The following is a 44,487-nucleotide window of genomic DNA, read 5'->3' on the forward strand; positions in this document are numbered from 1 at the left end:
AGTTAAACCGAATATTTTTCTATTGCCATAGATTCCTCGGACTTTTACGACGAGGAGTCCCTGCACCGCAGGAGCAATACTAAAGACTGTGACATAAGTCATCATCCAACAAGTTAAACCGAATACTTTTCTATTGCCATAGATTCCTCTAACTTTTGCGACGAGGAGCCACTGCACCGCAGGAGCAATAATAGATATTATTCGGATCGTGTTACTTGTCGGAGACTTATGGCACAGCCCCTTTTTTTACAGCTTCAATTAAATTTTCAGCAACCAGATCAAGCTAAGGGCGGCAACGGTTTGGACCAAACCGACTGAAAGTCCATAAAAAAGAAACTTCGGTCCTTCTTTCATGAATTTACGGAAGTCCAAGCGTAGGCCAATCGCTGCCAAGGCGATGGTTTCAAACCATGTACTGATAAAATGTGCAGCATCATTCAACCAACTTGGCAAGGCAACAAAGCTGTTCAAGATACAGATCAGCAAAAATCCGATGACGTACCAGGGAATACGTAGGGAACGCTTTTGTTTTACCGTAGATACGGATTGGTTTTGCTGAGAGGCGATTCGTTCAAAAATCAGAACCACCACAACCAATAAAATGATCCGAGAAATTTTAAACAGCATCGCATATTTGACGATCTCGGCATCAAGCAAACTGGCACCTGCTACAACTTGCCCTACGGATTGCAAGGTTCCTCCCAGCAGTGCGCTTTTTTGCAAAACGTCCGAACCGAACAATGCCAGACCTAGAAACGGCAAAGTCAGCATCATCACTGTTCCCAGCAAATTGACGAGGGTGATGATCTGTCCTTTTTCTTCGTCATCGGCTTGAATCACGGGTGCAATCGCACCAATTGCGGAAGAGCCACAGACTGCATTTCCCCCTGCCATCATCAAACGCATTTTTTGATTGAACCCTAACTTTTTTCCAATGAAATAAGCCGCTGTAATGACGATTGACATCATCAAAACGATATAAATAAATCCACGAACACCCATTTCGCTGATTGTTTGAAAGGTCACGGTGAAACCTAGCAATACGACAGAGTATTCTAAGAGTCGACTTTCCGCAAACTTTGTTCCTTGGGCATACTGTTTTTGATTGAAAAACGTATTGCCTAAAACGATTCCTAACAAAATCGCTAAGGTCGCTCCACCTAATTGCGGCAGCCAAAGTGCCAAGATTTTCGCTACCGCCGCTACCACAATCGATAAAAGCAGCCCCGGTAGAAACGGTTGCAACTTGGCAGGTTTGATTTTTAAAGCATTCATTCTGGTCCATCCTTTCATCCTATCTCTCTATTATACACAGCAATTTCCATCTATAAGATTTATTGATATAATAGTTTTAATAGGATTTTATAATGGAAGTGATTACAATATTAGAAAAACTAGAAACCTTCAAAATCGTTTATGAAACTCAGAACTTCTCGAAAGCGGCTGAGTTATTGTTTGTTTCCCAGCCTACCGTCTCTGCCCATATCAAACAGCTCGAAGAAGAACTGAATACCCAGCTTTTTATTCGAAATGGCCGTATGAACATTGCGGCAACCCCACAAGCGCACCTCCTTTATCAAAGAAGCTTGAACCTGTTAGATGATTGGCAACACCTGTATCAAGAGATCCAACAAGGTACGCAACAGCTGATTCCCTGTCGGATCGGCGTTTCCCATACTTTTGCGATCTACTTGCTGCCGGATTTGCTGATAGGCTTATATGCTCGCTTTCCCCACATCCAATTTCAAGTGGAGATGATAAATTCGGCGGCTGTCTTGCATGCTGTAGAACAGCATGAGCTTGATCTAGGGATCATTGAAAAACCGTTGTCCGCCTCCACTGTGGAGCGTTATCCTTTAATGAGTGACCGTCTGGTATTGGCGGGAGATCCTGTGGCAGGTCCTTGGCTTGTCCGAGAGCAAAGTTCCGGGGTTTACTATTATATGAAACGCTATTTAGAAGAGCAAAACATCCAGACTCCGGTGTTAGAAATCGCCAATAACGAGATGATCGTGGCGCTGTTGAAAAAAGGCTTTGGTTCCTCGATTATCTCGGTACGAGCTGCGGGGGAAATTCCCTATAAAGAGTTAGGTGAACAGTACCGGCGGCAGTTTTATTTGATCAAACGGCCCCGTGATTCTTATAAAGAGTTGACTGCTTGTGCCTCGTTTATCAGAGACTGGCAAGAATACCCAGAATAGCTCACGACTTCTCGTTGTCCTTGCTCACTTCTTAATCTTTTCTTACGATTGAGTGGATTTTTTTGGTAAAAAAACTCATTCATTGTTTCTTAATTATTTTGTGATAGAATAAAATGGGCTCTGATGTTCCCCTACAACAAGCAAAACAAATGTGCGCGCCACTTAGAAAGGACCCTGAAATGAAGGAACAGATCAAAAACAAATTAGCTCTCTTACCCGATCAACCTGGTTGTTACTTGATGAAAGACAAAAATGGAACGATCATTTATGTGGGGAAGGCGAAAATTTTAAAAAATCGTGTCCGTTCCTATTTTACAGGAAGTCATGACACGAAAACAGAGCGCTTGGTTCAAGAAATCGCCGACTTTGAATATGTCGTGACTGAATCCAATACCGAAGCACTTCTATTAGAAATCAATCTGATTCAAAAAAACAAACCAAAATACAATATCATGTTAAAGGACGACAAGTCCTATCCATTTATCAAAGTTACGAATGAACGCTATCCGAAACTGATCATCACTCGCAAAGTGTTGAAAGATGGTGCGCTTTACTTTGGTCCTTATCCGGATGCCCGAGCAGCGAATGAAACAAAACGGATCTTGGATCGCTTGTTTCCATTACGCAAATGTGGGGCATCGCAAAAGCGTCCTTGTCTTTACTATCATCTGGGACAATGCGTCTGCCCTTACGTTCATCACATGGACCCCAAGGAATATCGAAAAATCGTTGATCAAGTCAAACACTTTTTCCACGGTGGACATGTTGAGATCCAAAAAGAACTAAAGGAAAAAATGGGCGCAGCGATCGAATCCCTTGAATTTGAACGTGCTGCAGAATTGCGAGATCAAATCCAAGCCATCGATACTGTCATGACCCGGCAAAAGATGACTTTGACCGATCTGCTTGATCGCGACGTCTTCGGTTACAGTGTGGACAAAGGCTGGATGTGTGTCCAAGTGTTCTTTATCCGCCAAGGAAAATTGATTGAGCGAGAAGTCTCCTTGTTTCCTTTCTACAATGAAGCAGAAGAAGACTTTTTGACATTCATCGGACAATTTTATCAAAAAAATGAGCACTTTATACCAAAAGAAATTTTTGTCCCCCAAACGATTGAACGGGAACCCCTAGAAGTGCTGTTAAAAACCAAAGTCTTGCAACCGCAACGAGGCGATAAGAAGAAACTGGTCGATTTAGCCAATAAAAACGCGCAAATCGCATTGGATCAGAAGTTTGCTCTTATCGAGCGGACAGAAGAACGAACGATTGGTGCGGTGGAAAAATTAGGCGAAGCCATGGGCATTGCCGCCCCTTATCGCATCGAGGCGTTTGATAACTCTCACATCATGGGAACCGATCCAGTTTCTGCAATGGTCGTCTTTGTAGACGGCAAGCCGTCAAAAGATGATTACCGAAAATACAAAATCAAAACCGCACAAGGCGGCGATGATTATGGTTCCATGCAAGAAGTAATCTACCGGCGTTATTCCCGGGTTTTAAAAGAAAAATTACCCTTTCCTGACCTGATCGTGATCGATGGTGGGAAAGGCCAAGTAGGTGCCGCACAAGATGTCTTGCATAACCAGTTAGGATTAGATATTCCAGTAGCTGGTCTGGTCAAAAACAATAAACATAAAACTAGTGAGTTACTGTTTGGCGATGCCCTGCAGCCGATCCAGCTCGAACGAAATTCCGTCGAATTCTTTTTGTTGCAAAGAATCCAAGATGAGGTCCATCGTTTTGCCATTACTTTCCACAGGCAATTACGCAGTAAGAATAGCTTCTCTTCAAGATTGGATGAGATTCCTGGCTTAGGACCGAAACGTAAGCAACAGCTAATGAAGACCTTCAAATCGTTGAAAAACATTCAAGCTGCTTCCGTGGCAGAGATCCAACAAGCGGGCATTCCACAAGCCGTTGCCGAAACCATTTTAGAAAAATTATCCGATCAAAATAAAACCACATCCTAGAAAGACTATGATGTGACCCCAAAAGTTAGGTTTTTTAATCTAACTTTTGGGGTCGCTTCATAGAAACACTAGAACGTGGCTTTTTTTATAAAACAAATCAAATGGTTTAGAAGACTGATCCGTCATCGTCCGAAAGCACAACCTTCAACCCCATTCCTTAGAACACACTTTCTGTAAACCAGTGCCCCTCGGTGCTGCGCAATACCTTTAAGCTATCAATACATTGACATTCAATCCACCAATATCGGTTTGCTGTTCTTTTGTAATCTGCGAATCTGTAATCAAATAATCGCATTCATCTGGTGTAGCAAATTGCTTAAAACTCCGCTGATTGATCTTGTTGGATTCACATAGAACAATTTTGATCCGACTAATATTGATTAAGCTTTTCTTCATTTCAGCAGTTTCGTAATTAGGGGTTGAATGCCCATAATTCTTGTCAAAAGAAGTGGTGCCTAGAATCACTTTATCTACAGAAAAACCGGCTAATCCCAACGCTACTGAACTACCTGAAACATAGGGATAGCCATTTCGAATGGTACCGCCAATAACTTGCACTTGATAATTGGTTTTCTCACTTATCAATAAGGCAATCTCCAAATCATAGGTCAAAATCGTCAAATGCTTCAGTGGACTGTTGATCAATTTTTCTGCAAAAGCACGGCAAGAGGTGCCCGTATCGATCGCCAAAATATCATTTTCTTCGATCAATCGTACCGCACGTTCAGCGATGCGGTATTTTTCATTGGTAAAGGCTCGATTTTTGGGGATCGTCTCAACACTTCGTTGAAATTCACGCTTGATCACGCCACCGTGTGTCCGGGTCACTAACCCCTCGTTCTCAAGTTCTCGCAAATCATTGCGGATCGTTGAACCCGTCACATTGAAAAGTTCCGCCAGCTCAGTAACTTGCATCCGATGTTTTTCATTGACTATTTTAACAATTGACTGTTTTCTTTCCTCTGCATATAATTGGTCGTCCATTTTTTATCACCTTTTTGTGTTTTGTTTCATTATAAAAGAAAATGAAAATGGAAGCAATCGAACTAAAATGATTCGTCAAAGACAATGACATTTTTCAACCCTACTGCATTGATAGCATTTTCAAGCGCCTGAGGAAACTCATTGATTGCGTAACGTTTTGTAATCAATTTTTTCAACGGAATTCTACCACTTGCAACTAGCTGTGCGGAGGTTCGATAGCCCTTCAAGCTAGCACGGGTACAGCCGAATACTCGCAACTGTTTGTAATGAAGGATGTTTGTATTCAATTTTACTTCTTCTTTTTCCTTCGGCAAACCACCAAAAAATAGACAGCGGCCGTTTGTCGCCATATAACTGAAACTTGCTTCTTGTGCCTGTGGTGCTGGTGCAGCAATAATACATAGATCCACCCCTTGACCATTAGTTTTGGCAAAGACTTTTTCCTGTAATCCATCAGAGGTCAATGGAATCAAGTCTGGAATCATTTCCTTTGCATCTGCCAAACGGGCTTCCGATAGATCGTTCATCATTATTTTACCGGCTCCTCTTGCCCGAGCTAGCATCGCATGCATGATGCCGATTGGACCTGAACCGATGATCAAGACATTGTCCCCCGGTTGATTACCTGCTATTTCTTGCCCATTGAATACACAACTAAATGGTTCGATCAAAGCCGCTTCTTCATAAGACAATTCATCTGGGAGCAATGAGATATTTCCTTGGCGAACAGCTTTTTCTGGAACGACTAAGTATTCTGCAAAACCACCTGGCAGATTGATCCCAAAAGCTTGATAGCTTTCGCATAAATGAGTGTTGCCGCTGACACACTGATCACAGATGCCACAGCCCATGTTTGGCGCGATGGCTACCCGCATTCCTTCTTGATAAAAATCAACGGCAGAGCCAACTTCAGCAATACAACCAGCGATTTCATGACCTAATGTCAAAGGGGTTGCCTCGCTTGCGGTTGGATAACCATTTTTATACATTCGAACATCGGTGCCGCAAATGGACGCGGCTTTAACCTTTATCAATACTTCCTTTTCAGTGATTTCCGGTTTTGTTATGTCAGTCAATTGAATCTTTTCTTTGCCCAATAATTGGATTGCTTTCATTTATCTTTCCACCTCAACAATTCTATTTTCCAACAGTGACGTCAACCCGGCATTAACTAATCGAACGGCCATCAAGCCATCATGTCCCGTGCATTGAGGCGCGGTATCTTTCAGAATGCAATCAACAAATGCTTGATCCTCTGCAATATAAGCTTCTCGAAACAAATACATCCAGCTGTGCATAGTTGGTCGAATCAGTTGCTGGTTGCTGGTTGCGACGACAATATTGTGCTTCCCTTGATCCCCCACTAAAATACTCCCTTTGGTTCCCAAAATCTCAGTCCGAGCATCATACCCGTATTGAACATATTGAGCACCATCAATTAGGCCTAGTTTGCCATCTTCAAAACGCAAATTCATGGCGACTGTATCGTAATAATCTGGAAACTCATTTCTTACCTCTGGTGAGCGATAATTCCCGCCATTCGCATAGATGCTGGTCACCTCACTGCCTGTCAGCCAACGTAGGGTATCAAAATCGTGACTGTTTACTTCGCCGATCGGTCCATTACTTTTATGAATGTCAAACATCCACGGTTTTGGTTCACTCGGACCATGGGTCAGGGATTTCACCATAACCACATCGCCAATTACGCCAGAATCGACTACTTTTTTGGCTTCTTGGAAGCTGGCGTCAAAACGGCGCATAAACCCAACCTGCAATTTCACATGATTTTCTTCGGCTGCTTGGATCATCGCTAAACACTCTGATTCATCCATCGCTAATGGCTTTTCACAAAAAATATGTTTTTTAGCAGTTGCTGCTGCCAACGCAATTTCTTTGTGATAGACCGTCGGAGTGACGATCACCACGGCATCGATCGCAGGATTTTGCAAAGCCTCATGATAGTCTTGATACAGGTAAGGACAATCCACTTCCTTTTGTGCGGTCTCCAAACTTTCCTTCGAGGGATCACATAAAGCAATCAATTCTGCATTTTTAACACGGCCAGCGAAATTTTTTCCATGAATCATGCCTGCTCTGCCTGTTCCTATTAAACAAATCCTAATTCGTTCTGTCATGTCATCCTTACTCCTTTGCTGCTTGTCTCTTCTGAGAGAATACTTTTACGGCGGTTACCAAAAAGCCGCTGATGATGGTTCCGATTGCTAATGCTAAGATATATAACAGAACATTTTCTACTGCTCCCGGAATCAAGAACACAAAGAATCCGCCATGAGGCACTGCGATGCCACATTGGAAGATCATGGACAACGCACCGGTAATCGCTGAACCAACCGTCACTGATGCCAACACCCGCAGTGGATCGGCAGCCGCGAAAGGAATCGCTCCTTCAGAGATAAAAGATAAGCCTAAGACCCAGGCGGATTTACCTGCCTCACGTTCTTCTTTACTATATAAATTTTTCCCTAAAATCGTTGATGATAGTGCCATTGCTAGTGGCGGTACCATTCCTGAAATCATGACCGCCGCCATGACTGTACTGGTTTCGCCAACTCCTAGATTGGTTAACGAAGCGACGCCGAAGAAGTAAGCGGCTTTCCCAATCGGACCTGCCAGATCGATCGCCATCATCCCGCCTAAAAGCAGACCAAGTAAAACAGAATTTATTCCTGACAAGCTATTAAGCCAGTTTGTGATTCCTTCATTTAGTGCTGTAATCGGAATACCGACAATAAATTTCATGATTAGACCTACGAATAAGATCGAGACCACTGGAAGGATCAAAACAGGTAGCAAACCAGAGAATGCAGCTGGCAGCTTCAGCACTTTTTTCAGCCAATAAACAGTGTAACCAGCTAAAAAGCCCCCCAATAGTGCGCCTAAGAATCCGGCATTCATCGATGAGGCAATCATTCCTGCAGCCATTCCGGGAACAAGACCTGGACGATCCGCAATGGAGAATGCCACATATCCACCCAAGATTGGCCACATCAGCCCCATCGCAATTCCGCCCAACTCATTGATCGCTGAAGCGAGTTCTCCTTCCGCGTTGATTCCCCCGAATGCGAAAGCTAATGCAATACAAATTCCACCAGCGACAACAAATGGAATCATATACGAGACCCCTGTCATCAAGTGACTATAGATGCCGCTTTTTGCCGCTTTGGCTTCTGATTTATCCTCTGTTACCGTTGAGTAAATAGGGGCATTTGCTCCGCGATCCAACAAATCATCCGGATGATCAATCGCTTCTGTAACATCTACTTCCAACAAGCGTTTGCCATTGAAGCGTTCCTTATTGACCGAGGTGCTGGCAGCAATGATAACCACATCTGCAGCGGCGATTTCTTGTTCTGTTAGAACGTTCTCTGCCCCAATCGAACCTTGTGTTTCAACTTTGATCTCAATATTACGTTTCTTGGCCGCAATGGCTAGACTCTCTGCCGCCATATACGTGTGCGCAATTCCAGTTGAGCACGAAGTAATTCCCACAACTTTCATTTTTTTAGCCTCCCTTATTCAAACATCTGATAAATCTCTTCGACAGTTGTGACGGTCATTAACTTTTGGCGGACCTCCTCATGCATTAGCTTTCGAGACAGCTGACTAAGAATTCTCAGGTGTTCATCATTTGACGTTTCCGGTACAGCAATCAAAAACACGAGATGAACTGGTTTATTGTCCATGGAGTCGTATTCAATACCCCTCTGGCTTCGACCAAACCCTAACGCAGGCTTCGTCACCGCGGTACTTTTTCCGTGGGGAATCGCTACGCCAAAACCGATCCCTGTCGTACTTTCTTCCTCTCGTTTCATGACCGCCGATAAGTAAACGCTATCATTTTCGACCACGCCTTTCGTTACAAAGGCGTTCGTAAGTTCACGAATTGCAGCATTTTTCGTGGTCGCTTGCAAATCAAAATGAATAAACTCTGGTTTCAATAGATCACGTATTTTTGTCATTTCTCTACCCCTCTCGCTGATATTCCTCGATAATTTTGATACCTGAACTAGTCCCTAAGCGTTCCGCTCCTGCTTCAATCATTTTTAATGCAGTGTTCAAATCACGAATACCTCCGGCAGCTTTCACTTTTACATCGTTGCCGACCACTTTTTTCATTAATTGAACATCTGCAATCGTTGCGCCTCCTGTACCAAATCCGGTTGACGTTTTAACAAAATCAGGTTTGACTTCCTTTGCTATCTGGCAAACCGCCATTTTTTCATCATCTGTCAAATAACAATTTTCTAAAATAACTTTGCTGATAATTCCGCCTTCACGAGATGCATTTACGATTGCTTTCATTTCTTCACGAATATATGCCAAATTGCCATCTTTCAATTGACCAATATTAATGACATAGTCGATTTCATCGGCCCCGTTTTTGATGGCGTCTTCTACTTCAAATACTTTCGTTTCGATGGTCGTTTGTCCTAATGGAAAACCGATAGCCGCTCCCACATGAACCTTACTGTTTTTCAAAAACTCCCGACAGATTGCTACTGGATAAGAATTGATTGCTACCATCTTAAAACCATAATCATCTGCTTCTTGGCAAAGTCTTTGAAACTCTTCTTTGGTAGCATCCGCTCTCAATAACGTATGATCTACCATATTGGCTAATTCTTTTAATTCAATCATTTGCTTGCTCCTTTGCATTTTTATTTGCACTCTTATATTATCATTTGCTTTCGTTTTGTCAATATATAAAAATAAAAATAAATGAACGACGACAGCTACCCCTTCTTTACCACCAAGTGATATTTCCTGAAATTTCCCACATAAGCGCATCTTTCTCATTTTCTTGGCGCTCTTTTTGAGGAAAATTTCCTCTTTAAAAATTGCGATTCATCTTGTGCTAGATCCTCCTTTGAACGAGATGCGGCTGATTATCTTTTCTTAAATCATATCTATGGGTTGACAAACGTTCGGTACCGAACTATAATAAATCCGAAATAAAGTTAGGTACCGAACTTTATAAAATAAGAAATGAGGAATGCACTATGAGTCACTTAACAAATCAGCTAATGAAACAATTACAATTCATAAGTGAAGCACGAAATGCTTTTTTAAGTCAACGGAAACAACGGCTTTCCGGTCAGCAACGGGTGCTGGCGATCCTAAAGCTAGAAGATGGATTAGTCCAAAACTATTTGGCAGAAGTGCTTGATTTAAGACCTAGTTCGTTAGCAGAATTATTGAAGAAAATGGAAAATTCAGGTGATATTGAAAGAAAAGAAGACGAAGCAGACAAGCGGATCAAACGGATTTATTTAACTGACACCGGACGCAGCAAAGCTGAAAAGCTAAGTACCAATAAAGAAGAAGCGAGCAGTGAAATCTTTTTTGCTGGTTTAACTGAAGAAGAGCAACAACTCTTCAGTGACTATTTGCAAAAAATTGCTGCCGGTTGGGAAACGGATTTTCAGCAACAAGCCGAGCGCTTCGTTGACCCAATGGATCGCTTGCAAGCCATGCAACATCTCCGGGAAAGCATGATGGATCACTGGGGTGGGGATTGGCAATCCATGAGCAATGAAGAACGGCGCCAAATGAAAAAAGAAATGAGAGATGCGATGCGGCAAATGCCTTTTAGAGGTCATCACGGAATGCCTGGCTTCCCACCATTTGGGCGAGGTGGAAGAAACGATTTTCACCATCCATGGCACGGTGATTTTTTCAATAATGATTCCTTTGATCCCCGCAAGCAAAAACCAACAGACTCGGACTCGGAACACCCTACCGATGAATGGAAAGATTTCTAGTAAAAAACAAGGAAATGAACTTCTAACGTTTATGAAGGTACTCGTTAGAAGAGGAGGACAACCATGCAAGAAGAAAGTCAAATTCACCAAAATCAACCAACCCCTGCAACAAGTTTTAAATTAAAAAATTTCATCCAATTAATCACGAGTGTCAATCCCAAAAAATCGCTTTTTGCATTGGGTTTGTTTCTCAGCTTATTAACAAGTGGTGCCAGTTTGATCGTTCCGCAATTAACCAAAAAATTGGTCGATACTAGTGGCACCCCCACTTTTAGTTCCAATATGGTCATCGTTTTGATTGTCGCATTTGCATTACAACTGGGTTTAGGAACGATCGGCGGCTTTCTCTTACGATACGTAGGAGAAAGTGCCGTCAAAACGTTGCGAGAACGACTCTGGACCCATCTGCTGCATTTGCCTGTCGGCTATTTCGATGCCCACAAATCCGGTGAAAGCAGTTCAAGACTTGTCAATGATACTTCCGTCATCAAAGATCTGGTCACTACTCAGTTTCCCAATTTCGTCACAGGTGCCATTCAGTTGGTAGGATCAATGGTGATCCTATTTTGGATGGATTGGAAGATGGCAGCCTTCATGTTTAGCGCGGTTCCCCTCATCGCATTGATCATGTTGCCGATTGGAAAAATCATGTCCAAACTAGGACGGCAACTGCAAGCGGCCACCGCAAATTTCAATGCAGATGCCAGTGAGAAACTAGCCGAAATTCGGTTGATCAAAGCCAGCAACGGAGAAAAAAGCGAGCAAGAGAGCGGTCGCCGCTTGATTACAAGCATCTTCTCATTAGGTGTCAAAGACGCCAAAGTTGAGGCCGTTCTACAACCGATCATGATGACTGCAATGCTGGGTTTATTTGTTGGGATTCTAGGCTATGGAGCGGTTAGAGTCCAAGCCGGCACATTAACTAGCGGTGCTTTAGTTGCCTTTTTGTTGTATCTTTTCAACATCATCGCTCCCGTTACGACTTTCGCCATGTTCTTTTCACAAGTGCAAAAAGCCATGGGGGCAACCGAACGCATTCAAGAAATACTTGACACACCAAGTGAATCTTTCACTGCCACAGAAACAGTCAATGTGGAAGGCCAAGTATTAAAAGCAGAACATATCAGCTTCAGTTACAACGAAGAACGGAGGATTCTCAATGAAGTTTCTTTTGAAGCCAAGCCGAATACAGTGATTGCCTTTGCCGGTCCTAGTGGTGGCGGTAAGTCAACGATCTTCGCCTTATTGGAACGTTTTTACCAACCAGATAGCGGCATGATCACAATTGGTGGAAAACCGATCCAGTCATTAGACCTTCAAGCTTGGCGCTCACAGATTGGTTACGTTTCCCAAGATAGTGCCGTCTTTGCCGGCAGCATTCGCGACAACCTCCAATATGGACTGGATCGCACGTTATCGGAAGATGAGCTATGGCAGGGTCTTTCCCTTGCTTACGCAGATCAATTCGTCCGAGATTTTCCAGACCAATTAGAGACAGAGATTGGCGAGCGCGGGGTAAAACTATCTGGCGGACAAAAACAGCGGATCGCCATCGCTCGTGCCTTTCTACGAAATCCCAAAATATTGATGTTAGATGAAGCGACCGCCAGTCTTGACTCCCAATCGGAAGAAAAAGTCCAACGGGCCCTCGACCATTTGATGGAAGGTCGTACTACCCTCGTGATCGCCCATCGCTTATCTACCATCGTCGATGCAGATCAAATCTATTTCATCGAAAAAGGCGCCGTTACCGGAAACGGCCGACACACAGAATTGATTGCCACTCATCCATTGTATGCCGAGTACGTCAAAGAACAGATGGTCAGCTAAAAAGCTGGACCATCTGTTTTTTTGTCGACCTCCTATAGACTCATGGGATTTTCTATTGAAAAAAATCACTCAATTATTTTTGAGTGATTTTAATGGTGACTACATTTTTTTCCAGATTTTTAATATTAGCGTTGCTATTTCATCATTAAGTATTATTAAAAATAGGACTGCAACAATAATCATCGTATCGTGATTTGGAAAATACCTAAATCCTAATAACAAAAATAGTAGTGCTATGAATGTTATTATATAAGCTATTTTTCTTTTTCTATCTACCATCACTTCATTCACCTTCGATCATACTAGCTATCCTGTGTCCATATAGCAGTTGGAACTAAGAGATGGGCTTTATTCCGCGAAAATCTTATAATTACTCCTTTGTTGAGATCCACACTTCCTGCTTTATCTATCAAGAACGCTGCCGCAGTCGATGCGAAAACACCTGCGATTGGTGAAAATAGACTTGATAAAGCCCCAACTCCTAGAGCTAATGCTGCTTTTGAATACGAACTATCTACATACAGGTACTTCAAGTCATTGCTCATTACAATCATTTTATTTACGCCTCTACGCAGCATGACTGATCTGGTATTCATTTCAATTTCTTCTTTGGTCCAAATATCTTCTGGATCATAACCTCTCTCAATTGCTAAATTCATTAGGTCTTGGAAAGTTATATTGTTGATCTCTGCTATGACATCATCTGAAAGATATTCTAGTGGTACACCATATGTTCCTTCTTCATCTACATACTCATTTTCATTTGTATTGGTGTTAACTTCTGATGCAATTGCTACAGTATTCCCAATAGTTCCAACACCTAAAATTATCACAGAACACACACACATCGTTTTAATCTTATTCAGCATTTTCACCCACCTCATTTCAATTAATTACTTTTATACCATTACAATACACAATTATACATGACTAAACAATGTATAAAATTGTCCTTTCAGTGTTTATTCACTTCATCCAACACAATAATAGAAAGTAGGTAAGAGAATAATAATTAGTATTCATCAAAAACCGTAGAGAAATTCCCCTCTTCGATTTTTTCTTTATTCTGAAAAACGTACTTTGACTGAATCCGATTATTACTTCAACTTCTTTATACGATTTACCGGAATGAATTGATTCATAAACATGCCACTTTATTGGCGCACTGGTTGTTCTCGAGCAGCATTTCTTGTGATTCCGATTATTCTTTCTTTTAAAGGTTACAAACGTATTTATTTAGAGCTTAAATAATCGCAACAAGTGTTTCTTTTCTTTATTCATCCATCCCATAGCAAAGACCGCAACGTGATCCTTGTTTATGGATAGCTTTTCCTCGTAATCATTTACTACTGTTTCAGAATATCTTTAACCAGTTTCTAGTTTACTTCTCTTTATTAGTGAAGTGGACTCGTTCTGTATATCCTTAGTAAAATGCTCTCCAATCCTTCACTTTATGCCATGTCTTCCCCCAGAAACGAGTCCAAGTTTCTCTCATCTAAATCATTCATCCCTTTTTCTGATCCTTAACAGCCAATTTTTCTTTCAGCTGTTGGTTTTCTGCAATTAAGAGAGCTTGTTTGTTACGGGCTTTGGCTAGCTTTGCCTGATAGATAATGAGTGCTTCTTGGTGGGCTTTCCGGTCGCTACTGGCGGCAGTTTCTAATTCAGCTACTTTTGTTTCCAATTCGAGATTGAGTTTTTCATACTTTTCATATAAAATCTTGGCATTTTCTATATTGGTCTGCTCTAAGTTGGCTTTGCTCGACACCCGAGTCGCAAAGTAGGTTAGAACACCGGTAATCAAGGAAGGTAAAACGACTGCGGCAACTGTTTGATCCATAGATAACCCCTCTCTCTTTTTTAGATACAAAACGTATCATCTATTTGCAGTATATTCGATACGTATCATATCGTCAATTAAAAAGATACGACACGTATCTCGATTGAAGCAAAAAAAGATACACATCGTATCTACCTATGATATACTAATGAAAAAGGAGGGATTGCTATGCTTGGTAAACGACTGAAGGCACTTCGGCTAGGTATGAATCAAACACAGCAACAGATTGCTGATCATTTAGGGATCACCCGGGCTGCCTATTCGCATTTTGAGAATGATCGCAACGAGCCTGATGGGGAAACGATTGTAAAATTGGCTGAATTGTTCCAAGTCTCCACAGACTACCTATTAGGGCGACAGTCTCTGGCTAACTTTGCTCCGCCCTCTAAACGGGTACAAACAGTTGCTGCCCATATTGATGAAAATGTAACCGATGAACAAATGGAAGACATTCTGAATTATATTGATTTTATAAAACAGCGGCACACTCAAAAGGATTGATAGCTATGGATAGAGTTGAAGAACTAATGGCTGCCTACCCAGATCTGCATTTTATTTTTGACAAAAATATGCCAGAAGGACAACAAGGCTTATATATCGATCAACATATTTATTTGAATCCTAAACAATCAAAAGCAGACTTGTTAGGAACCATCGGGGAGGAAATTGGACACTACTTAACCAGCGTGGGAGATATCACTGCCCAAGATACCAATGAAAAACGCAAGCAGGAACGTAAGGCTCGAGATGTTGGTGCGACGATCGTAGTCACGCCTTACGACATCATCGCCTGTTTTGAAGAAGGCTGTAAAACATTACTCGAATGTGCCGCCTTTTTAGAAGTAACGACGCAAACCCTCAAAGATGCTGTCTGCTACTATGCTCGCCGTTTTGACGGCATCAAAACCGACAATCAGTACACGTTGTTGTTTCATTTAGATGGCACCATCGAGGTGATCAAAACCTTTTAGCTGTCTTTGCCGGTCCACTTAGTAATGAAGTGCTGCGCATCCTTTCAGCCAACAAAAAAAGGCCCTGTCCCATCAATGTCATAAACAGAAAGCAGGTCGAAGGCCTACAGTACATTCGCTACTTTTCAATGTTTCGCGGATGTACTTTTTACTGTTTCTTTTGATTGATGAGACAAGTCCGTTTTTAGTCTTGAGACATATCTAACACTTTCAATAGCCGATTGGGCAAATAATTTTCAGAAGTTTGATGGATCAATTTCCCTTCTTCAAAACGATAAAGATTATAGCCATACCGCTCTTCAAAGCGGACGATTCCCTGTCCTTCGTCTTCCCCTACAAACGACATGCTGGCAACTGTATAATAGGGAATCCCCTGAACTTTGCCGGTGAAAGCGTGGTGCGTATGACCGTTGAGAATACAGCGAATGTTGTATGAAGCCAACAAATCCAATAATCGTTCCGCACCGGGCCAGACTGGTGTTGAGCTTTGCTGTGCCAGTAAATGATGATGGGTCACAAAAATGATTGGCAGCTCTTTTAATTCCGCTAACGTCTGTTGCAGCCACTGGAACTGCGCTTCATCAACGACGCCATCTGACGCTCCATAGCAAGAATTATCAAAGGACACAATGGCCATGTCTGAGTAACGCTTCACTTGATTATAAGGCAGCTCGGAAGCCGCTGTACTGCACCAACCTAAACGAAAATGGCTTTTAATGTCATGATTGCCTAAAGTGACGATCATTTCGACCTCTCCCAGTCGCTCATGCAGCCACTCTTTCAAGAAGCGGTAATCTTCCACCTCGCCATCTTCGGTCAAGTCCCCACTGATAACGACCAAATCGATGTTTCCTCGCTGTTGCGCATGCCGAATGCATTCTTCTAATGGAATCAGCGGATTTTGCATGGCCGCTAGCATCCCTTGATAGCCCTCTTGGCAATCTGGGTATTGTCTGCGAAAATGTATGTCTGATATATGCAATAAATTCATCTTTTATCTCAATTTCTTTCTTATGATTCCTGTTATTTGGTCTAAAGCAAAGACGGTGATCACTACACCGATCAAAATAATACTAACCTTGCTCCAAGTTCGTGTCTGGATCGCAAAGATCAAAGGTGCGCCGATTCCGCCTGCACCAACTAAGCCTAGTGTTGCCGCACTACGCACAGCGATCTCAAAATGATTCAATGCAAACGAACTGTAAATCGGCATTAGGTAAGGAACACGAACAAAAAACATAGTCTGCCAGAAGTTCGCACCCACTGCGTGCATCTCTTCCGTCAACCGTTCATCCATCGCTTCCATCTCTTCTGTAAACAATTTGCCCAGCATTCCGATTTGATGGACACCAATTGCCATCACACCGGCAAAAGGTCCCGGACCAACGACTTTAACAAAAATAATCGCATAGACCAGTTCCGGAAACGCCCGCAAGACGTTGCAGATAAATTTGCCGATTTTAGCAACCCAAGGAGTCGCTGACCAGAGATTGGCCGCACTCAATAATGTGATAGGAATGGCTAAAACCGTTGCGATCATGGTGCCTAAACAGGCGATCCCAATCGTTAACAACAGCAGACTGAACAAATCTTCCCCACTGCCGTCATAGAAAAATGACCAGTCTGGCTGACTTAATCCTTTCAACACATCTCGGCCCATTGCCAATGAAAAAGTGCTTAGCCCCGAATAGTCTAAATCCAATGCAGAAACCAGCAAGAGAACGAGGAATAGACCCCATAATAGCCACGTTTTTTTACTCACTTCGCGAATCATCATAGAAAGGACCTCCTCACTCGTTCACTTAACTGGTCTACGATCGCCACAGTAACTAAAATCGTCAAAATGATGATGGAGACTCGTTCATATTTTAGTAAAGCCAAAGAAGAATTCAGGATGACACCGATCCCTCCCGCACCGACATATCCGAGAACCGTGGAGGCCCGAACATTGACTTCAAAAGCATAAAATGTATAGTTGGCAAACTGACTGATGACTTGAGGGGCCACTGACCAGACAGCAATCTGCAATTTGCTGGCTCCGACCGCCGCAGCAGCTTCAATCGGGCCAAAATCGATTGTTTCAATTGCTTGGAACATCAACTGGGAAACCATCCCAAATGTAAAGACTGCGATCGTCAGAACCCCTGTTGCTTCCCCAATCCCAAAGATGGCGACGAACAATGCCGCCAATAATAAGTTAGGAATCGTCCGAATCAGCCCCAATAAAAAGCGAAAGATCGTCGAAAGCCAGCGATTTTCCGTAATGACTGTCGTAGCCAGAAAGCTGAAAGGTATAGCGACACAGACACCGATGACCGTTCCAACTAAAGACATTTCCAATGTTTTAAGCATTGGTGAGACTAATTTCGGTAAATAGCTAAAATCCGGATGCAAGAAACGTGCAAAAAATGCCGTTACTTGGCTGGAATTGGACCAGACTTGCGCAAAGTCAGCCCCTGTGATCCATGCACTGCTTTGAAAGCAAAGAATTAAGAAGAGCAAGATCAGCAGGTTCTTGTACCACTTAAAGTGAACGGTCTCTTTCAATTTCATGGGTTTCTCCTGCCTTTTCTTCAAAAATCGCCTTGCCATAAATCTGTTCCAACCGTTCATCTGTCAATGCTTCCGGCACACCATCAAAAACAACCGCTCCCGCTTTCAAAGCAATGACTCGTGTGGAGTAAGACCGTGCCAGCGGGACGGAGTGAAGGTTGACGATCACTGTTTTTTTCATTTCTTGATTGATTTTTTTCAAATCCTGCATGACTTTTTCCGTCGTGATCGGGTCCAGTGAAGCCACGGGTTCATCTGCCAGAATGATCGGCGCTTGTTGCACAAGAGCTCTTGCAATGGACACTCGTTGTTGCTGGCCACCACTCAATTGATCACTGCGGGTCTGCAGCTTATCCAGCAATCCAACCGTTGCCAGTGCTTCCTTTGTTCGTTGATAGTCTTCTTTTGAAAATAATCCTAAAATACTTTTCCAAGTTGAATAATAGCCTAAGCGTCCAGATAGGACGTTTTTTTGAACCGTACTGCGTTTGACTAAATTGAAACTTTGAGAAATCAATCCGATTTGGCGGCGGATCAACCGTAATTCTTTCTTGCTTGCCTTAGTGATCGATGTCTCATTTATGCGGATATCCCCTTCTGTGATCGGCACTAAACGATTGATCGAACGTAATAAGGTACTTTTTCCTGCCCCACTCAGACCGATGATGGAGACAAATTCTCCCTCTTCGATCGTCAAATTGATGTTTTGCAGTCCTTTGACCCCGTTTGGGTATACTTTGGACACATTTTCGAAAATTATCATACTTCTTCCCCATCTTTATAAGCATCTTGACACCACGTAAATCAAAACAACGACCGATAAAGGCTGCTCACCGCTAGAGGAGCGTAAGCGTCTGCCAGTCAGCGATCTTGCAGTACAGCTCCTACCTTCATCGATCAGTTCTTTCGTATCCGCTAACAGCTTATTGTTTTACTCCGCTGCTTTTTCGGTATATTCACGGATCGTATCATACGCAGAATCGGCCGCTTCTTCATATCCTTGATGTCCCCATAACGACATTGCTTCTGCGCCTTCTTCATCGTCTTTCATGTTTAAGAAAACATCTTTGATTTCTTTTTTCAATGCGTCATCCATTTTTGGTTGGACAGCGATCGCATCATTTGGAATGTCTCCTTCAGTTAGGTAAAGCACTTTGAGGTCTTTAAACAAATCATTGTCTGAAAAACTAGAAGCAAAGACATTTCTCGCCCCTTCGAAAACAAATGCAGCATCCATTTGACCATTCAAGACTGCTGTAATCTCACTTGGAATATCATTAACAGTTGTTAATGTTGCTTCAGTGGTAGGATCTACGCCAGCATCTTTCAACTCAGCTACTGGATAAATGTAGCCACTGGCTGAATTAGGGCTTAATGTCGCAATTTTCTTACCTTTCAGATCAGTCAACTTATTCAATCCGCTGTCCGCACGGACTAAAATTTCACCTTTAAAAGTATTCGTCAATTGGCCTTCTAGCGGCAAACCAGTTTCTTGATCGTAGTCGCCTAATTGTGAAGTTAAAATAGCTTCTGCAGCATCCATATCTTTTGCTTGAACATAAGCAGCTGGCGGCATGATCCCGATATCTACTTGACCCGAAGCCATCGCTTCAACGATCGTTGAATAATCGGTAGCCAAAGTCACCTCGACTTCACGATCGAGTTTTTTCGATAAATAGTCGGCAAAAGGTTTTGCTTTTGCTTCCATTGATCCATCATTGTTGGTCGGTACGAACTGCACCACTAATTTTTCTTTTGCTGTATCCTCTTGTTTTGAATTGCCACTAGCACAACCAGTTAAAGCAACTGCCAACATCACACCCATGATCCCTTTAGCAAACTGTTTGAAACGCATTTTTATTCCTCCTGTGAATGTTTTCTACTACGTGTAAATCATACCAAATTACCAAAAATTAAGAAGTGACACATGTCCTATTTTACCTTATTTTTACATACAATTTACAAATAATATTAATTATCGTTCGTGTTGAGCCGATATAGATTCTAAGCTATAATAAAGAAAAACTTCCAAGGAGTGGTGCTTCCTCATGAAAAAGATTCATGATGCCCAACGACTGTCTGCTTATATCGAAAAATTTTCTTTGCAAGATTATCTAGAGACGACGCTATCTGACATGGCAGTGCTACATTCTTTCGCCAAAGATGAGCACTTGATCCAGACAGGAACGGTATCAGATTATCTTTACTTTCTTGTGGAAGGAACCGTGATGGTCTACTCCTATCCTTCTGATACCCAAAACATCTTTATCGACTATGCGAAGCCTGCGACCCTCTTAGGAGAGGCTTCTTCTTTATGGGAATTATTGCCAAAGAGCAGTGTCAAAGCCGTTACCCCATGTGTTTGTGTCTGTATTTCTTTAAATCGTTACCGCTCAGTTTTACAACAGGATGTTCGGTTTTTGCAGAACATTTGTCAGTTGCTGAGTTCACGACTCAACTTAGGCGTTAGTTTGGCCAATTCACTGACCGAGCCCGTGGAGACCCGTTTAGCCAAGTTTATTCTTTTGCATGAAGAAAAAGGCGTATTTTCTCATCAGTTGACGACCTGCGCTGCGATCCTGAATGTGAGTTACCGGCACCTCTTACGTACCATCACAAATTTTCGTGAAAATAGCATTTTAGAAAAGCAAAAAAGCAAGTATTTGATTCGTGACCGTGCTGCTTTAGAGGTCCTTGCAGAAAATCTTAGTCGTTCCTAAAGCGCTTTCCTCTTCACGAACACCTATTGGCCAGCCATTTATCACAAAAAAAGCAAGCCTCTCAGCGATACGTCTAATTTTTAGCGTTATCTCTGAGAGGCCTTTTTGCGTCATACGCACTGGGGCGATCATTCACTCGCCTCACCTTGATAGGTCCTTGACAAAAGGTAACTGCGAAGTTTGTCCATGGTTCCTAGAATCTCTGTCAAAGATCGCTGTCGATCCATTATCTCACCTTGCCTTCCTCAAGTAATATAGCAAAAGCACTTTTAAAGACCGAGCTAGAACAATTTTTTCCGTCGGTCGTTTCTTCGAAATAAAAAACCAGCTAGGAAAACACCTAACTGATTTTGTCTGACTTTTTGGTTATCTTTGGTCGCATGCTAAGGAGGAAAAAAGCACTGGTCTTATTGGATGCCTTGCTTTAGCCATTTGACTTTGTAGGCAAAATCCATCAGCAACTCGTCACTGGTCCATTGATTGGCATAAGCATCCGTTATGCTATCAATAACGAGTTTCATTGAGAAATAGAGAAAACTGTTGGCTTCTTCTTGACTGTCGATGCGAAATTTATTGGCAGCCAGCACTTTTTTCCAGGCTTCCGCACCATGAGGATCTTCACTGCGATAGGAAAACAGGTAACTATTTTGGATCAATAACTGCAATTCCTTAAACTCATCGCTTTCTTTACCATAAGTATTTGCTTCCACTAAAAAAAGTTCCAACCCTTTAAAAAAGTCCTGCTGATGGCTGCCGATTTTCCGCAAGATACGGCCATGAACTTTATTGGCTGAATCGTGGATCAGATAGTCATAGGCATCATTCAAGTCTTCAAAATATTTGTAGAAAATCCCCCGCGACATGTGCAGGGCTTCAACGATCTCACTGACTTTTACTTGGCTGATCGGTTTATCCGAAAAAACCTGCAATAAAATATTCCGGACAAATAATTTTTTCTCGGGCGGAAGATTATTAAAAGTCGCTTTAGGCATAAGTCGCAGTCCTTTCCTTGTATTCGTTGATTTATTATAGCACAGATCAGCGAAAGAAAATCGGTGACAAAATGTCACCGATGGGGTATGATGAGTTTCGAAAGGGGAAATATCTATGTATTTAGCTTGGAAAGAAATTCGCTATGCCAAATTGCGGTATAGCTTGATCATTGGTATCATGGTGCTCGTTGCCTATGTCGTCTTCATGCTTTCCGGATTGGCAAATGGGCTTTCAGATGGCCACAAGAAAGCTGTCGCTGACTGGGGTGCACAGACGATCGTATTGTCTGAAGACAGCAATAAAGTTGCCAGTGCTTCGATTTTGGCTCGCGATGATTTATCCCGGGTAGAGGCCAAAGAAAAAGCGGCGGTTGGTCTGACTTCTTCTGCCATCTCCCATAAAGGAAAGTCTGAAAAAACCAACATTTCCGTTTTCGGTGCAGAAGCCGATCAATTCGTCGTGCCGAAAGTGATTGACGGACGAAGTTACAAAGCAGCAAACGAAGTGATCGTTTCAGAAAATCTTTTATCCAAAGGATTTGCTTTAGGGGATCAAATCAAATTAGGAAGCGATGAACAAGTCTTTACGATCGTTGGTGTCACAAAAGCCACGACGTATAGTGTAGTACCCGTGCTGTACCTCAATCTGGATGCCTATACACATCTGAAGTATGGCGATCAACCGTTTGAGAAAAACAAGGAACCTATTTCATTGATCGCTGTCAAGGAACCAAAATCAGCAGTCACCATCAAACAGTCGAAGAATCAAACAAAACTGGCAGCATTGACCTTTGATGATTTTGTTGAGAACTTACCTGGCTATTCGGCCGAAAAATTAACATTGAACGCGATGGTCTACTTCCTGTTCGTAGTAGTTGCAGCAATCGTCGGTATCTTCTTATATGTAATGACACTGCAAAAGACGGCACTCTTTGGCGTGCTGAAAGCGCAAGGCGTTTCTACCGGCTACCTAGTTCGTTCCATTGTTGGCCAATCATTGATCGTCAGTATCGTCGGCGTATTGCTGGCATTCTTGCTTAGCTATCTGACCAGCTTAGTCTTACCGGATGCGATGCCTTTTACCGTTAATTTGCTGCAGTGGTGTCTGTATGGCGTGGTACTGATTTTTGTTTCGATCATCGGGGGTCTCTTCTCTGTTCGAACCGTGACAAAAGTCGACCCTATCACAGCGATTGGAGGCGAATAGAATGGCACAAACTGTCTTATCCATGGAACATATCACAAAAACATTTGGTTCTGGTCATACCGCAGTCACTGCGTTAAAAGGCATTGACTTTTCCGTCGAGGCTGGTGAATTCGTCAGCATCATTGGCCCTTCTGGCTCTGGTAAAAGTACCTTTCTAACGATTGCCGGTGGATTGCAGCGCCCATCAGAAGGAAAAATCGTCATTGGTCAGCAAGACTTTACTGATTTATCCGATAAAAAACGATCTGCTGCCCGTTTCAAAGAAATTGGCTTTATTCTGCAAAGTTCAAATCTGGTTCCTTTTTTGAAAGTCAGTGAACAATTCACCTTCGTCAATAAATTGAATAAAGACAATCAAAAAGAGGCAGAATCCCTTTTACGTTCACTGGATATTTGGGAATTACGAGGAAAATTTCCTAAAGAGTTATCCGGTGGTGAACGACAACGAGTAGCGATCGCGCGGGCATTGTTCAATGATCCTACACTGATTTTGGCAGATGAGCCAACCGCCAGCTTAGATTCTGAACACGCCTTTGACGTTGTCCAGCTACTAGCTAAAGAAGCCCACGAAAAGCAAAAAGCCATCATCATGGTGACCCATGACCCACGAATGACCCAATGGAGTGACCGGGTCTATCGAATGAAAGACGGCCTTTTAGTGGAGGAATCTGCAACTGGGCAGAATTCCACGACAACTTTAGAACCGTAATAAAAAAACTATCCAACCATGAGACCAACGCAGCTGCGTTGTGCCTCTATGGTTTGGATAGTTTTTTTGATTCAGCCATTACGGCTTACTGCTTTTATTGAACGATCGCCAAGAAATCTTCCCCTTGCAAGACGTCATCTTGATTCATATCCAACACATCTAAATAGTTTGGCGTATTGGTAACAACGATTGGTGTAATCGTTGAATAGCCCGCTTCTTTGATTGCAGACAGATCAAACTTAACCAATAGATCGCCTTTTTTCACTTGATCATCTTGTTTGACAAAAATCTCGAATCCTTTTCCTTGAAGCTCCACTGTATCCATACCGATATGCATCAAAATCTCAACACCATCTGTTGTTGTCAATCCAATCGCATGCCCGGTTGGAAACAAGGTTGTGATCGTTCCATCAGCCGGTGCAACTAAAGTTCCAGCGACAGGATCGATAGCGATTCCTTTACCCATTGCGCCAGATGAAAAGACTTGATCTTTTACTTCGCTCAATTGCACGACTTTACCCGCTAGCGGGCTGCTCAATACGATGCGCTCATTGCTACTAGATTGAACAGGTACTGTTGTTTTCGCTGAATCAGTTGGATTTGGTTGATCTTCAAAGCGCAAAATAAAGGTCAAGACAAAGGCTGCCCCAAAAGCAACGGCCGTTCCAATCGCAGCCGCAATCAAGCCACTCATATCTTGGGTGTCTTGAGGGATAAATGATGGTAAGCTCAAGAGACTGACTAACCCAAAAGTAAAGTTTTTAACTTGACTGAAACCGATAATTGCTCCACCGATTGCTCCACTGATACAAGCAGCAATAAATGGTTTTTTCAACGGTAATGTGACCCCATAAACTGTTGGTTCTGTGATACCAAACAATGACGTAATCGTCGAAGAAAGAGCCAATCCTTTCAGTTTGACGTTTTTAGTAATAAAGAAGACGGCAAGTGCTGCCCCACCTTGTGCCAATACAGCTGGCAACAACATTGGTACCATTGTGTCATAGCCAAATTGTGTTAAGTTCAACATCATGATTGGTACAAAGCCCCAATGCATACCAAACATTACAAATACTTGCCATAATCCACCCATAATTGCTCCGGCAAGAATTGGACTAAAGCTATAAATTGCATCGTAACCACTACCTAATAAGTTTCCGATGATCGTTCCCAATGGACCCACGACGATAAATGTCACTGGTGCCATGATCAAGAAGACAGCTAATGGGACACAAATGATCTGTAGGAAACTAGGAATAACCTTTTTAAAGAAACGTTCCACATAGCTTTGTATAAAGACGGCCAAAATAATTGGAATAACGGAAGAAGTATACGCGCTAGCCCCAATGATCACAGGGATCCCTACAAAACTCAACGTTTGTCCCGCCAATTCTGTGATACTTGGATGAACAAGTGCCATGGCTAAAGAAACAGCCAGAAATTCATTGGTCTTAAATTTTTTCGCTGCTGTGAAGGCAAGCATCACTGGCAAGTAAGTGAACAGCCCATCAGCAATTGCATACCAAACGGTATAGACACCGGAATCGGCTGCCAGCCAGTTCATCGTAACAGCTAATGTCAGAAATCCTTTTAGAACCCCAGCACCGGCCATAGCCCCCAAAAACGGTGTAAAGATCGAAGAAATGATATCGATCAATTGATTCAACAGGTTGCCTTTTTCTCCCGATTTTTCTGATTCGCCATCGAAGTTTGCCACATTGGTTAATTCACGATAGACATCGCTGACGTGACTACCGATCACGACTTGATATTGTCCGCCGCTTTGTACGACTTGGATCACATCCTCATCTTGATTCAATCGGGCGGTATCTGCTTTCCCTTCATCCTTTAATTTAAAACGCAAGCGTGTCGCACAGTGAACGACACTGTTGACATTCTCCTTGCCACCTACCGCATCCAAGACGCGAATCGCTACTTCTTTGTTTGTACTCATTTTCGAACACTCCTTTTTTTGATAAAAATAAAAAACCCAGATTGAAAAAACACGGTAAACAAGCCTACGCTTGCTGACTGCTGTCTTTTCAATCTGGGTCTTGCCTGCTATGCAGTAACAATCCGTTAATGATTGAATGTTAATTTGGTTCATTGACTACCCGTTCAATGTGAATCGTCAAATAGATCATTTCTGACTCACCGATTGGTTTGCCATATGTTTGGATCAAATAATCGTTGATACGTTGTACTGTTTGAAAAGCTTTCGGGTATTTTGCCTGAATCAGTTCAAATAGAAATTCATCTTTTTCTCCTGAAAGATCATCACTTAAATACCGTTGAGCGAAATATTGAAGATGAGTCGTGATCCGTTGATAATTCAGTGAATCCGGATTAAAGACTTTACCATAAAAGCGGCTGATGATCGCTAACACATCACGAACGATCTCAACGGCTTGCATCGTCGTCTCCATTGTTCCATTGGCTTGCTCACTATTGACAATGTGAAAGGCAATAAATCCTTTCTCCGCTTCGGGAAGCGAAACACCAAAGTTCTTTTCTAAACGCGCCACTGTTTTCGCTGCGACCTCATATTCTTTGGGGTAAAACTTTCGGGTTTCAAACAATAATGGATTCGGTATCTCGATGCCTTCACGGGCCCGGATCAACGCATAATGGATATGGTCCGTCAGTGTCAAGTAAATATTGGGTGAAAGTTCAATCCCTAGCACTTGCTCCGCTTCATCGACCACCTGTTTAACTGCCTCTACCTCTTCTGCAGGGATATCCGCAAACAATTGTTGAAACTGATTGGCTGTAAACGAGTCCTTCAAGACGAATTCTTTTTCTACAAATGCGTCGTCGATCTCATCACCGATCTTTTTCTTAAATGCAATGCCACGTCCCATATAGATAGTCTCTTCACCGGCATCATTGGTGGAGATTACGACATTATTATTCAATATTTTTCCAATAACCATCGTTTTCCCTCATTCCAAAATAAAAAAACCTAGAATTTCCCCTTGATTCTGCGGTCAATTCTGGTTTTGCCTGCCGAACAGTAACAATCCGTTGTAACTAAAAAAAGAATAGCACAACCTTTTTGAGAATGCAACCCTTTTCAAACAAGATTTTTCAATCCAAAAATACCAGTGAACAAGGTTTCTTGTTTCCTTTATCGGCTTGTTCACTGATTATTTAAGCGAATTATTGCAAAAAAAATTTTATATAGAAATACTTTTCTAGCGAATTTCAACCACGCTGGCGTTTCCAAGCAGCCCCTAAAGTGCCATAGGTAAAGACGGCGATCCCTAACCAGATAAAGCCAAATGCGGTGAATTGTGCTGCTGAATAGGACTCATGAAACAAAAAGATCGCTAACAGCAACATGATCGTTGGATTGACATACTGAATAAATCCTAAAGTAATATACGAAACACTTTTCGTGGCTTCGGCAAACAGCAGCAATGGAATCGCCGTCACTATACCTGCACCGACAAGCAAGAAATTCGTGTTTAGCGGATATGCCATCAACCCAACCGAAGAAAAACCGATGATATAGATCAGTGCCGCTGGCAAAATGACGAAGGTTTCGACCGTCAATCCGGTTGCTGAACTAATTGGAATGTGTTTTTTGATCAGGCCATACGTGCTGAAGGAAAATGCCATGATCAGTGATGCGTAGGGAATCGCTCCCGTTTGAACCGAAAGCATGATTACGCCAATCGCCGCTAATCCACAGGCAATCAATCCCGTTCGACTCAAGCGCTCCTTCAAAAAAATCGTTGCCAACAAAACATTGACCAATGGATTGATGTAATAACCTAAGCTAGCCTCCATGACATGACCGGCATTGACCGTAAAAATAAAGGTAAACCAATTGATGGAAATCAAGATTGCCGCCAAAACAATCATTCCAGCGTATTTTTTATTTTGCCAGAGGCGTTTCAATTCAGAGACAAACTGTTGCCATTTGCCACTGATTCCAATAAAGCCAAGCATAAAGACAAATGACCAAATAATACGGTAACACATGATTGCCAATGGCGAGACGCCAGTAATCAGCTTCCAATAGAGGGTGATCAACCCCCACAGCACATAAGCCGTGATTCCCAATAGGGTTCCTTTTTTCATTATACTAGTCGTTTTTTCCCTGCGATCGTAGGAAAACCCCAAGCAAAAAACTTTCCTCCTCATCTATAAGTTATCTTATTATAACGAAAATAAGGATTTTTCCTAGTATTTCATGAAAAAAACAGAAAAAGTCCCAACCACTGAATTTCAAATTTTGAATAAGCAGTAAGACATTGGTGATACTCTCACGCCTTCCTCGACTCATTCCTTACACTTTTTCCAACCTTTAATCCAGGTGGCATTCACTGGGTATAGCTTCACTTTTTTTAATTTTTGAAAGTATAAATTTCAGGCAAAAAAAGAGACTGGATCGAAGTGTGAAACTCCGAGAAAGAAGGAGGATTACACGGAAATGGCTTTGCAAAGTTTGGGACATTTCCCCTTATTTCTCGGAGGTACTTCTACTCTCGCCGTTTAGACGTGTTAAGAGCGTGGGACAAAAGTGATTTTTACTTTTGTCCCACGCTCCTTGATTATTGAATTAATTTTCTACTTCTATCAGAACTTCTGTGGGGTCCTTGATCAAAAATAATCCCGTGAATAATAGCAGTCCCGAAGCGACGGTCATGACTAAGAAGGAAACATTCATCCCGTGGAGCAATGCGGCGGAGCCAGTCAATGTATGACTGTTGTGAGCGACGGTGTTCATGATGCCAACAAAAACAGCTGTGCCGATGGCACCCGCGACAGTCCGCAGTGATGTCAATAATGCGGTACCATGAGCAGTCAATTCTGAAGGAATATTTTTATTGCCCCAAGTAACAAAGGGCATCAATAAACAACCCGTGGCGGCACAACGCAAAATATTCAGACAGACCGCCATCCAAATTCCCGTATTCATATGAATAAAAAACATACCAATATTACTTAAAACCAACGAACTACCGCCAATGATCGTTAAGATACGGATACCAACTTTGTCATAGATACGGCCAGCGATAGGACTCAAAAAGGCAGAAACCAACGATCCGGGCAATACCACCAGTCCTGAGATCGTTGCAGATTTTCCAAGAATGGATTGTACATACAAAGGCATCAGCATTGAAGAGCCCATCAAAACGAGATAGAGCAAAATACTCCCAAACACACTTAGCGCATACTCTTTCGTTTTGAGGACCCGCAGATCTAAGAAAGGCACTGCTGCTTTCATTTGGCGGCGGACAAATAAGATGCCGCCAATCAGACCTATGAGCAATGCACCCAATACAGGGAGACTGGCAAAGCCATAGGTTCCGAGATTCCCGAATCCTAATGTGAACCCGCCAAAAGTCACGGCACTGAGTAAAAAGGAGAGCAGATCAAATTTTTTCTTCGTTACATCCAAGACATCTTCAAAGACATTCAATGCCCAAATCAATGAAACAAAAACAATGGCCCCGACAATATAAAAAATCGCGTGCCAATTCAATTTATCCACGATCATTCCCGCCAATGTAGGGGCGATCACTGGTGCAGCAGTGATCGACAACCCATACCAGCCCATGATTGCGCCAATTCGATCCATAGGGTAGATCGTCAATAGAATCACTTGGGCCATTGAAATCAAAATACCATTCCCAATGGCTTGGAGAATACGAGACATCATCATAATAGGAAAATTCGGTGCTAATGCACATAAAACCATGCCAATAAGGGCGATCACTAATGCGGAAAGATACAATTTTTTGGTAGGTACGCGATTCATCAAAAAAGCAGTCAACGGCATGACGATGGCCATGGCTAGTGAATAGCCGCTGGTCAGCCACTGTCCAGTGGTCACAGAAATTTGCAAGTCGGCCACGATAGCCGGTAATGCGGTGGTCAATGCGGTGGATAACATCGTTAGTGCGATACAAGTCAGAATCAGATTAATAAAAATAAATGTTCTTTTACGGTTTGTCAGATTACTCGGTTGGTTCAATAGATTCCGCCTCCATGCGTTGGTAATAAGCTTCAATTTTTTCTAACCCGCGACCAAAGGCTTGTTTTTCTTCTTCTGTTAGATCGGTCAACATATCTTGGTGTGCTTTGCTGCGTTTTTGTTTCATCGCAGCAGCTTCAACTTTTCCTTCTTTCGTTAGTGAGATCAACTGGATCCGTTTATCTTGCGGTGATGTTTCTTTTTTGATCCAGCCTTTTTTCTCCATTTTTTTTATGAGCTCCCCTGCTGATGTCGAGCGGATCGCCAAATAGGCGGCTAAATCTTTCTGATTCAGCGTGCCGCGTTCATCCAAAACCAGCAAACAGTTGAACTGCCCCCGCCCAGGCATGAAGGGACCATATTTTCTTTCAGAATAACGACGATTCAATTTATACACTTCAAAAAACCGTTCAACGATCTTTTGCTCTGAGTAAGACATATGTATTGCTCCTTTTTGCTCATTAAGACCAATTAAATAGGTACCTATTTAACAGACTGTTCTCTATTTTACATAGGTACCTACCTATTGTCAAGGTTCCTTTTACATACAAAAAAAGCACTTCTCTCCCAAGAGAGAAATGCTTGGTTATTTGTGCTCCTCAGTATCTGATACTTCTTCAGACAATGATCCCGCAGCTTTGGTGGCCTGAAACGCCGCTAACAGTTCACGAACTTCATCCGTCGACTTAGTGGTCATTAATTTTGCCCGCAAATCACTCGCCCCAGGAAACCCTTTGACATAAATCTTAAAGAAGCGATGCAAACCAGCGATAGATCGGGGAACCATTGCTGCATAATGGTCTTGCAGATCTAGCTGCAATTGTAGCAGCCCTAATAATTCCTCCGATGTATGTTCTTTAGGTTCTTTCTCAAAAGCATAAGGATTTTTAAAAATGCCCCGTCCGATCATGATCCCGTCTACCCCATACTGTTGGGCCAAAGCCAGCCCTGCTTGTCGATCAGGAATATCGCCATTGATGGTGATCAACGTTTGAGGTGCCACTCGATCACGAATCGCTAGAACTTCCGGGATCAAATCCCAGTGAGCAGGAACTTTGCTCATTTCTTTGCGGGTCCGCAAATGAACAGAAAGATTGGCAATGTCTTGTTGCAACAAGTGAGTGAGCCACGCCTCCATCTCAGCCATTTCCGTGTAACCGATCCGGGTTTTGACACTGACAGGCAAACCACCTGCTTTTGCCGCTTCAATCAATTCTGCCGCCACCTCGGGACGCAAGATCAAACCGCTGCCTTTGCCGCGACCGGCAACATTGGGTACCGGACACCCCATATTGATATCGATCCCTTTAAAGCCCATTTCCGCCATTCCTATACTCATTTGCCGGAAAAATTCCGGCTTATCTCCCCAAATATGGGCAACGATCGGTTGTTCATCTTCTGTGAATGTCAGTCGTCCACGAACACTCTCGATCCCATCTGGATGGCAGTAACTATCTGAATTGGTAAATTCCGTAAAGAAAACATCTGGTGCCCCTGCTGTCTGCACAACATGGCGGAACACGACATCTGTCACATCTTCCATTGGTGCTAAAATAAAAAAAGGCTTCGGTAACTCCGCCCAAAAATTTGTTGTCATGCTTTCCGCTCCATTTCTTAGTGACCGGATCACTTTTTTGATCCAACTTACAAAAACATAGTTATTATACTAGGAATAACCGAAAGAAGCAAAAAGCGAAACCATCTGCACTCATGGTCTCGCTTCTTGTTTCATTACTCGATATAAGCCTAATGCACCGATTTCGCATAAAAAGATCAGTAACGCTAGTGGCAGATAGGTATGACTGCCCATGATCCCCACTAGCGGCGTACAAATGATCCCGATGCTGTACATGCCGATCCCTAAGATCGAGGAAGCGACCCCAGCGTGTTTGCCTTGCCGATCCATGGCTAATGTAGTTACCACCGAATTGACGATCCCTAATGTCGCCACGACTAGAAATAGCCCAATGATCGCTAATGCAATGGAATTTCTGATACCACTCAGCATTACTAGGACACTACCGATAAAGCCGACCACCAAGCCGCTGCCTAACTGTTGGATCAAAGACAATCGTCGCGACAAGATTCCAGAAAGTTCCGCAGTTACAATGATACCGATCCCGTTGATACCATAAAGGACACTATACATCTGATCACTGAGACCATAAACATTTTGGAACATGAAGGATGAACCTGAAATATAACTAAACAATGCACCATAAATAAATCCTTGGATAAGCACCAGTAACACAAAGATGCGGTCAGATAAAACAGCGTGCCAGCCTGATTCCTTTTGCTTGGCGTGGGATTGAGGCTGCAATGTTTCCTGATAGCCAAAAAGGATACCTAGCAATAGCAGTATTCCTAGCCCACCTAAAAAAAGAAAAATCGTTTGCCAAGAAGCCACTGCCAAAATCACACTGCCTAGCAATGGGGAAATGATCGGGAAAATACCGTTCACTGCAATCAGCATCGCAAAAAACTTCGTCAATCGTTCGCCGGTAAATAAATCTTTCGCAATCGCACGGGTCAAAACGATCCCCGCGGAACTAGCGATTCCTTGCAAGAGACGCAAACCTAGGAATAACCAAATATTTTGAACCAATGGTACCAGTAGACAACAAAGGATAGCCACCGCTACTCCTGTTGCGAGCGGTTTTTTCCGTCCAATACGGTCACTAAGTGCACCAATCGCTAATGGTCCTAATGCCAAGCCGATCAGGCACATGGTCAAACTCATCTGCGTGAGAGAAGCACTAATACCTAATTCTTTTTGAATAACTGGAAAAGCCGGTAAATAGGCATCCATCAGTAACGGACCATAGGCGCTCAATGTGCCTAGCAATAAGGAAAGCCAAATGATTCTCCCTTTTGATAACACCATTTTTTCCATCTCCTTTTCACTCTAAAAAACCCACCTCTAGAATACTAGCTGATTCTGTTGGGTTTTTCAATGAGAATTTTTCTTAATTTCAGATTTTTTTAAACAAATAAAACAATTCAACACAAAAAAAGGTCCTTGCCTCCTTCAGCAAGGTACCGATAGCTGCAAAAAATTTTCTGAACAACTCTTTGCCAACACAAACCAACACAAATAAAAGAGCTATGACAACAGACTTGTCACAGCTCTCTTGAGCAACCAGAAACAGCTACTTGTGGCATCAACCGAAAGGACCCAAACGTTTACGAAGTTCTTTTCGGAAATTCTTTCTTCTTGAATCAGAGCAGAGAACTTCTAGCTCTATCCTTTTCCTCTAATTTTCAAAATGAGCCCCCTGCCGATTCAACTAGATTCACCCAAGATCAGTCGAGGATAAATTTTTCGTGATTCGCTAATTTCAGTTCCTTCCATCACACCAATCAAATGTTCGACGGTTAGCGCACTTAAGTCGGTCAAATTGTGATCAATAGACGTAATCCGAGGATTATTAAAGATACTTTCTGAAAAATGTTCACAGCTGGCAACCCCTGTATGTAGATCTCCTACTGTATCCAGCAGCCCCCGCAACACCCCTTGAGCAACGCGGTCGTTGATTGCTATCACCGCATCAAAATCTACTGTTGTCTCCAGTAACTGCAAAACGCCGTCATAGCCGTCTTGGGCATAGAAATTATTATTCACCACCAGTCGGTCATCGAAAGGTAAGTGGTGTTGCTGCAACGTATTCTTAAACGTTGCTAAACGTGCATTTGTGACCCACCCTGAAGGATTTCCACCAATAAAAGCCATTCGCTTAAAACCTTTTTTAATCATGTGCGTCACAAGAAGCTGCGTAACCAACTCTTGATCGCGTTCAATAAAAACGATGGAGGCATTTGATTGGGCTAACTCAGAAATTTGCCGCCCTACAATGATCATGGGAATATTCGCGGCAACATGTTGTACCACCGATAAATATTCTTGATCCAAAGTTACCCGATCAATCAGTCCACCTAATAAGATGACAGCATCAAAATTCTTTTCTTGAATTTGTTTAAAAATAGTTATCTCAATTTCTTTCTTTTTTTCGTCGGTTTGCGAATTTGCCGTTTGCGTATCAAAAAGAGAAAGGGTGTACCCTTTATCGACTAAGTTTTGCTCGATATTTGCAACAAATTGATAGAAATAAGGATTAGTAATATCGGAAACGACCAGCGCAATCATATTTGTCCGTTTTGAAACCATTCCTCTAGCCAACATACTTGGTCGGTAATTGTGTTCTTGGATGATTTTATCGATTTTTTCTTTTGTTTTTTTTGATACACCATGATCATCGTTTATGGCTCGCGAGACAGTGCTAACAGACACACCTGCCATTTTCGCAATATCTTTGATCGTAATCTTAGTATTCATCGTTATCCCCACATTTCTAGAAGTATCTCTACCTATTATGTTTTAAAAAATCTAATCGGTCAATGATCGGCAAGAAATAGATAACGTTTCCTAAAACTTTGCTAAGCAATTAAAAGATACCGAAAAAAATCATTGATTTTAATTATATATAGAGCTATACTAACTTTCGGAAACGTTACCGAAAAACTACGAGGAGGTTTATTCTATGAAACAAGCTATTCCCACAATGATGACCTATATCAATGAGGAACAAGAGATCTTTGAGAAGATTTTGAAAGGGTACCCAGAGAATGTGCCAACGATCAACGGAAAAAACTGGTTGATTTTAGCCACCGGATCCAGTATCAATGCTGCTTTCAGTGCAAAATACTACATCGAAAAAATCACCGATGTCCACATCGCCATTGAAGAGCCATTCAAATTCAATTACTACGAAAAAATGCGCCCAGAAATTGATGTTGTGATTGGGGTTTCTCAAAGCGGCGAAAGTACATCTACGATCAATGCACTTAAAAAAATTAGTCAAGAACACCCAGAAATCACTCGAATCGGATTAACCGGCAAAGTAGACAGTGAATTGGCCACTATCGTTGAAACAGTGATCGATATCGAAAATGGCGAAGAACGAGTGGGCTACGTGACCAAAGGTTTCTCCGCAACGATTTTAAAGTTGATGCTCACAGGCTTAAAAACAGCTGTTCAAGCAAATGAACTCACCCCTGCTCAAGAAGCAAAAGAACTACAAGAGTTTCAGACCGCGATTACACAAGTGCCTACAATCATTTCTAAAACAGAAGCTTTCTTCGACCGCTGGGCTACTCAATTTGTTCAAGCGTCCCGCTTCACAGCACTATGCTGCGGCTCGGCTTTAGGTGCTGCTTTAGAAATGCAGACCAAATTCTGTGAAACTGTCCGAGTTCCTAGTCAAGGGTTGGATATCGAAGTCTTTATGCACGGACCTTATCTGGAAGTCAATCCGAACCATCAGCTATTTTTCATTGAAACAAACTCACCCGTTAACGATCGCTTGCTGCGCTTGCGAGAGTATGAAGCACAGCACGTCAAAAACGCGTATACAGTCACCTTAAATAAAAGCAAGAACGAGCGGACCCTCGGTTTAGATTTGGCTGTGGATGAATACAAAGCACCTTTATTTGTCGTGATTCCATTCCAAATTCTTGCCCATCATATTGCCGAAGCATTAGGCAACAACCTGCCAAAACGGATTTATACCGACTTTGGCGTCGCTATGAGTAGTAAAACAAAGCCTGGTGACTATGCGTAAGCACCCACTTTTTTGAGGAGGAAAAAAAATGTCTAAAAACTATGCCACTATCGCCAACGAGATTCTTGCCAATGTTGGCGGCAAACAAAATATCCAATCGCTAACCCATTGTGCAACACGCCTGCGTTTCACGTTAAAAGATACAGGGCAAGTCAAACAAGAAAAACTCGACCATATGCCGATGGTAATGAAAGCTCTTGCAACAGGCGGCCAGTATCAAGTTGTTATCGGCCCACAAGTCACTGATGTATATGACGAAATCATGGCAATAATTGGCGACAATCTGACGACACATGAAAACGTACCGGAAGAAAAGAAGAAACTATCCGATCGCTTGTTATCGACAATCTCTGCTATTTTTACACCTTATATCAATATTTTAGCTGCGGCAGGTGTCTTAAAAGGGCTTGTTGTCCTGTTGCAAATGACTCAAATCAATGAACAGTCATTTGTCTTTATCGTGCTCAACGCCTTATCATCAGGAGTCTTTACCCTCTTGCCGATTTTCATCGCGATCACTGCTGCCGATAAGTTTAAAGTTAGCCGCTACACAGCAATCGCTTTGGCTGCTGCTTTGATCTTCCCACTAACGTCTGCGGATTTTCCTAGTGAAGTAGCGATCGGCGCATTAACGATTCCCTTAAAAATCTACGGGGGAGCTGTTTTACCAACTGTTTTTGCCGTTTACTTCTTGACTTATGTTGAAAAATGGATGAAAAAAATTATTCCACAAGTTGCTGCACTAGTTTTCGTTCCTACATTCTCTTTGTTGATTACTGGATTCATCGTTTTTGCCATTATTGGCCCAGTTGCTAACTACATTGGGATCGGAATCGCTAATGCATACTCTTGGTTGTATGATTTGAGCCCAACCATCTCTGGTGGACTATTAGCCGGAATCGGTCAATTCTTTGTTATTTTCGGTGTTCATTGGGGCATCATTCCTTTAGGCCAAATCAATACCCAAGTTTTAGGCTATGATACAATCATGGCAATGTTTATGTCTGCTGTTTTTGGACAATTCGGTGCTGTCGTCGGTTCGATCGTGACGGCCAAAAATCGTGATGAACGACAAATCTCAATCTCCGCTGCTGTCTCTGCCTTTTTTGGGATCACAGAACCTGCACTGTATGGGGTAAACGTGAAGAAAAAATATCCCTTTATCGCTGGTTGTATCGGTGCTGCCGTCGGTGGTGCATTGACTGGTTTTTTCCGTGTCAAACTCTATGGATTTGCTCCGGTCCTAAACGTCTTCATGATTGGAATGTTTGATGGTCCTGAATCAAAAATGATTTATGAAATCATCGCCATTGCCGCAACCTTTATCATTGCAGCCGGCTTAACCATCATCATTGGTAAAAGAGAAGCAATGAAAGAGATACTCGCTTCGGATTTGACACTTTTCAATCCAGTACAAGGAAATGTCATCAATTTAGAAAAAGTAAACGATGAAGTCTTTTCAAGTAAAATGATGGGGAACGGGTTTGCTGTCATCCCAGATAATGGCGCTATCTATTCACCAATCGCAGGTACCGTGCAATCCATTTTCCCTACTAAGCATGCAATCGTCATTACTTCTGATTCAGGTTCTGCTTTGATCCACATGGGACTGGATACTGTTTCCTTGAATGGCGAAGGATTTGATATCTTAGTCAGCGAAAATCAACAAGTAACTGAAAAAACACAGCTGGCAACTGTAAACATGAACTTCTTGAAAGAACAAGCTATTGATACTACGATCATCGTGGTCTTCCCTGAAAACAAAGAAATTGCTGTCACTGTGAAAGAAGAAGCACTTCCCGCACAAAAAGCCCTTTCTTTACTAAGTTAACTAGCCGATAATTACTTGCTTTAGAAGAAGTAACGAGGCTGTGGCATAAGTAGCTCAACCAACAAAATAGCTGAAGCATAGGGAGATTGTTCCTCCGATACCCTCGTCGGTTGCGATCTCTCCCCTGAAGAATCACCGTTGCCTTCAAGTAATTTTATTGGAAACTACACCTGTCACAGTTTCGTTTTTTTTAATAAAAAAACGATTGCCTCCTTTTTGCTGAAAATCTCACAAAAAGAAAGCAATACGCGTTGGGTACAACTATCATTGTTGGATGATGAAAAAGTAACGACAGTAACTTAGCGAGCAGTTTTACTTATTCATCGTGCTGGATTTGGTACTCTAACTGATCGAGCAATGGACCATAATCCACTTGCTGATAATCCGTTACATCAAATTCATAGAGCGTTCCCAAAGAAAATTCCGCATACTTTCGTTCATTGATTATTCGTCGGAATTCTTCCTTTGTAATATGATTGGTTCCTAATGAACGGTCTTCTAAAGTATCGCCATAATGATAATGATCCATGATATAACTCAAATGCCGTTCCGGCTCTCGATCTCGCCGGTAGCGTCGTTCCCATAACACTTCAAAATCAGCCGTTAAGCGAATCGTGATCACTTCATACGCATAGGTCTCAGCAAGGTCCCGTAAGCGTCCTTTTTGCTTGTCGCTGAATGGGTACTCCGAAACAATGACTTTTTTCCCCGCTTCCATATATAGCTCTAATGCGTGATAAAAGAATGGGTAGACTTTCCTTCTTTCTTGCTCGGCCCGTTGTGCTAAATTATCAAATCCCACTGAATCAGCATAATACTCTTTGATTTCGTCAATGGTGATCGTATACAGGTCGGGCAACCGTTGCTTTAGTTGCTGCAGGAGATACGTCTTGCCAGTCCCTGGACTGCCAGCTAAAAGAATAAGGTACTTTTTCATTTTACTTTTCCCAATGACGTTGGGCTTTCCACATTCATGAACAAGCCGATTTTATGTTTCACTATTTCTTTGATGGCTTCGTTTGCTGGAATAACATTGTGTCTTAACGACTTATTGATTTCTGTTTCACCAAAAGTCATTTTAGCCGCTTTGGTCCACTGCACCAAAAGTTCGGTTCCAACATTGAACTTGCGGATGCCGTTATTGATCAATTCCGGATAATCTTCTTCTTTGACGCCAGTTCCCCCATGGATCACTAGCGGGACATCTACTAATGCATCAATTTCTTTTAATAAAGGAATATTGACTTCCGTTTTTGATTTGAATTGTCCATGGTTCGTCCCAATGGCAATCGCTAATGCATCCACTCCGGTCTCTTTGACAAAGATCCGTGCATCTTCTGGTTTTGTATAGACTTTGTCATCTTCAGCCACATGGATTCCTTCTTCTGTTCCACCAATCGTTCCCAACTCACCTTCCACCGAGACACCATGCGCATGGGCATATTCCACCACCGCTTTTGTCTTCAAAATGTTTTCTTTAAAGGGTAGATGAGAACCGTCATACATCACAGATGTATAGCCGCTGTCGATGGCTTCTTTGATATCATCAAAATTCCGTGCATGATCCAAATGCAAGACAGCATCAACCATTTCTTCCTCCGCAACAGCTTTCATCACATTCACTAAGACGTTCATTCCAATGTATTTCGCAGTATCGACACTCGTCTGAATAATGATTGGTGCCCCCATTTCTTTGGCAGCGCGCAGCATCGCAGGAAGCATCTCTAAATTGTGGGTATTAAAGGCGCCCACCGTAAAATTCAATTCTTCCGCTGTTTTCGTGACTTCTTTTAACGTTGTATACATAATCAAATCCACCTTATCTTTTTAATTATTTCCCGGCAATCGTAACTTGCTTTGCAATTTGCCGCATGTCATCCATTTTCCCCATATAGTAATCGATCCCTTGATCATCCCCAGCTCGGGCTGCTTCGGCTCGTTTCTGATTGTATAAATGCATCAATTTCTTATAGCCATCGCCAATACTTTTTTGATTTGCTAAACTCTGCTCTAAAAGTTGGATTGCTTGATCGCATTCATTCAAAGCTGCATAGTTGAGACCGGCTTGTTCTAACAGTGCTGCTAATTTTCGTGAATCTTGGGTCACGGCTATTTCTTGATTCAATTGATCGATCTCTCTTTGAAGCTGCTCCATTGTCTCAGGTGCTAACACAGGAACTTCTTTTACTTCCTTCTTCTTGTTAAAAAAACCAAACATCACGTTTCCCTACTTTCCGATTAAAAGGCTTTTAGGATCGGGCTTAAAATCCAGGCATACAAGAGTGCAGCAACCACGGTGTCGACATCCGTTGCGGTGGCATTGACAAAGCCCATTGAATTGAAGATCGTCACAAGTAATGCCGGCAATAAGGTGATGAAAAATCCGTGCGCGATACCACCGATGATCGCACCGCGTCTCCCGCCAACTGCATTGCCAAAGATTCCAGCTGTCCCGCCGGCAAAGAAATTCGTCAACATCCCCGGCAAGATCATGGCTAGTCCGAACATAGGCAATGTGAACATCGCAATTACCGTTCCAATAGTCGTTGTGATAAAGCCTAAGATGACAGCATTTGGACTATAAGGAAAGAATACTGGGCAATCCAGTGCTGGAATCGCATCAGGAACCAGCTTCATTGCGATTCCTCGGAATGCTGGAACAATCTCCCCTAGTAATAAACGGACACCCGCCAACAATACATAAACCCCTACAACAAATTGAATGGCTTGAAGGAAAGCAAACATGATATAGTTTTGTCCGCCAGATAGTTCAGAAGCAAAAGATTCCCCTGCGAATAAAACAGTCACGATATAAAGAGGAACCATCACGACCATCACCGATAGATACGTATCTTGAAGAAATTCAAAATGTGAGGGCAGTTTGATGTCTTCAATTGATTTCTTGTTCTCCCCTCTTTCTCCAAAAAACTTGGCAACACCCGCCTCAAATAAATAGCCGATGGTGCAGAAGTGGCCTAATGCAATATCATCCGAACCGGTTACTTTGCGGATGATCGGTTGTGCGATCGCTGGCATAGCCACAGCGAAAACCGCGCCGACAAAGCCGCCAACTAAGATCAGAACAATCCCCCGTAAGCCAGCGAAATAGCCAAATACCGTGGTCATCGTAGCCATCCATAAAATAGCTTGTCCTGTTAAGAAGATGTATTTCCATTTTGTAAATCGTGCCAGCAAAATATTAAAAACAAAAATAGCTAAGAAAGTTAACGCAATGTCTCTACCTAGACCAAGTTCATTCATTGCTTGACCATTGATGGCTTCAATAGACGGAATAATGCCCTGCATTTGAAACCCTTCGGTAAATATTTGTCCAAAATAAGTTAAGCTCCCGACAATAATGCTGGACCCTGCACTGAGAACTTGAAAACCCAAAAGGGTCTTTAACGTTCCTGAAATGATTTGACCCACAGATTTCTTTTGCAAAATCAGTCCTAACATCGCAATCAATGCAATCGTGATTGAGGCTTGTGTCAAAATATTCTCGATAATAAAATTGATAACGCCCATCTTTTTCCCCTCTTTTCTTAAAGAATGCCCTTTGCTTGTAAAACTGGTGTTAATTTTTCTTCGATTTCTGCTTTAGAAACAATGTTCTTCAAGTACACCATGGCAGTCTGTGGGTCAATGGTGAATTTCTCGAATTGTGTTCGGAAATTTTCTGCCGTGATGATGACATCCGGTTTCATAGAAACCGCCGATGAAATATCACAATGATCCAGTTTGGCGGTCACTCCTAACTTGGTCAAAACATCTTCTGCTGACATCTGTGCTGCAAAACTGCTGCCTAACCCTGCCCCACATACAAATAAAATATTCAGTTTGTTCATCTGTCTTCTCTCCTTCTTTTATCATCACTTAAAAAAGTAATTGCTTAAAACGATCGATAGTTGTACATGCAATCAACTGGTTGAGCTTTGCTTCATCATTAATCAGTTCAATCAGCTCTTTCATGATTGCTAAATGCGAATAGGAATCCACCGCGGCCAAACAAAAAATAATTTTTACTGGATCCATGTCTGGATTGCCAAAATGGATCGGCTGTTCCATGGTCACGACACTAACGCCTAACGAATTGACACCATCCTCCGGCCTTGCATGTGCTAAAGCCAAGTGCTTTCCGATAACGATATATGGTCCATATTCTTCCACTGCCTGGATCATAGCCTGAACATACTGTTCCTCAATAATGTCTTCTTTGATCAACGGTTTGGCAGCAACTTCAATGGCTTCTTGCCAAGTCGATGCATGGGCTTGTATTAAAATATGATTGTCTGTCAGAATATCTTTTAACATTGGCTGGATCTCCCTTTTGTTGATTTCTAAATGATTGTTTTCAAATAATGTCTCTAATTTGGAATAGATCCTGCGATTGACGCGCCCGCCGCTTTCCTCCACTAAAGTCAAAACCTTTGAGAATAAATCCGTTGGCCCATTGCCTCTAGGTTCTAGTCGCTGGCATATTTGATGGCGTTCCAAAAATTCTGATACCATTGCTCGGTTACTGTCTGTCAAAATAGGATCGATCACCAAAAGCGGTTTGTTACTATAAGGCAAATTGAATGTGCTAAAAATCAAATCAACATCCAATTTGTCTACAAGACTGACTTCCTTTGAACTTAATACAGCAACAACTTCGATCTGGGGAAACTTTTCTTTCAAATTTTCTGCCAATAAGTTCCCAGTAGCCATTCCATGATTACAGACGACTACCGACTTGTAGATAGAAGCTAGATCGCGCTTGATCACACTGGCGATCGTCGAGAAGTGGATCACCAGAAAGGCGATTTCATCGTCAATAACTGTTGCTCCAATCACTTCGGCGATCGTTGGCATAAAATGGGTTACCGCCCGATAAATGGGTTCATAGTTCAAACGGATATTTTCTTTCAGTGGGTTCGTGACTTGAATCTTATTCTTGATCCTTACGATCAATGCAGCCATATGCTTATAGAGGTTTTCACACAACGTTTCTTCTTTTAAATGAAAAGGAATGTGCGTTTCTTGTTCCACAAATTGGATCAGTTGAATAGTTAATAACTGTGCCTGCACCCATTCCAGAGAGTTGGATATGTCTCTGGTGTTGAACGTTTCAATCGTAAAACGAATATAATTGCGTTCTACAGGAACGACTGCTAATTGGAATGCCTCAATCACTTGTTCAACAAAGTCGGAAAAGCCGTCTTCTTGGTATTCAATGGTTTTCCAATTTAGTGCCGAAATCAGCTCGTGCTTTTTGATTCGCTGGATCCAAATCCAAGTAAACAACAAAATCTGATTTTTATAGATGTCATCTCCTTGCTTGACGATCGTTCGCGAATAGATGTTTTCCAATCGTTGACTTTCGGTTATGGGAAAATACTTTTGAAAGATTTTTTGCGCAGGATTCGGTTTCTCTTCACCGTTTTCGAAAAAATTGATCCTACCCAAGTTCTGATTGACAAAGTCATAAATCATTGTCCGAATGGCTCGTTCTGGTCCTTTATAAACTAATCCTTGCTTGCCATAACTGACGATTTCGATCCCGTACTTTAATAAATCTGCTCTTAGCCGCCGCATGTCTTCATCCATTGTGCTCTTGGAAATTTGAAAACTGACTTCTTTCCGATTAAGAAAGACTGCTGTTTTTTCATAAGCGATCGATAAGACTAAATCAAACGTCCGCTCTTGGCGATTCAATAAGTCCCCTTGCAAATTATCTAGCTGTGTTCTCACCTTTTGCTGCTCGTTAACTGTCAGGTCTAACAAAAATCCTTGATTACGAATAGTCGTGACCTCAGGAAGCTGCTGTTTTCTCAACCACGTATTGACCTCTAATACTTCCTGACGGATAGTCCGCTGACTCACATTGTATTCTGCAGCTAATTGTTCCGCTTTGATCGGGTATGGAGAAGCGATGAATCGTTGGATCAATTCAACTGTTCTAGTTTTCATTGATGATTATTCCTTTCTAACTTCAGTATATGTTTCCGCTTACAAATAAAAAAGTAGACATTCCTTCCACTTGAACTGGCAGATACCTGTACCTTATTAAGCATATTCCAACATCCTTGTCACTGTCTTTCGTTACTACCACAGAAGAGCTGTTTTAAGTATCGGCTGATGAATCAAAAAAAGCAGGGCCTCTTGTATCGAGGGACCTGCTTTTACACTATTCAAAAAACTCACATTGTTAAAGTTGCTTTCGCCAAGAAAAAGACTTGTCTTCAGTAAATCCATGCCGCGCCATCAGTTAGTCACGAATCGCTTCGTACTGAACGCTGCGCTGTTTCCTATTACGGAACCATTTATCCAGTTCCGTGACTAGCAAAATGACAGCACCGGAAAGGAGAGCGATTCCCCAACCAGCCAGTGATAGATCCGCTGTATGAAAGGCTTGTTGCATAAATGGTACATAGGTCAATGCAACCTGTAACACTACCATCACACCAATGATCAAGAAGGCTTTCGGATTGGTAAAGGACGCTTTCGAAAAAGCAGACTCGTTGGTACGAATATTGAACAAGTAAAAAATCTTGCTTAGCACGACAATGTTGACCATCATGGTACTTGCCACCGTTTGGCTGACCCCCTGCGTCAATAGCCACTCATAGGAAAAGAGACTAATGATTGCCATCAATACCGAAACATAAGCCATTTGCCAGATATCATGATTGTTCAATAATCGGTTCCCAGTTTTACGCGGTTTCCGCTGCATGATGCCTTTTTCTGCCGGTTCAAAAATAAAGGCAAATTGAATCGTGATCGCAGAAACCATATTGATCCACAAAAGCTGAGTGGCTTGCAAAGGCATGTCATTTTGCATCAAAATCGTAAAGGCAATGATTAATCCTTCCGCAAATGAGGTAGGCAGCAAAAATAAAATGCTCTTTTTGATGTTGTCATAGATTCTTCGCCCTTCTTGAATCGCCGAAGCCATGGTACCAAAGTTGTCATCGGTCAAAATCATATCTGCGGAATCTTTGGCGACGTCTGTTCCGCTGATCCCCATCGCGACACCAATATCGGCTCGTTTTAAGGCCGGGGCATCATTGACCCCATCCCCGGTCATAGCTGTCACTTTTCCTTTGGCTTGTAGGGCTTTGATGATGTCCAGCTTATTTTTAGGTGTTGTTCGGGCAAATACTTGATTGTTGATGACCGCTTCTTGGAACGTGCTCTCGTCCATTTCATCCAATTCCGATCCGGTCACTACCTGGATTTCTTTAGCCAATCCTAGCTTTTCGCCTATTGCTTTCGCTGTTAAGGGATGATCTCCAGTGATCATTTTG

At 42.3% G+C, this 44,487-nt stretch carries 41 protein-coding genes and 1 pseudogene; 11 read left to right on the forward strand and 31 right to left on the reverse strand.

The features are described from left to right. Positions 1–258: 258 nt before the first annotated feature. Positions 259–1,275, reverse strand: a complete 1,017-nt coding sequence (locus Q0A12_RS01560) for a putative sulfate exporter family transporter (RefSeq protein ID WP_291290965.1) — start codon at positions 1,273–1,275, stop codon at positions 259–261. 92 nt (positions 1,276–1,367) lie between these two features. Here Q0A12_RS01560 and Q0A12_RS01565 point away from each other — a divergent pair, with 92 nt between their 5' ends. Continuing rightward, a complete protein-coding gene (locus tag Q0A12_RS01565) occupies positions 1,368–2,201 on the forward strand; it encodes a LysR family transcriptional regulator (RefSeq protein WP_291290966.1) in 834 nt (277 codons plus the stop codon). A gap of 179 nt (positions 2,202–2,380) precedes the next feature. Beyond that, on the forward strand, positions 2,381–4,171 hold the full coding sequence (gene uvrC, locus Q0A12_RS01570) for an excinuclease ABC subunit UvrC (protein ID WP_291290967.1): 1,791 nt from the start codon (positions 2,381–2,383) through the stop codon (positions 4,169–4,171). Between the two features lie 207 nt (positions 4,172–4,378). On the opposite strand, the gene Q0A12_RS01575 is transcribed toward uvrC, so the two are convergent. The 6 genes from Q0A12_RS01575 to deoC all read right to left on the reverse strand — a co-directional run bounded on the left by Q0A12_RS01575 (position 4,379) and on the right by deoC (position 9,817). Next, entirely contained in the window at positions 4,379–5,155 is a 777-nt protein-coding gene (locus Q0A12_RS01575; protein ID WP_291290968.1) for a DeoR/GlpR family DNA-binding transcription regulator, read from the reverse strand. Positions 5,156–5,217: 62 nt separating this feature from the next. Beyond that, positions 5,218–6,270: an alcohol dehydrogenase catalytic domain-containing protein gene (locus Q0A12_RS01580; protein ID WP_291290969.1), complete on the reverse strand. Its 1,053-nt coding sequence runs from the start codon at positions 6,268–6,270 to the stop codon at positions 5,218–5,220. Further along, positions 6,271–7,293 (reverse strand): Gfo/Idh/MocA family oxidoreductase, encoded by a 1,023-nt coding sequence (locus Q0A12_RS01585; RefSeq protein ID WP_291290970.1) that lies wholly within the window; start codon positions 7,291–7,293, stop codon positions 6,271–6,273. Between the two features lie 7 nt (positions 7,294–7,300). Beyond that, the gene (locus Q0A12_RS01590) at positions 7,301–8,677 is read right to left on the reverse strand and encodes a fructose-specific PTS transporter subunit EIIC (protein ID WP_291290971.1); all 1,377 of its coding nucleotides are present in this window, start codon (positions 8,675–8,677) and stop codon (positions 7,301–7,303) included. A 14-nt stretch (positions 8,678–8,691) separates the two neighbouring features. Further along, entirely contained in the window at positions 8,692–9,138 is a 447-nt protein-coding gene (locus tag Q0A12_RS01595) for a PTS sugar transporter subunit IIA (protein ID WP_195957760.1), read from the reverse strand. 4 nt (positions 9,139–9,142) lie between these two features. Further along, positions 9,143–9,817, reverse strand: a complete 675-nt coding sequence (gene deoC / locus Q0A12_RS01600) for a deoxyribose-phosphate aldolase (protein ID WP_103300455.1) — start codon at positions 9,815–9,817, stop codon at positions 9,143–9,145. Between the two features lie 362 nt (positions 9,818–10,179). Here deoC and Q0A12_RS01605 point away from each other — a divergent pair, with 362 nt between their 5' ends. Both Q0A12_RS01605 and Q0A12_RS01610 read left to right on the forward strand, forming a co-directional pair. Next, positions 10,180–10,941, forward strand: coding sequence for a MarR family winged helix-turn-helix transcriptional regulator (locus tag Q0A12_RS01605; RefSeq protein WP_291290972.1), 762 nt, complete (start codon positions 10,180–10,182; stop codon positions 10,939–10,941). A 63-nt stretch (positions 10,942–11,004) separates the two neighbouring features. Then, entirely contained in the window at positions 11,005–12,771 is a 1,767-nt protein-coding gene (locus tag Q0A12_RS01610; RefSeq protein ID WP_291290973.1) for an ABC transporter ATP-binding protein, read from the forward strand. A 302-nt stretch (positions 12,772–13,073) separates the two neighbouring features. Here the strand turns inward: Q0A12_RS01610 and Q0A12_RS01615 are convergent, their stop codons facing one another. The 3 genes and pseudogenes from Q0A12_RS01615 to Q0A12_RS01620 all read right to left on the reverse strand — a co-directional run bounded on the left by Q0A12_RS01615 (position 13,074) and on the right by Q0A12_RS01620 (position 14,611). Beyond that, positions 13,074–13,640 carry a hypothetical protein gene (locus tag Q0A12_RS01615; RefSeq protein ID WP_291290974.1) on the reverse strand — a complete coding sequence of 189 codons (567 nt, stop codon included), beginning with the start codon at positions 13,638–13,640 and terminating at the stop codon, positions 13,074–13,076. A 184-nt stretch (positions 13,641–13,824) separates the two neighbouring features. Beyond that, a pseudogene (locus Q0A12_RS16395) lies at positions 13,825–13,989 on the reverse strand (recombinase family protein); the annotation flags it as partial. Between the two features lie 286 nt (positions 13,990–14,275). Next, entirely contained in the window at positions 14,276–14,611 is a 336-nt protein-coding gene (locus Q0A12_RS01620) for a hypothetical protein (RefSeq protein WP_291290975.1), read from the reverse strand. Between the two features lie 168 nt (positions 14,612–14,779). Here Q0A12_RS01620 and Q0A12_RS01625 point away from each other — a divergent pair, with 168 nt between their 5' ends. Beyond that, the gene (locus Q0A12_RS01625; protein WP_291290976.1) at positions 14,780–15,112 is read left to right on the forward strand and encodes a helix-turn-helix transcriptional regulator; all 333 of its coding nucleotides are present in this window, start codon (positions 14,780–14,782) and stop codon (positions 15,110–15,112) included. 5 nt (positions 15,113–15,117) lie between these two features. Continuing rightward, complete coding sequence (locus tag Q0A12_RS01630; RefSeq protein ID WP_291290977.1) at positions 15,118–15,582, forward strand: ImmA/IrrE family metallo-endopeptidase; 465 nt, start codon at positions 15,118–15,120, stop codon at positions 15,580–15,582. 184 nt (positions 15,583–15,766) lie between these two features. On the opposite strand, the gene Q0A12_RS01635 is transcribed toward Q0A12_RS01630, so the two are convergent. The 5 genes from Q0A12_RS01635 to Q0A12_RS01655 all read right to left on the reverse strand — a co-directional run bounded on the left by Q0A12_RS01635 (position 15,767) and on the right by Q0A12_RS01655 (position 19,990). After that, a complete protein-coding gene (locus tag Q0A12_RS01635) occupies positions 15,767–16,573 on the reverse strand; it encodes a metallophosphoesterase (RefSeq protein WP_291290978.1) in 807 nt (268 codons plus the stop codon). A 3-nt stretch (positions 16,574–16,576) separates the two neighbouring features. Continuing rightward, positions 16,577–17,359: a phosphonate ABC transporter, permease protein PhnE gene (gene phnE / locus Q0A12_RS01640; protein ID WP_291290979.1), complete on the reverse strand. Its 783-nt coding sequence runs from the start codon at positions 17,357–17,359 to the stop codon at positions 16,577–16,579. After that, positions 17,356–18,135 carry a phosphonate ABC transporter, permease protein PhnE gene (gene phnE, locus Q0A12_RS01645; protein WP_291290980.1) on the reverse strand — a complete coding sequence of 260 codons (780 nt, stop codon included), beginning with the start codon at positions 18,133–18,135 and terminating at the stop codon, positions 17,356–17,358. The genes phnE (Q0A12_RS01640) and phnE (Q0A12_RS01645) overlap by 4 nt, the downstream gene beginning before the upstream one ends. Beyond that, a complete protein-coding gene (gene phnC, locus Q0A12_RS01650; RefSeq protein ID WP_291290981.1) occupies positions 18,107–18,898 on the reverse strand; it encodes a phosphonate ABC transporter ATP-binding protein in 792 nt (263 codons plus the stop codon). The genes phnE (Q0A12_RS01645) and phnC overlap by 29 nt, the downstream gene beginning before the upstream one ends. A gap of 168 nt (positions 18,899–19,066) precedes the next feature. Beyond that, positions 19,067–19,990, reverse strand: a complete 924-nt coding sequence (locus Q0A12_RS01655; RefSeq protein WP_291290982.1) for a phosphate/phosphite/phosphonate ABC transporter substrate-binding protein — start codon at positions 19,988–19,990, stop codon at positions 19,067–19,069. A gap of 193 nt (positions 19,991–20,183) precedes the next feature. On the opposite strand from Q0A12_RS01655, the gene Q0A12_RS01660 reads away from it, so the two are divergent. Continuing rightward, positions 20,184–20,855 carry a cyclic nucleotide-binding domain-containing protein gene (locus Q0A12_RS01660; protein WP_291290983.1) on the forward strand — a complete coding sequence of 224 codons (672 nt, stop codon included), beginning with the start codon at positions 20,184–20,186 and terminating at the stop codon, positions 20,853–20,855. Positions 20,856–21,262: 407 nt separating this feature from the next. On the opposite strand, the gene Q0A12_RS01665 is transcribed toward Q0A12_RS01660, so the two are convergent. Then, complete coding sequence (locus Q0A12_RS01665; protein WP_291290984.1) at positions 21,263–21,847, reverse strand: TetR family transcriptional regulator; 585 nt, start codon at positions 21,845–21,847, stop codon at positions 21,263–21,265. Positions 21,848–21,962: 115 nt separating this feature from the next. Between Q0A12_RS01665 and Q0A12_RS01670 the strand changes: the two genes are divergently transcribed. Both Q0A12_RS01670 and Q0A12_RS01675 read left to right on the forward strand, forming a co-directional pair. Next, entirely contained in the window at positions 21,963–23,054 is a 1,092-nt protein-coding gene (locus Q0A12_RS01670) for an FtsX-like permease family protein (protein ID WP_291290985.1), read from the forward strand. A 1-nt stretch (position 23,055) separates the two neighbouring features. Next, the gene (locus Q0A12_RS01675) at positions 23,056–23,763 is read left to right on the forward strand and encodes an ABC transporter ATP-binding protein (RefSeq protein WP_291290986.1); all 708 of its coding nucleotides are present in this window, start codon (positions 23,056–23,058) and stop codon (positions 23,761–23,763) included. Positions 23,764–23,857: 94 nt separating this feature from the next. Here the strand turns inward: Q0A12_RS01675 and Q0A12_RS01680 are convergent, their stop codons facing one another. The 8 genes from Q0A12_RS01680 to Q0A12_RS01715 form a co-directional block, all read right to left on the reverse strand. Continuing rightward, on the reverse strand, positions 23,858–25,717 hold the full coding sequence (locus Q0A12_RS01680; protein WP_291290987.1) for a beta-glucoside-specific PTS transporter subunit IIABC: 1,860 nt from the start codon (positions 25,715–25,717) through the stop codon (positions 23,858–23,860). Between the two features lie 139 nt (positions 25,718–25,856). Beyond that, positions 25,857–26,696, reverse strand: coding sequence for a BglG family transcription antiterminator LicT (gene licT / locus Q0A12_RS01685; protein ID WP_291290988.1), 840 nt, complete (start codon positions 26,694–26,696; stop codon positions 25,857–25,859). Between the two features lie 271 nt (positions 26,697–26,967). Beyond that, positions 26,968–27,849, reverse strand: coding sequence for an EamA family transporter RarD (gene rarD / locus Q0A12_RS01690; protein ID WP_291290989.1), 882 nt, complete (start codon positions 27,847–27,849; stop codon positions 26,968–26,970). A gap of 481 nt (positions 27,850–28,330) precedes the next feature. Beyond that, complete coding sequence (locus tag Q0A12_RS01695; RefSeq protein WP_291290990.1) at positions 28,331–29,749, reverse strand: MDR family MFS transporter; 1,419 nt, start codon at positions 29,747–29,749, stop codon at positions 28,331–28,333. Beyond that, entirely contained in the window at positions 29,733–30,188 is a 456-nt protein-coding gene (locus Q0A12_RS01700) for a MarR family transcriptional regulator (protein ID WP_291290991.1), read from the reverse strand. The genes Q0A12_RS01695 and Q0A12_RS01700 overlap by 17 nt, the downstream gene beginning before the upstream one ends. A 147-nt stretch (positions 30,189–30,335) precedes the next feature. Then, on the reverse strand, positions 30,336–31,346 hold the full coding sequence (locus Q0A12_RS01705) for a tRNA-dihydrouridine synthase (RefSeq protein ID WP_291290992.1): 1,011 nt from the start codon (positions 31,344–31,346) through the stop codon (positions 30,336–30,338). A 111-nt stretch (positions 31,347–31,457) separates the two neighbouring features. After that, the gene (locus Q0A12_RS01710) at positions 31,458–32,633 is read right to left on the reverse strand and encodes a multidrug effflux MFS transporter (protein ID WP_291290993.1); all 1,176 of its coding nucleotides are present in this window, start codon (positions 32,631–32,633) and stop codon (positions 31,458–31,460) included. 399 nt (positions 32,634–33,032) lie between these two features. Next, on the reverse strand, positions 33,033–34,082 hold the full coding sequence (locus Q0A12_RS01715; RefSeq protein ID WP_291290994.1) for a LacI family DNA-binding transcriptional regulator: 1,050 nt from the start codon (positions 34,080–34,082) through the stop codon (positions 33,033–33,035). 205 nt (positions 34,083–34,287) lie between these two features. On the opposite strand from Q0A12_RS01715, the gene Q0A12_RS01720 reads away from it, so the two are divergent. Both Q0A12_RS01720 and Q0A12_RS01725 read left to right on the forward strand, forming a co-directional pair. Next, positions 34,288–35,367 (forward strand): SIS domain-containing protein, encoded by a 1,080-nt coding sequence (locus Q0A12_RS01720; protein WP_291290995.1) that lies wholly within the window; start codon positions 34,288–34,290, stop codon positions 35,365–35,367. A gap of 28 nt (positions 35,368–35,395) precedes the next feature. Continuing rightward, positions 35,396–37,198, forward strand: coding sequence for a glucose PTS transporter subunit IIA (locus tag Q0A12_RS01725; RefSeq protein ID WP_291290996.1), 1,803 nt, complete (start codon positions 35,396–35,398; stop codon positions 37,196–37,198). Between the two features lie 316 nt (positions 37,199–37,514). Here the strand turns inward: Q0A12_RS01725 and Q0A12_RS01730 are convergent, their stop codons facing one another. The 7 genes from Q0A12_RS01730 to Q0A12_RS01760 all read right to left on the reverse strand — a co-directional run. Further along, complete coding sequence (locus tag Q0A12_RS01730; protein WP_291290997.1) at positions 37,515–38,135, reverse strand: AAA family ATPase; 621 nt, start codon at positions 38,133–38,135, stop codon at positions 37,515–37,517. Then, complete coding sequence (locus Q0A12_RS01735) at positions 38,132–39,004, reverse strand: class II fructose-bisphosphate aldolase (protein WP_291290998.1); 873 nt, start codon at positions 39,002–39,004, stop codon at positions 38,132–38,134. The genes Q0A12_RS01730 and Q0A12_RS01735 overlap by 4 nt, the downstream gene beginning before the upstream one ends. A 25-nt stretch (positions 39,005–39,029) precedes the next feature. Continuing rightward, positions 39,030–39,416: a tetratricopeptide repeat protein gene (locus tag Q0A12_RS01740; RefSeq protein WP_291290999.1), complete on the reverse strand. Its 387-nt coding sequence runs from the start codon at positions 39,414–39,416 to the stop codon at positions 39,030–39,032. Positions 39,417–39,436: 20 nt separating this feature from the next. After that, positions 39,437–40,726: a PTS sugar transporter subunit IIC gene (locus Q0A12_RS01745; RefSeq protein ID WP_291291000.1), complete on the reverse strand. Its 1,290-nt coding sequence runs from the start codon at positions 40,724–40,726 to the stop codon at positions 39,437–39,439. 17 nt (positions 40,727–40,743) lie between these two features. After that, positions 40,744–41,046 carry a PTS sugar transporter subunit IIB gene (locus Q0A12_RS01750; RefSeq protein ID WP_291291001.1) on the reverse strand — a complete coding sequence of 101 codons (303 nt, stop codon included), beginning with the start codon at positions 41,044–41,046 and terminating at the stop codon, positions 40,744–40,746. 28 nt (positions 41,047–41,074) lie between these two features. Beyond that, the gene (locus Q0A12_RS01755; RefSeq protein ID WP_291291002.1) at positions 41,075–43,150 is read right to left on the reverse strand and encodes a PTS sugar transporter subunit IIA; all 2,076 of its coding nucleotides are present in this window, start codon (positions 43,148–43,150) and stop codon (positions 41,075–41,077) included. 298 nt (positions 43,151–43,448) lie between these two features. Then, on the reverse strand, positions 43,449–44,487 hold a 1,039-nt coding region (locus Q0A12_RS01760; RefSeq protein ID WP_291291003.1), incomplete at its 5' end, for an HAD-IC family P-type ATPase.

This window comes from Enterococcus sp., from assembly GCF_022711995.1.
Lineage (GTDB): Bacteria > Bacillota > Bacilli > Lactobacillales > Enterococcaceae > Enterococcus_D.

Excerpts from the sequence above, each read along its gene's own strand:
- Q0A12_RS01560 (WP_291290965.1), bottom strand. The coding sequence starts at position 1,275 with ATGAATGCTTTAAAAATCAAACCTGCCAAGTTGCAACCGTTTCTACCG.
- Q0A12_RS01565 (WP_291290966.1), top strand. The coding sequence starts at position 1,368 with ATGGAAGTGATTACAATATTAGAAAAACTAGAAACCTTCAAAATCGTT.
- uvrC (WP_291290967.1), top strand. The coding sequence starts at position 2,381 with ATGAAGGAACAGATCAAAAACAAATTAGCTCTCTTACCCGATCAACCT.
- Q0A12_RS01575 (WP_291290968.1), bottom strand. The coding sequence starts at position 5,155 with ATGGACGACCAATTATATGCAGAGGAAAGAAAACAGTCAATTGTTAAA.
- Q0A12_RS01580 (WP_291290969.1), bottom strand. The coding sequence starts at position 6,270 with ATGAAAGCAATCCAATTATTGGGCAAAGAAAAGATTCAATTGACTGAC.
- Q0A12_RS01585 (WP_291290970.1), bottom strand. The coding sequence starts at position 7,293 with ATGACAGAACGAATTAGGATTTGTTTAATAGGAACAGGCAGAGCAGGC.
- Q0A12_RS01590 (WP_291290971.1), bottom strand. The coding sequence starts at position 8,677 with ATGAAAGTTGTGGGAATTACTTCGTGCTCAACTGGAATTGCGCACACG.
- Q0A12_RS01595 (WP_195957760.1), bottom strand. The coding sequence starts at position 9,138 with ATGACAAAAATACGTGATCTATTGAAACCAGAGTTTATTCATTTTGAT.
- deoC (WP_103300455.1), bottom strand. The coding sequence starts at position 9,817 with ATGATTGAATTAAAAGAATTAGCCAATATGGTAGATCATACGTTATTG.
- Q0A12_RS01605 (WP_291290972.1), top strand. The coding sequence starts at position 10,180 with ATGAGTCACTTAACAAATCAGCTAATGAAACAATTACAATTCATAAGT.
- Q0A12_RS01610 (WP_291290973.1), top strand. The coding sequence starts at position 11,005 with ATGCAAGAAGAAAGTCAAATTCACCAAAATCAACCAACCCCTGCAACA.
- Q0A12_RS01615 (WP_291290974.1), bottom strand. The coding sequence starts at position 13,640 with ATGCTGAATAAGATTAAAACGATGTGTGTGTGTTCTGTGATAATTTTA.
- Q0A12_RS01620 (WP_291290975.1), bottom strand. The coding sequence starts at position 14,611 with ATGGATCAAACAGTTGCCGCAGTCGTTTTACCTTCCTTGATTACCGGT.
- Q0A12_RS01625 (WP_291290976.1), top strand. The coding sequence starts at position 14,780 with ATGCTTGGTAAACGACTGAAGGCACTTCGGCTAGGTATGAATCAAACA.
- Q0A12_RS01630 (WP_291290977.1), top strand. The coding sequence starts at position 15,118 with ATGGATAGAGTTGAAGAACTAATGGCTGCCTACCCAGATCTGCATTTT.
- Q0A12_RS01635 (WP_291290978.1), bottom strand. The coding sequence starts at position 16,573 with ATGAATTTATTGCATATATCAGACATACATTTTCGCAGACAATACCCA.
- phnE (WP_291290979.1), bottom strand. The coding sequence starts at position 17,359 with ATGATGATTCGCGAAGTGAGTAAAAAAACGTGGCTATTATGGGGTCTA.
- phnE (WP_291290980.1), bottom strand. The coding sequence starts at position 18,135 with ATGAAATTGAAAGAGACCGTTCACTTTAAGTGGTACAAGAACCTGCTG.
- phnC (WP_291290981.1), bottom strand. The coding sequence starts at position 18,898 with ATGATAATTTTCGAAAATGTGTCCAAAGTATACCCAAACGGGGTCAAA.
- Q0A12_RS01655 (WP_291290982.1), bottom strand. The coding sequence starts at position 19,990 with ATGCGTTTCAAACAGTTTGCTAAAGGGATCATGGGTGTGATGTTGGCA.
- Q0A12_RS01660 (WP_291290983.1), top strand. The coding sequence starts at position 20,184 with ATGAAAAAGATTCATGATGCCCAACGACTGTCTGCTTATATCGAAAAA.
- Q0A12_RS01665 (WP_291290984.1), bottom strand. The coding sequence starts at position 21,847 with ATGCCTAAAGCGACTTTTAATAATCTTCCGCCCGAGAAAAAATTATTT.
- Q0A12_RS01670 (WP_291290985.1), top strand. The coding sequence starts at position 21,963 with ATGTATTTAGCTTGGAAAGAAATTCGCTATGCCAAATTGCGGTATAGC.
- Q0A12_RS01675 (WP_291290986.1), top strand. The coding sequence starts at position 23,056 with ATGGCACAAACTGTCTTATCCATGGAACATATCACAAAAACATTTGGT.
- Q0A12_RS01680 (WP_291290987.1), bottom strand. The coding sequence starts at position 25,717 with ATGAGTACAAACAAAGAAGTAGCGATTCGCGTCTTGGATGCGGTAGGT.
- licT (WP_291290988.1), bottom strand. The coding sequence starts at position 26,696 with ATGGTTATTGGAAAAATATTGAATAATAATGTCGTAATCTCCACCAAT.
- rarD (WP_291290989.1), bottom strand. The coding sequence starts at position 27,849 with ATGAAAAAAGGAACCCTATTGGGAATCACGGCTTATGTGCTGTGGGGG.
- Q0A12_RS01700 (WP_291290991.1), bottom strand. The coding sequence starts at position 30,188 with ATGTCTTACTCAGAGCAAAAGATCGTTGAACGGTTTTTTGAAGTGTAT.
- Q0A12_RS01705 (WP_291290992.1), bottom strand. The coding sequence starts at position 31,346 with ATGACAACAAATTTTTGGGCGGAGTTACCGAAGCCTTTTTTTATTTTA.
- Q0A12_RS01710 (WP_291290993.1), bottom strand. The coding sequence starts at position 32,633 with ATGGTGTTATCAAAAGGGAGAATCATTTGGCTTTCCTTATTGCTAGGC.
- Q0A12_RS01715 (WP_291290994.1), bottom strand. The coding sequence starts at position 34,082 with ATGAATACTAAGATTACGATCAAAGATATTGCGAAAATGGCAGGTGTG.
- Q0A12_RS01720 (WP_291290995.1), top strand. The coding sequence starts at position 34,288 with ATGAAACAAGCTATTCCCACAATGATGACCTATATCAATGAGGAACAA.
- Q0A12_RS01725 (WP_291290996.1), top strand. The coding sequence starts at position 35,396 with ATGTCTAAAAACTATGCCACTATCGCCAACGAGATTCTTGCCAATGTT.
- Q0A12_RS01730 (WP_291290997.1), bottom strand. The coding sequence starts at position 38,135 with ATGAAAAAGTACCTTATTCTTTTAGCTGGCAGTCCAGGGACTGGCAAG.
- Q0A12_RS01735 (WP_291290998.1), bottom strand. The coding sequence starts at position 39,004 with ATGTATACAACGTTAAAAGAAGTCACGAAAACAGCGGAAGAATTGAAT.
- Q0A12_RS01740 (WP_291290999.1), bottom strand. The coding sequence starts at position 39,416 with ATGTTTGGTTTTTTTAACAAGAAGAAGGAAGTAAAAGAAGTTCCTGTG.
- Q0A12_RS01745 (WP_291291000.1), bottom strand. The coding sequence starts at position 40,726 with ATGGGCGTTATCAATTTTATTATCGAGAATATTTTGACACAAGCCTCA.
- Q0A12_RS01750 (WP_291291001.1), bottom strand. The coding sequence starts at position 41,046 with ATGAACAAACTGAATATTTTATTTGTATGTGGGGCAGGGTTAGGCAGC.
- Q0A12_RS01755 (WP_291291002.1), bottom strand. The coding sequence starts at position 43,150 with ATGAAAACTAGAACAGTTGAATTGATCCAACGATTCATCGCTTCTCCA.